Annotated in this window: 55 protein-coding genes, 1 tRNA gene and 6 pseudogenes (1 of these 62 running past the window's edge); 5 read left to right on the top strand and 57 right to left on the bottom strand. The window is 39.4% G+C overall.

The genetic code is table 11. The features are described from left to right. Positions 1–215 precede the first annotated feature (215 nt). The 6 genes from HT719_RS00935 to pbp2a form a co-directional block, all read right to left on the bottom strand. Positions 216–287 (bottom strand) — tRNA-Glu (locus HT719_RS00935). 92 nt (positions 288–379) lie between these two features. Next, a complete protein-coding gene (locus tag HT719_RS00940; protein ID WP_172927932.1) occupies positions 380–859 on the bottom strand; it encodes a sigma-70 family RNA polymerase sigma factor in 480 nt (159 codons plus the stop codon). A 120-nt stretch (positions 860–979) separates the two neighbouring features. Then, a complete protein-coding gene (gene nusG, locus HT719_RS00945; protein WP_000376734.1) occupies positions 980–1516 on the bottom strand; it encodes a transcription termination/antitermination protein NusG in 537 nt (178 codons plus the stop codon). A gap of 54 nt (positions 1517–1570) precedes the next feature. Further along, the gene (secE, locus tag HT719_RS00950; protein WP_001210991.1) at positions 1571–1747 is read right to left on the bottom strand and encodes a preprotein translocase subunit SecE; all 177 of its coding nucleotides are present in this window, start codon (positions 1745–1747) and stop codon (positions 1571–1573) included. Between the two features lie 9 nt (positions 1748–1756). Then, positions 1757–1909: a 50S ribosomal protein L33 gene (rpmG, locus tag HT719_RS00955; RefSeq protein ID WP_001809375.1), complete on the bottom strand. Its 153-nt coding sequence runs from the start codon at positions 1907–1909 to the stop codon at positions 1757–1759. Positions 1910–1961: 52 nt separating this feature from the next. Next, positions 1962–4157 (bottom strand): penicillin-binding protein PBP2A, encoded by a 2196-nt coding sequence (gene pbp2a, locus HT719_RS00960; protein WP_172927934.1) that lies wholly within the window; start codon positions 4155–4157, stop codon positions 1962–1964. A gap of 86 nt (positions 4158–4243) precedes the next feature. Here pbp2a and HT719_RS00965 point away from each other — a divergent pair, with 86 nt between their 5' ends. After that, on the top strand, positions 4244–5119 hold the full coding sequence (locus tag HT719_RS00965; RefSeq protein WP_306343019.1) for an RluA family pseudouridine synthase: 876 nt from the start codon (positions 4244–4246) through the stop codon (positions 5117–5119). 68 nt (positions 5120–5187) lie between these two features. On the opposite strand, the gene gap is transcribed toward HT719_RS00965, so the two are convergent. The 25 genes and pseudogenes from gap to HT719_RS01090 form a co-directional block, all read right to left on the bottom strand. Then, positions 5188–6195 carry a type I glyceraldehyde-3-phosphate dehydrogenase gene (gene gap, locus HT719_RS00970; RefSeq protein WP_000260684.1) on the bottom strand — a complete coding sequence of 336 codons (1008 nt, stop codon included), beginning with the start codon at positions 6193–6195 and terminating at the stop codon, positions 5188–5190. 176 nt (positions 6196–6371) lie between these two features. Continuing rightward, positions 6372–7673: an ABC transporter permease gene (locus HT719_RS00975; protein ID WP_172927936.1), complete on the bottom strand. Its 1302-nt coding sequence runs from the start codon at positions 7671–7673 to the stop codon at positions 6372–6374. Beyond that, entirely contained in the window at positions 7642–8325 is a 684-nt protein-coding gene (locus tag HT719_RS00980; protein WP_138704846.1) for an ABC transporter ATP-binding protein, read from the bottom strand. Before HT719_RS00980 ends, HT719_RS00975 begins: the two co-directional genes overlap by 32 nt. Positions 8326–8629: 304 nt before the next feature. After that, the gene (locus HT719_RS00985; RefSeq protein ID WP_172927938.1) at positions 8630–9541 is read right to left on the bottom strand and encodes an XRE family transcriptional regulator; all 912 of its coding nucleotides are present in this window, start codon (positions 9539–9541) and stop codon (positions 8630–8632) included. Between the two features lie 112 nt (positions 9542–9653). Beyond that, positions 9654–12305 (bottom strand): bifunctional acetaldehyde-CoA/alcohol dehydrogenase, encoded by a 2652-nt coding sequence (gene adhE, locus HT719_RS00990; protein ID WP_172927940.1) that lies wholly within the window; start codon positions 12303–12305, stop codon positions 9654–9656. Between the two features lie 299 nt (positions 12306–12604). Further along, positions 12605–13015 carry an MORN repeat-containing protein gene (locus HT719_RS00995; protein ID WP_000429499.1) on the bottom strand — a complete coding sequence of 137 codons (411 nt, stop codon included), beginning with the start codon at positions 13013–13015 and terminating at the stop codon, positions 12605–12607. A gap of 1 nt (position 13016) precedes the next feature. After that, positions 13017–13445, bottom strand: coding sequence for a low molecular weight protein-tyrosine-phosphatase (locus HT719_RS01000; protein ID WP_172927942.1), 429 nt, complete (start codon positions 13443–13445; stop codon positions 13017–13019). A gap of 46 nt (positions 13446–13491) precedes the next feature. Then, positions 13492–13791, bottom strand: a complete 300-nt coding sequence (yajC, locus tag HT719_RS01005) for a preprotein translocase subunit YajC (RefSeq protein WP_172927943.1) — start codon at positions 13789–13791, stop codon at positions 13492–13494. 116 nt (positions 13792–13907) lie between these two features. Then, a complete protein-coding gene (gene tkt, locus HT719_RS01010) occupies positions 13908–15884 on the bottom strand; it encodes a transketolase (protein ID WP_172927945.1) in 1977 nt (658 codons plus the stop codon). Positions 15885–15997: 113 nt separating this feature from the next. Next, the gene (gene ulaG / locus HT719_RS01015) at positions 15998–17089 is read right to left on the bottom strand and encodes an L-ascorbate 6-phosphate lactonase (protein WP_001134220.1); all 1092 of its coding nucleotides are present in this window, start codon (positions 17087–17089) and stop codon (positions 15998–16000) included. Between the two features lie 111 nt (positions 17090–17200). Further along, the gene (locus tag HT719_RS01020; protein WP_172927947.1) at positions 17201–18874 is read right to left on the bottom strand and encodes a transcription antiterminator; all 1674 of its coding nucleotides are present in this window, start codon (positions 18872–18874) and stop codon (positions 17201–17203) included. Positions 18875–19051: 177 nt separating this feature from the next. Next, positions 19052–19756 (bottom strand): L-ribulose-5-phosphate 4-epimerase, encoded by a 705-nt coding sequence (locus HT719_RS01025; protein ID WP_001077558.1) that lies wholly within the window; start codon positions 19754–19756, stop codon positions 19052–19054. 1 nt (position 19757) lies between these two features. Then, positions 19758–20621, bottom strand: a complete 864-nt coding sequence (locus tag HT719_RS01030; protein WP_172927949.1) for an L-ribulose-5-phosphate 3-epimerase — start codon at positions 20619–20621, stop codon at positions 19758–19760. Between the two features lie 3 nt (positions 20622–20624). Next, positions 20625–21290 (bottom strand): 3-keto-L-gulonate-6-phosphate decarboxylase UlaD, encoded by a 666-nt coding sequence (locus tag HT719_RS01035; protein ID WP_000166727.1) that lies wholly within the window; start codon positions 21288–21290, stop codon positions 20625–20627. Positions 21291–21306: 16 nt separating this feature from the next. Next, entirely contained in the window at positions 21307–21792 is a 486-nt protein-coding gene (locus tag HT719_RS01040; RefSeq protein WP_001049928.1) for a PTS sugar transporter subunit IIA, read from the bottom strand. Positions 21793–21868: 76 nt separating this feature from the next. Further along, the gene (locus HT719_RS01045) at positions 21869–22150 is read right to left on the bottom strand and encodes a PTS sugar transporter subunit IIB (protein WP_000241469.1); all 282 of its coding nucleotides are present in this window, start codon (positions 22148–22150) and stop codon (positions 21869–21871) included. A gap of 22 nt (positions 22151–22172) precedes the next feature. Then, positions 22173–23581, bottom strand: a pseudogene (locus HT719_RS01050) (PTS ascorbate transporter subunit IIC). A gap of 155 nt (positions 23582–23736) precedes the next feature. Next, positions 23737–24285, bottom strand: a pseudogene (locus HT719_RS01055) (HI_0552 family protein); the annotation flags it as partial. Positions 24286–24335: 50 nt separating this feature from the next. Continuing rightward, the gene (jag, locus tag HT719_RS01060; RefSeq protein WP_172927951.1) at positions 24336–25322 is read right to left on the bottom strand and encodes an RNA-binding cell elongation regulator Jag/EloR; all 987 of its coding nucleotides are present in this window, start codon (positions 25320–25322) and stop codon (positions 24336–24338) included. Positions 25323–25339: 17 nt separating this feature from the next. After that, a complete protein-coding gene (locus tag HT719_RS01065) occupies positions 25340–26164 on the bottom strand; it encodes a membrane protein insertase YidC (protein ID WP_000727904.1) in 825 nt (274 codons plus the stop codon). After that, positions 26139–26510: a ribonuclease P protein component gene (rnpA, locus tag HT719_RS01070; RefSeq protein WP_138705339.1), complete on the bottom strand. Its 372-nt coding sequence runs from the start codon at positions 26508–26510 to the stop codon at positions 26139–26141. The genes HT719_RS01065 and rnpA overlap by 26 nt, the downstream gene beginning before the upstream one ends. A gap of 326 nt (positions 26511–26836) precedes the next feature. Beyond that, positions 26837–27382 carry a hypothetical protein gene (locus HT719_RS01075; protein WP_050223352.1) on the bottom strand — a complete coding sequence of 182 codons (546 nt, stop codon included), beginning with the start codon at positions 27380–27382 and terminating at the stop codon, positions 26837–26839. 5 nt (positions 27383–27387) lie between these two features. After that, on the bottom strand, positions 27388–27843 hold the full coding sequence (locus tag HT719_RS01080) for a hypothetical protein (protein ID WP_042900233.1): 456 nt from the start codon (positions 27841–27843) through the stop codon (positions 27388–27390). Between the two features lie 515 nt (positions 27844–28358). Further along, positions 28359–29549: an acetate kinase gene (locus HT719_RS01085; protein ID WP_138700670.1), complete on the bottom strand. Its 1191-nt coding sequence runs from the start codon at positions 29547–29549 to the stop codon at positions 28359–28361. 49 nt (positions 29550–29598) lie between these two features. Next, complete coding sequence (locus tag HT719_RS01090) at positions 29599–30552, bottom strand: class I SAM-dependent methyltransferase (protein WP_138699995.1); 954 nt, start codon at positions 30550–30552, stop codon at positions 29599–29601. 344 nt (positions 30553–30896) lie between these two features. Here HT719_RS01090 and HT719_RS01095 point away from each other — a divergent pair. From HT719_RS01095 to HT719_RS01105, 3 genes and pseudogenes are all read left to right on the top strand, one after another. Continuing rightward, positions 30897–31591 (top strand): annotated as a pseudogene (locus HT719_RS01095) (IS5 family transposase); the annotation flags it as partial. 102 nt (positions 31592–31693) lie between these two features. Further along, positions 31694–31801, top strand: a pseudogene (locus HT719_RS01100) (IS5/IS1182 family transposase); the annotation flags it as partial. A gap of 149 nt (positions 31802–31950) precedes the next feature. Then, positions 31951–32427, top strand: a complete 477-nt coding sequence (locus HT719_RS01105; RefSeq protein ID WP_000777684.1) for a GNAT family N-acetyltransferase — start codon at positions 31951–31953, stop codon at positions 32425–32427. A gap of 578 nt (positions 32428–33005) precedes the next feature. Here HT719_RS01105 and HT719_RS01110 read toward each other — a convergent pair. The 26 genes and pseudogenes from HT719_RS01110 to argR form a co-directional block, all read right to left on the bottom strand. Beyond that, positions 33006–33131, bottom strand: a pseudogene (locus HT719_RS01110) (SAM-dependent methyltransferase); the annotation flags it as partial. A 32-nt stretch (positions 33132–33163) separates the two neighbouring features. Continuing rightward, a complete protein-coding gene (gene comGG, locus HT719_RS01115; protein ID WP_000265633.1) occupies positions 33164–33577 on the bottom strand; it encodes a competence type IV pilus minor pilin ComGG in 414 nt (137 codons plus the stop codon). Then, positions 33555–34016 carry a competence type IV pilus minor pilin ComGF gene (gene comGF, locus HT719_RS01120; RefSeq protein ID WP_172922103.1) on the bottom strand — a complete coding sequence of 154 codons (462 nt, stop codon included), beginning with the start codon at positions 34014–34016 and terminating at the stop codon, positions 33555–33557. The genes comGG and comGF overlap by 23 nt, the downstream gene beginning before the upstream one ends. After that, entirely contained in the window at positions 33979–34281 is a 303-nt protein-coding gene (gene comGE, locus HT719_RS01125) for a competence type IV pilus minor pilin ComGE (RefSeq protein WP_000413380.1), read from the bottom strand. The genes comGF and comGE overlap by 38 nt, the downstream gene beginning before the upstream one ends. Beyond that, positions 34244–34678 carry a competence type IV pilus minor pilin ComGD gene (gene comGD, locus HT719_RS01130; protein WP_050207886.1) on the bottom strand — a complete coding sequence of 145 codons (435 nt, stop codon included), beginning with the start codon at positions 34676–34678 and terminating at the stop codon, positions 34244–34246. Before comGD ends, comGE begins: the two co-directional genes overlap by 38 nt. Continuing rightward, positions 34641–34964: a comG operon protein ComGC gene (comGC, locus tag HT719_RS01135; RefSeq protein WP_050207887.1), complete on the bottom strand. Its 324-nt coding sequence runs from the start codon at positions 34962–34964 to the stop codon at positions 34641–34643. Before comGC ends, comGD begins: the two co-directional genes overlap by 38 nt. Position 34965: 1 nt before the next feature. Continuing rightward, entirely contained in the window at positions 34966–35982 is a 1017-nt protein-coding gene (gene comGB / locus HT719_RS01140; RefSeq protein WP_172922110.1) for a competence type IV pilus assembly protein ComGB, read from the bottom strand. Continuing rightward, complete coding sequence (gene comGA / locus HT719_RS01145) at positions 35930–36871, bottom strand: competence type IV pilus ATPase ComGA (RefSeq protein WP_172927953.1); 942 nt, start codon at positions 36869–36871, stop codon at positions 35930–35932. Before comGA ends, comGB begins: the two co-directional genes overlap by 53 nt. Before the next feature lie 76 nt (positions 36872–36947). Further along, complete coding sequence (locus tag HT719_RS01150; protein ID WP_050391249.1) at positions 36948–37313, bottom strand: DUF1033 family protein; 366 nt, start codon at positions 37311–37313, stop codon at positions 36948–36950. A 150-nt stretch (positions 37314–37463) separates the two neighbouring features. Then, a complete protein-coding gene (locus HT719_RS01155; RefSeq protein WP_172922105.1) occupies positions 37464–38522 on the bottom strand; it encodes a zinc-dependent alcohol dehydrogenase family protein in 1059 nt (352 codons plus the stop codon). Positions 38523–38840: 318 nt separating this feature from the next. Continuing rightward, a complete protein-coding gene (locus HT719_RS01160) occupies positions 38841–39080 on the bottom strand; it encodes a hypothetical protein (protein WP_172927955.1) in 240 nt (79 codons plus the stop codon). A 134-nt stretch (positions 39081–39214) separates the two neighbouring features. Further along, positions 39215–39646, bottom strand: coding sequence for a cytidine deaminase (locus HT719_RS01165; RefSeq protein WP_172927957.1), 432 nt, complete (start codon positions 39644–39646; stop codon positions 39215–39217). Positions 39647–39659: 13 nt separating this feature from the next. Continuing rightward, entirely contained in the window at positions 39660–41120 is a 1461-nt protein-coding gene (gltX, locus tag HT719_RS01170; protein ID WP_172927958.1) for a glutamate--tRNA ligase, read from the bottom strand. 127 nt (positions 41121–41247) lie between these two features. Further along, positions 41248–41724: pseudogene (gene pgi, locus HT719_RS01175) on the bottom strand (glucose-6-phosphate isomerase); the annotation flags it as partial. Between the two features lie 446 nt (positions 41725–42170). Beyond that, positions 42171–42542, bottom strand: a complete 372-nt coding sequence (locus HT719_RS01180) for a PTS glucitol/sorbitol transporter subunit IIA (RefSeq protein WP_023935311.1) — start codon at positions 42540–42542, stop codon at positions 42171–42173. Between the two features lie 98 nt (positions 42543–42640). After that, a complete protein-coding gene (locus HT719_RS01185) occupies positions 42641–43621 on the bottom strand; it encodes a PTS glucitol/sorbitol transporter subunit IIB (RefSeq protein WP_020992831.1) in 981 nt (326 codons plus the stop codon). Positions 43622–43637: 16 nt separating this feature from the next. Then, complete coding sequence (locus HT719_RS01190; RefSeq protein WP_172927959.1) at positions 43638–44180, bottom strand: PTS glucitol/sorbitol transporter subunit IIC; 543 nt, start codon at positions 44178–44180, stop codon at positions 43638–43640. A 15-nt stretch (positions 44181–44195) separates the two neighbouring features. Next, positions 44196–44675: a transcriptional regulator GutM gene (locus tag HT719_RS01195; RefSeq protein WP_172927960.1), complete on the bottom strand. Its 480-nt coding sequence runs from the start codon at positions 44673–44675 to the stop codon at positions 44196–44198. Next, positions 44675–46501 (bottom strand): PTS sugar transporter subunit IIA, encoded by a 1827-nt coding sequence (locus tag HT719_RS01200; RefSeq protein WP_080673552.1) that lies wholly within the window; start codon positions 46499–46501, stop codon positions 44675–44677. Before HT719_RS01200 ends, HT719_RS01195 begins: the two co-directional genes overlap by 1 nt. A gap of 62 nt (positions 46502–46563) precedes the next feature. Next, positions 46564–47364, bottom strand: coding sequence for an SDR family oxidoreductase (locus HT719_RS01205; protein WP_023934055.1), 801 nt, complete (start codon positions 47362–47364; stop codon positions 46564–46566). A gap of 182 nt (positions 47365–47546) precedes the next feature. Continuing rightward, positions 47547–48896, bottom strand: coding sequence for a glucose-6-phosphate isomerase (locus HT719_RS01210; RefSeq protein WP_172927961.1), 1350 nt, complete (start codon positions 48894–48896; stop codon positions 47547–47549). A 170-nt stretch (positions 48897–49066) separates the two neighbouring features. After that, entirely contained in the window at positions 49067–49756 is a 690-nt protein-coding gene (locus HT719_RS01215) for a gamma-glutamyl-gamma-aminobutyrate hydrolase family protein (RefSeq protein ID WP_049524749.1), read from the bottom strand. A gap of 137 nt (positions 49757–49893) precedes the next feature. Further along, entirely contained in the window at positions 49894–51660 is a 1767-nt protein-coding gene (gene patB, locus HT719_RS01220; protein ID WP_172927962.1) for a multidrug efflux ABC transporter subunit PatB, read from the bottom strand. Position 51661: 1 nt separating this feature from the next. Then, positions 51662–53368 (bottom strand): multidrug efflux ABC transporter subunit PatA, encoded by a 1707-nt coding sequence (gene patA, locus HT719_RS01225; protein ID WP_125451560.1) that lies wholly within the window; start codon positions 53366–53368, stop codon positions 51662–51664. 146 nt (positions 53369–53514) lie between these two features. Next, the gene (gene mutS / locus HT719_RS01230) at positions 53515–56049 is read right to left on the bottom strand and encodes a DNA mismatch repair protein MutS (protein ID WP_172927964.1); all 2535 of its coding nucleotides are present in this window, start codon (positions 56047–56049) and stop codon (positions 53515–53517) included. 50 nt (positions 56050–56099) lie between these two features. Then, the gene (argR, locus tag HT719_RS01235) at positions 56100–56546 is read right to left on the bottom strand and encodes an arginine repressor (protein ID WP_023939905.1); all 447 of its coding nucleotides are present in this window, start codon (positions 56544–56546) and stop codon (positions 56100–56102) included. A gap of 135 nt (positions 56547–56681) precedes the next feature. On the opposite strand from argR, the gene argS reads away from it, so the two are divergent. Then, positions 56682–57671, top strand: the 5' portion of a protein-coding gene (argS, locus tag HT719_RS01240) for an arginine--tRNA ligase (protein WP_172927966.1). Its footprint extends 702 nt past the window's final position; the window shows 990 of its 1692 coding nt (coding positions 1–990); its start codon is at positions 56682–56684; its stop codon lies off the right edge, out of view.

The following is a 57671-nucleotide window of genomic DNA, read 5'->3' on the forward strand; positions in this document are numbered from 1 at the left end:
GACAGATTTATTGTTTTTTTCATTGTTCAGTACTACAACCTTGGTTGTAGTGCCCTGCACATTGGTTCGTCTTGTTCAGTTTTCAAAGGTCTTTGTCACTCGCTTCTCTCAAGCGACAACTATATTAGTATATCACAATCACTTTCGCTTGTCAACACTTTTTTTGAAACTTTTTTAATCTTTTTTTCATCAAGTGTTACAACCGCAACATACTATAGTCCGTACGGGATTCGAACCCGTGTTACCGCCGTGAAAAGGCGGTGTCTTAACCCCTTGACCAACGGACCAGAGTTGTTATTTTCAACTCTTACTATTATACAATCTTTTTCAGACTTGTCAACACCTTTTTAAAATTTTTTTTACTTTTTTGCATGACTTCCTAATGGGTACGGATGTCAAACTCTTTAAACACAATACGTAAATCTCTTAACACTCTTTGACGCCCTCGGAATCGTTCATCTCTTAAGACGCGTTCTAACTCTTCTTGTTTCTCTTTGCTTTGTTTGTTTCTATAATCTCTTAGTGTTTCATGAAAGAGATAATAGTCATCTAGCCAGAGACCTCCCTCACTTATACGATGACTGATTTCACCCACTTCTTCATATGGTTCTTTATCATATCTCCGTTTTTGACTTTCTTGCTTACGGATATAATCTAAAATCCGATTCCGAAATTTAGTTTTGAAGTATTTCCTTAAACGAGGAATATCTTCTGCCAGCTCTTCTTCTCTACTAATCAATTCATGTAAGCAGAGCATGCCCTCTTGGTCCCAATCCGATAGTTCCCATAAATGAAGGTAATATTCATTTCTACACTTATACACAATTCCCTGGACTTCTTCATACAATTCTTTAATCATTCTTTTCCCCTTTCTGTGTACAGTCTAACAGATTCAGAAACACTTTTGGCACATTTCATCCATTCTGTTCTCTTTATCTCCTAAACTGCACAAAAAAGAGAGGTCTTGCCTCTCTAAGGGTTATAATTCTGCAATTTGGTTTAGGTTTACTTCTGCAACTGTGTCATTACCAAACATAGAGATAATCATCTTCACTTTGTTATTATCAATTTCTGTAATCTTACCAGTGTAATCTGCAAAAGCACCATCAATAATTCGTACAGTTTGACCAACCTCAACATCGAAATCAAATTCTTGAACAGTTTGTCCCATAGATATCAAAATGTCACGAATTTCTTGTTCCAATAATGGAGTTGGTTTTGATCTGTTCCCGTGTGATCCGACAAATCCTGTAACATTTGGTGTGTTTCGAACAACAAACCAAGCTTCATCTGTCATGACCATTTCTACAAGAACATAACCTGGAAAGCGATTTTCTTCTACTTCTTTTCTCTTTCCATTTTTTTCAACTTGCACTGTTTGTGTTGGAATTTCAACGCGTAGAATATTATCCAACATATTGTAGGTTTGTGCACGTTGCAATAGATTTTCTTTTACCTTATTTTCATAACCAGAATAAGTTTGTAAAACAAACCACCCTTTATCAAAACTATCCATGATATTTCCTTTCATAAATAGAAGATTTCTAGTGTAATTAACTCCACTAACCTTCTAAAAAATGTTAATAAATCGAATCAAACCTGAAACAATCAACTGGTCAAAAATGTAAATAATTACTACAAAGAAAGCTGTGTATTCCATTATAGAACGAAAATCTCTCCAGCTTTCCTTGCGAGTTGGCCATGTTGTGTCTTTAAGAAGTCTAAAAATATCTCCAATAAAACGCATCGCTCTCTCCTATCTCGTTTCTCTGTGTGTAGTGTACTTACCACAATGCTTACAAAATTTATTTACTTCTAGTCGTGTAGGCTTGGGGTTTCCACTGATCTTAATTGAATAGTTTCTCGAACCACAAACCGCACAAGCTAGGCTTGCTTTTTTTAGTGCCATAACGCCTCCATCTTATCTATTATAACAAGAAAGCTAGGCTTTGACAAGCATCTTAGCGAAATAGATTGACTACCGAATCCCATATTGTTTGAGCTTTTTCCTTAATCTTAGCATCCGAGATAGCCCGACTAGCCTCATCTACTAGACTTTGCGCACGTCCTCGAATATCAGACAAATTATCATCTGTCTGGCTATTATCATTAGTTTGTACTTGTCTTTTTGTATTGGCTGGTGCAATTCCATTTTTCTTATATGCATTTTCAACTGTGAAGGTACTTCCTGGCGTATAAGGTAAAATGGTATTTGCAATATTTCTAAAAACATGGGCTGCACCGTTTGAAGTAGATCCTGCTAGATAGTGATTTTCATCAGTGGTCGAAAAACCAAGCCAGTGACTAATCACTACATCCGGAGTATAACCAATTACCCACTGGTCACTTGTGTATTCAGGATTAAAAACTGCTTCGGTTGTACCAGTTTTTCCTGCCATGACATAGTCTGCAGGTGATGAACTAATACCAGTTCCGTTTGTGAATGTCCCCAACATCATACTAGTCATCTTGTCAGCTACAGCTTTATCAATCACTCGTTTTTGTGAATGTTTATGGCTCGCAATAACCTGTCCGCTAGCATTTTCAATTCTACTAATAAAATGAGCTTCAGGCATTAAACCTTCATTTGCAAAGGCAGCGTATGCTTGAGCCATTTGCAGAGGGTTGGTTTCAACACCGCTTCCTAAAGCGACACCAAGAACACGGTCTACCTTTTCCATGTTGAGTCCAAATTTTTCGCCTGCCTCAAAAGCCTTATCAATACCCAAATCATTAACAGTAGCAACAGCAGGTAGATTAAGCGATTCTGCCAAGGCTTGATACATAGGAACTTCTCGACTCGTTTTGATTCCTGCATAGTTATCAACCTTATAGCTGTTATACTGCATGGTATGGTTATCCAAGAGCTTGTTCAAAGCCCAACCTGCTTCAACTGCAGGCGTATAAACAACTAAAGGCTTAATTGTAGAACCAGGGCTACGTTTTGATTGAGTTGCATAGTTGAAATTCCGGAATCCAGTTTTATCATTGTCAGCAACTTGACCGACAACTCCACGAACTCCTCCTGTTTTCGGTTCAAGAGCTACACTTCCTGATTGTGCAAATGTTCCATCCTCTGCCCTCGGAAATAGCGCTGTATTTTCATAGACAACCTGCATATTTGCTTGGTAGTTTTGATCCAGCTCTGTATAAATGCGGTAACCATTATTGACAATCTCTTCCTCTGTTAGATTATACTTGGAAACGGCTTCATTAACCACCGCATCAAAATAAGAAGGATAGCGGTAATCTGAGATTTTTCCTTCATACTTATCGTGCAATTGCGAAGTCATATCAACTTCTGCAGCTTCGGTTTCTTGGTTTTTATCAATATATCCTGCTGCAACCATATTTTGCAAGACAGTATCACGACGATTAGTTGAATCTTCTACGGAATTCAAAGGATTATACAATTCCGGCCCCTTCAGCATCCCTGCCAGAGTCGCAGCTTGATCCAAACTCACTTCTGACGCAGAAACTCCAAAGTATTTCTTACTCGCATCTTCTACACCCCACACACCATTTCCAAAATAAGCGTTGTTAAGGTACATGGTTAGAATTTGATCCTTACTATATTTTTTTGTTAATTCTAAGGCCAGGAAAAATTCTTTTGCTTTTCTCTCAACAGTTTGATCCTGAGACAGATAGGCATTTTTAGCCAGCTGTTGGGTAATAGTAGAACCACCACCCGAACGACCAGCAGTAACAATCGCCAAGAAGAAACGACCATAGTTAATCCCGTCGTTTTTATAGAAAGAACGGTCTTCTGTCGCAATAACAGCATTCTGCAAGTTTTTACTGATGTCAGTCAGTTCAACATAAGTTCCTTTTTGACCAGACAAGGCACCAGCCTCTTTTTCTTCACGGTCAAAAATGATAGTCCGAGTTTTCAAGGCGTTTTGCAAATCGTTAACATTGGTTGACTTAGCTACAGCAAACAAATAGGTTCCAACTAGCAAGCCTGCACTCAAACCTAGTATAAGGACAATCTTTGTTAGATGATAACGACGCCAGAATTTTCGAATTGGACCCACTTGGGCCAATTTTTTTCTATCACTGCGAGAACGACGTAAGCTAGTAGAATCAGAATCTTCTAGTTCACTTGTTTCTTTTTTAAAAAGAGAAAGAAATTTCTCGAATAATTTATCTAATTTCATGCGTTTATTTTATCATCTTCATCATAGGAAGACAAGAATTTAGCTATTTCCTATCCAAATAGGGCTTTTTTTGTTACAATATCTGTATGCAATTCACATTTACATTACCAGACTCTCTACCTCAAATGACGGTAAAGCAATTACTGGAGGAGCAACTCCTCATCCCTAGAAAAATCCGTCATTTTTTAAGAATCAAGAAACACATTTTGATTAATCAGCGAGAAGTTCATTGGAACGAGATGGTAAGTCCTGGAGATGTTTGCCAGTTGACTTTTGACGAGGAAGATTATCCCGAAAAAGAAATCCCTTGGGGCAACCCAGACTTAGTGCAGGAAGTTTATCAAGATCAACACTTGATTATTGTAAACAAACCAGAGGGGATGAAAACGCATGGTAATCAGCCAAACGAAATCGCCCTTCTCAACCATGTCAGTGCCTATGTTGGCCAAACCTGCTATGTCGTTCATCGTCTGGACATGGAAACCAGTGGCTTGGTTCTCTTTGCCAAAAATCCTTTTATCCTGCCCATTCTCAACCGCTTATTGGAGAAAAAAGAGATTTCTAGGGAATATTGGGCGCTTGTTGACGGAAATATCAACAGCAAAGAACTTGTTTTCAAAGACAAAATTGGGCGTGATCGCCATGACCGCAGAAAACGAATAGTTGATACAAAAAATGGGCAATATGCTGAAACGCATGTAAGCAGATTAAAGCAATTCCCAAACAAAACGACCCTTGTCCGTTGTAAACTAAAGACAGGGCGAACCCATCAGATTCGTGTGCACCTTTCGCATCATAACTTCCCTATTTTGGGCGACCCTCTCTATAACAGCAATCCAAAGACGAGTCGGCTTATGCTCCACGCCTTCCGACTGTCCTTTACCCATCCGCTTACTCTAGAGAAATTAAGCTTCACTGTCCTATCAGATACTTTTGAAACAGAATTAAAAAAGAATGGATGATTGTGTCATCCATTTTTAAATATTTGAAAAGCAAGACCAAGAGGCCTTGCTTTTTATCGACTCAAGAATTATTTAGCAATTTTTGCGAAGTATTCAAGAGTACGAACAAGTTGTGCAGTGTATGACATTTCGTTGTCGTACCATGATACAACTTTAACCAATTGTTTACCGTCAACGTCAAGGACTTTAGTTTGAGTTGCGTCAAACAATGAACCGTAAGACATACCTATGATATCTGAAGATACGATTGGATCTTCTGTGTAGCCGTATGATTCGTTTGAAGCTGCTTTCATAGCTGCATTCACTTCATCAACAGTAACGTTCTTTTCAAGAACAGCTACCAATTCAGTAACTGATCCAGTTGGAGTTGGAACGCGTTGTGCAGATCCGTCAAGTTTACCGTTCAATTCTGGAATTACAAGACCGATAGCTTTAGCAGCACCAGTTGAGTTAGGAACGATGTTTGCAGCACCAGCGCGAGCACGGCGAAGGTCACCACCACGGTGTGGTCCGTCAAGGATCATTTGGTCACCAGTGTAAGCGTGGATAGTAGTCATCAATCCTTCAACAACACCAAAGTTGTCTTGAAGAGCTTTAGCCATTGGAGCCAAGCAGTTTGTAGTACATGAAGCACCTGAGATAACTGTTTCAGTACCGTCAAGAACGTCGTGGTTAGTGTTGAATACAACTGTTTTAACGTCGTTTCCACCAGGAGCAGTGATAACAACTTTTTTAGCTCCACCTTTAAGGTGTTTTTCAGCTGCTTCTTTCTTAGCAAAGAAACCAGTAGCTTCAAGAACGATTTCTACACCGTCAGTAGCCCAGTCGATTTGTTCTGGATCACGTTCAGCAGAAACTTTAACGAATTTACCGTTAACTTCGAATCCACCTTCTTTAACTTCAACAGTACCGTCGAAACGACCTTGAGTTGTGTCGTATTTCAACAAGTGTGCAAGCATAACTGGATCTGTAAGGTCGTTGATACGAGTAACTTCAACACCTTCTACGTTTTGGATACGACGGAAAGCAAGACGACCGATACGTCCGAAACCGTTAATACCAACTTTAACTACCATTAGTGATTTCCTCCTTATGAAAATCATGAAATTTTTATTGTGAAAAGAGTAACTTGAATCACTACAAATCACCTTTCAACAAACCTATTATATAACTATTTAAGTTTAATTGCAAGTACGGGCATTGTTTTTCTATGTTAGTTTCTTTTTTAAACTGTAAATCAAGGAATCTCTTACTATTCATATCGTAGCGATTCTACAGGATCCATTTTACTAATTTTACGTGCTGGGAAGTAGGCTGAGACATAACCAAGTAATAGAGCGAAAGCTAGAGTTCCTAAAACAGATAACAAATTTAATTCAAAAACCTTAGTGATGGATGGGTAAAAGTGATTTACAACCGCATTCGCCAAACTTCCCACCCCTTGTGCAACCAAAAAGGCCAGTAACAAGGCGATGCCTACAATCCAGATAGCCTCGTAAATAAAAATTCCTTTGACATCGCGATTTTGATAACCAACTGCCTTCATGACACCTATTTCCTTAGAACGTTGCATGATATTGATGTAAATAATGATACCAATCATGACCGCTGCTACCACAATAGCTTGTGAGGAAAGCACAATCAACAATCCCTGAATGACACGAATAAAAGTAATCACAATATCAAGAACCTTCTGTTGAGAAAGAACAGTATACTTCTTGTTTTTCTGCAATTCTTCTGTTATCGCTTTTGTTTGTGATGGATCTTTGAGTTCCAAGATAAAATATGATACAGCTTTTGTAAATCCAGCTTCTTTCAAAATCGTTTCCATTTGATGAGACGGCATGAAACTGTTGCTGTCCTCCAGGTCATCTTCATCATTGATTACACGTACAATCTTCGTTTGAAATTGAGCAATCTTACTAGCTTCGGCAGCATTTTCTACAATGCTGGCTGAGACTGATTTGCCAATAACATCATTAGCTGTCAGATTGTTTCCTGTCTGTTCATTCCAATTTTTTAGTAAACTGCTTGGAATCGTCAAACCCTGTTCATTTGCATCCGTATAGAGGGAACCAGCTAACACTTTGTCCGCCTCATTACTACTAACAGAGATACTTGTATCCTCATAGAGACTCACTACTTGAGCATAAGAAGGCATCGTTTGACTCAGATCCATTTCTTGACCATCTATAGTCATATTTGACATGGTCATCCCAAAAGGACTCTCCAAATATTTAATAGCTTCTTTTCCAACTGTATCCGTGATGTAGTTCTTATCATCTTGGTTCAAAAAGCCTCGTCCAACATTTTTTGTGTTTAAAGCAATCTGAACTTGTGAAGGGATTTGACCTCCATTCGTATTTTCATCAATCATCGAAATCAATGCATTTCCCAAGCCAAAAGAAATTAAGACTCCTACAAAACCGATTGAGGTTGCTAGCGCAATCAATAGGTTACGCCACTTTCTTTCCAGAAAGTTATTTAAAGAAAGTTTGAATTTATTTTTCAATGATAATCCTTTATTTTTTGACTTCTTCAACGACTTCACCATCCTTCATTTTGATAATCACGTCTGCATATTCAGCAACCTCTGGATTATGGGTTACAATTAGTACTGTTTTCCCTGTTTGGGCTAAATTTTTAAATACCTCCAATACCATTTCTTGGGATTGAGAATCCAGCGAACCCGTTGGCTCATCTGCTACAATCATATCAGGCTGATTTACCAAGGCACGCGCGATTGCTACACGTTGCTTTTGCCCACCAGAAAGTTGTTTAACATTTTTAGCTACAAAAGGCTCCATGCCCAAGTTACTTAATTGCTCCTTTGCAACCATTGTCATCTCCCTGTCAGATAAATCTTTGACATAGAGAGGTAGCTTGACATTGTCCAAAACAGACTGATGAGGAATGAGGTTAAAGTTTTGAAACACAAATCCAATCTTATCTTTACGAAATTGAGTTAGTTCAATCTCTGATAAGTCACGGAGGGATTCCCCTTTAAACTCTAAATCTCCTTCATATTGTCTATCTAAACCGCTGATGATATTGAGTAGACTGGTTTTGCCACAGCCTGATGGACCGTAAATCGCTGTAATTTTACCTTTTGCAATCTGCAGGTTAACATTTCTTAGAGCCTGCTCTTGATGTTTACCGTCCAAAGTGTAAAACTTTGAAATGTTTTTAATGGATAAAATGGACATTCTTTCCCCCTTGTTTAAAACTGTTATCGTCATACATCACACTTATAGAAAATCCTTCAAGTTGATTGACCCTATAGGCCTACTACTTAGAATTTTCTCTCTATTGCCTCGTTTGCTTCTGGATGTATATCAAGTAATACTCTTCGAAAATCTCTTCAAACCACGTCAACGTCGCCTTGCCGTACTCAAGTACAGCCTGCGGCTAGTTTCCTAGTTTGCTCTTTGATTTTCATTGAGTATAAAATTCATTGTAACAAAAAAGCGACATTTCTCCAATGACAGAAATGTCACTCCTATAAAGCATTTAACAATACCTTTCTAAGTCTTCGCTCCATTCATTATCTAAACTAACGATTAACTTCTCATTGCCAAACATCCTCGCCATCATTTTTGCTTCTTCATACTTTTGTTTGGCTGTATCATAATCCGTCTGAATATAATATTTCCACTCCACCATCAAGACAATCGGTTGTTTTTGAAAATCTCGTGTTTTTTGCCCTATTTTATTTAAGGTCTCGACTGCCCTCTTAAAATAATGAAGCAACCCCATAATCTCTATACAAGTTAAAGAAGCTAACAAGGAGTCTCTAAGTAAGTCCAAACAATCGAACTCTATCTTATCAACCTGAGAACTTAATTTGTCATGAAAATAAAGAATTGTTTCATGCTCAGATTCTTTTATCTCACCCATATTTAAACCATCCATTAACTGACAAAGAAAATACAGTCTCAATTTCAACAATTCCTCAGCCCTATATACATCTCTGGATAGTAAATCTTGAAGACTGTCCTCAATCACACCACTTCCGTATAAAGAATTACTAGTCGCTCTCACTGCATCTATTGCCTGAAGACAGTCCACTATCATCTTCTCATCACGGGGCAGGTCATCATAAAAACACTCAAAAATCTCATCAAAATATTCTTCCTTTTGTTCCTGCAACTCCTTGTCTCCATAGTCAGGATGATGTAAAAGAAAGTACTTTAATTCTTGGTAACGCTTCGGTAATTCCTTATAATCTGGCATCAAGACGTAGGACGGAATTTCTAATCGTTCTGCAATATATTCTAGTGTTTTTATAGTCGGTCGAAATTCTCCTTTTTCAATCCGCACCAACTGACGCACTGATAATTCAGACTCATCCCCGCAAAAAACTGGACGACTAAGTCCTTTTTCTTCTCTTAAGCCTCTTACTTTTTCACCAAAACTGTTCATTCCTTCGGTTTTCTCCTATATTTTAAAAATATAATTTTTTATATTCTATCATAGTTTGGTGAAAACGACAAAAAAGAGACAGGATAACTCCTGCCTCTAAACTGATAAACAATTATTTACGGCGTCCTGGTCTTTCTTTGTAGCCATAATATGCATCTGCCATAATTTCTTCCATGTCAGCTACCATTGGCAAGCGTGGGTTAGCAGGAGAACATTGGTCTTCATAAGCAAGCAAAGCAATTTCATGCAAGCTGTCTTTCCAAGCTTTTTCATCAATTCCTTGATCCTGGAAGTTCATCTTGATACCCACTGCAACACCAAGTTCGTAAACAGCTTTAGCGTATGCCTCAACTGCTTCTTCTGGAGTTGAGTGAGGCAAGCCAAGCATTTTCGCGATGTCTTGGAATTTCTCATCAGCTTTCCAGTAGTTGTATTTAGGCCATGTAGTAGTCTTAGCTGGACGAGTTCCGTTGTAACGGATAACGTACGGAAGCAAGATAGCATTTGTACGTCCGTGAACAGTGTGATGAACACCACCAATCTTATGGGCCATTGAGTGGCTCATTCCAAGGAAGGCATTAGCGAAGGCCATACCAGCCATTGTAGACGCATTGTGCATTTTCTCACGAGCTTCTGGGTCAGCTGTCTTAACAGATTTTTCCAACCATTCAAAGACAAGTTTGATTGTTTGAAGCGCAATACCGTCTGTATAGTCGTTAGCAAAGTTTGAAGTGTAGGCTTCAGTCGCGTGTGTCAAGACATCCATACCTGTATCAGCAGCGATAAAGTCTGGAACTGATTCAACCAAAGCAGGGTCAACAATGGCAATAGTCGGTGTCAATGAGTAGTCAGCCAATGGGTATTTGCGGTTGTTTTTCTTATCAGAGATAACGGCAAATGGTGTTACTTCTGAACCAGTACCTGAAGTTGTTGGGATACCGATGTACTTCGCTTTCTTACCAAGTGATGGGAAGCGGAAGGCGCGTTTACGGATATCCATGAATTTTTGAACCAAGTCACGGAAGTCGATTTCTGGTTGTTCGTAGAAGAGCCACATTACTTTGGCTGCATCCATTGGTGAACCACCACCAAGAGCAATGATTGTGTCTGGTTCAAATGCTTTCATCACCTCAGCACCACGTTCTACAGTTGTGATGTCTGGATCTGGTTCAACATCTGAGAAGACTTGGATAGTTACACGGTTGCTACGTGCGTTCAATTGATCGATAACACGTTGAACGAAACCGAGTTTTTCGATAGATTTGTCTGTAACAATCAGAACGCGTTCAATATCTTCACATGTTTGAAGGTATTGGATAGAATTGCGTTCGAAGTAAATTTTTGAAGGAACTTTAAACCACTGCATATTATTTCTCCGTCTTCCGACTTTTTTGATATTCAAGAGGTTAATGGCACTAACGTTATCCCCAACTGAGTTGCGTCCGTAAGAACCACATCCAAGTGTCAATGATGGCAAGAAGGCATTGTAAACGTCCCCGATACCACCGAAAGTAGAAGGTGAGTTACAGATAACACGAATAGCTTTAACAGCTTTACCAAATTCTTTAGTCAATTCTTCATCAGCTGTGTGGATAGCTGCTGAGTGTCCAAGACCGTTAAATTCAACCATTTGACGAGCCTTAGTAATACCATCTTCACGGCTTTCAGATTTCAAAACTGCGATAACTGGTGACAATTTTTCACGAGTCAATGGTTCATTTTCACCAACTTCTTTACATTCAGCAGCAAGAATGTTTGTTCCTTCTGGAACTGTAAATCCTGCTTGTTCTGCAATCCAAGTTGCTGGTTTACCAACGATGTCAGCGTTCAATTTCGCACCAGCACAGTTTTTGCTGTTTGCTTTGACGCCGAAGCAGAACTCTTCAAGAAGTGCTTTTTCTTTTTTGTTTACAAAGTAAGTATGATAAGATTTGAACTCTGCTACAAATTCATCGTAAATTTCTTTATCAATGATAACCGCTTGTTCAGATGCACAGACCATACCATTATCAAATGATTTAGACATAACGATATCGTGTGCAGCTTGACGAATGTTAGCTGACTTTTCAACATAAGCTGGAACGTTTCCGGCACCTACCCCAAGAGCTGGTTTACCACATGAGTAAGCCGCTTTAACCATGGCATTACCACCTGTTGCAAGGATTGTCGCAACGCCTTCGTGGTTCATAAGGGCACTAGTTGCTTCCATAGATGGTTCAGTGATCCACTGTACACAGTTTTCAGGAGCACCAGCTGCGATAGCTGCATCGCGGACGATACGAGCTGCGTGAGCTGATGATTCTTGAGCTGATGGGTGGAAGGCAAAGACGATTGGATTACGTGTCTTCAATGAAATCAATGATTTGAAGATTGCTGTTGATGTTGGGTTTGTTGTAGGAGTGATACCACAAACAACACCAACTGGTTCAGCGATAAGAGTCAAACCTGTTACATCGTCTTCTTCGATAACGCCAACTGTCTTAGTGTGGCGCATGTTGTTTACTACGTGTTCACAAGCAAACAAGTTCTTAGTCGCTTTATCTTCGAATACACCACGTCCTGTTTCTTCAAAGGCATGTAAAGCCAATTCTCCGTGGGCATCCAAAGCTGCTACTGATGCTTTGGCAACGATGTAGTCAACCTGCTCTTGATCCAACTTACGCATTTCTTCAAGAGCAACTAGAGCTTTTTGCACCAATCCATCGACATGATTTTCAGCAGCAAGTTTCTTTTCCTCTGGTGTCACAGTTTTTTTATCAGCCATAATTTCCTCCATAGCTTTCAAGGATTTAATCCTTTGTTAATTTTTTCACAAGTTTATTATAACGTATTATTTCAACTTTGTAAACAGTTTCATAAACATTTCACAAAGAATTTTTAGCACCTTGTGAAATGTTTGTCATTATCTTTGCTTATTAGCCTTTTTCTTTAAAGTTTGTGAAATTTATTTCAAATATTTTTTATTTCACAAACTCATTTGGAAGAAAATCTTGGAAAGAAAGGGATTTGCAGGTAAGCGCTTACTTGTCTGGTTTTAACAATACCTCCTTTGATAAGGAGGCTTTATTTTTGTTGAAAAACGCCTTGTTTAAAAGTCCCTTCATAAACAACTTCTTGTTCTGTTGTTAGTTTTCCTTTTCCTTCAGCCTGACCATTTACAAAATCACCTTCGTAGGTCCAACCTTCTTTAGATTGAAAAGTACCTTTTCCGTTGAAAGCTCCATTGTTGAAGCCACCTGTATATTGGTCTCCATTTTGGAAGGTAATGGTACCTTGACCATTCATTTTACCACGGACAAGACTGCCATCATAAACAATCGTTCCATTATCGAGTTTTAAGACACCTTTTCCTGGAATATTTAGAAAAAAGACGAGTACAGCACAGAAAACAATGGTAACTACTGCCAAAAGCTCTAAACGTGGACGAGTCAGATAGACACGATACTTTTCGTAAAAATTCGTAAGATTTTCCACCTTAACTCTCCTTTTCTAAACGTTCTAACCAAGCTTGACAGCCCTCTTGAACACGTCGATAGGTTTCCTCAAAATTGCCTGTATACCAAGGATCTGGAACACTTTCAGATGCAAATGAGTAAATCTTATCTTGACAGTCTACTGGACACATCTGACGTAAGTCAGAAACATTTGAAGCATCCATTCCGATAATATAATCAAAGACTTCAAAATCTTCCTTACTAATCTGAAGCGATGTCTTGCCTTTTTCATAAGGAATCTCATACTGTTGAAAAATCCCTTGAGTTCCCTTATGAATCGGATTGCCATGTTCCCAAGAGGAAGTCGCTCGACTTTGGATTTCATAGTTATCTGTCATTGATTTCATAACAAATTCAGCCATAGGGCTGCGACAAATATTCCCCAGACAGACAAAGACTAATTTTTTCATCCCATTTCCTTTCTTTTATAGAAAAACGGGAGTTCGTGATCCCGTCTTATTTTTCAATTGCACCTTCGAGTGAAGTTGTTTCTTTAAGTGGTAATACGGTCTTGATAGCAGCTAGTTCAAAAGTCAAGTAAACTCCATCTACATCAAGAACAATTGTTTTCTTTTCTGTATCTACTTCATCGACTGTTCCATAAAGGCCACCGATTGTAATCACTTCATAGCCTTTCTGTAGTTTATTCAAGCTTTCCATACGTTTTTGTGCTTGTTTCTTTTGAGAACGTTGCGTAAAGAACATCAAGCCCACCATAAGGGCTAGCATGATTAAAAATGTATAATTTGGATTCATTGTCTTCTCCTTTGTCTTTTACATAGGACTACTATATCAAATTTCGGCTACTTTTACAAGATTGTACCTTGCTTTTCTAGTAAGAAAAACCAGAGCTTGCGCCCTGATTTTTAGGATTATTTCAAATTTTGAACGACTTTTACAAGATTTTCGACAGTAAAGCCATATTCTGCCAATACTTTTGGTGCTGGGGCAGAGGCTCCGAAGGTATCAATACCGAGAACGGCACCATCGAGACCAACATATTTGTACCAGTTTTGAGTTGCACCCATCTCGACTGCAACACGACGGCGAACTGCATTTGGAAGAATTTCTTCCTTGTAAGCTGCATCTTGTTTATCAAAGACATCTGTAGATGGCATGCTGACTACGCGGATGTTTTCGCCTTGACTAGCCAATTCTTTAGCAGCTGAGACAGCAAGATTAACCTCTGAACCTGTCGCAATCAAGATGGTATCAAAGTCGGCTGCATTTTCATATACAACATAAGCACCTTTAGCAACCTTGTCGAAGTCTGTTCCCTCTTCGACAGTCAAGTTTTGACGTGTCAAGACAAGGGCAGTTGGTGTTTTCTCACTTGTCACTGCAAGGTACCAAGCTGCTTGCGTTTCACGCGCATCTGCTGGACGGAAAACATTTAGATTTGGCATAGCACGAAGACCTGCTAAATGCTCAACTGGTTCGTGAGTCGGACCATCTTCCCCAACTGCGATTGAATCATGGGTAAAGACATAAGTCACAGGAAGTCCTTGTAAGGCTGACAAGCGGACAGCTGCCTTCACATAGTCAGAGAAGACGAAGAAAGTTCCACCGTATACACGAAGTCCACCATGAAGAGCCATCCCGTTCAAGATTGTTCCCATTGCAAATTCACGAACACCAAACTGAATGTTACGATTCAAGCGATTGGTATCGTCTTGAAGTCCATCCGTCTTGATATAAGTCATGTTTGAGTGAGCAAGGTCAGCTGATCCACCTAGGAAGGTTGGTAATTTAGCTGCCACAACATTCAAGGCATCTTGACTTGAATTACGAGTTGCTTGAGAAAAACCATTTTCTAAAGCTGGGAAGTCTGCTGGAGTCACTTCGACTGGATCACGTCCGTCGATGATGGCTTCTACTTCTGCAGCCAGTTCTGGATGAGCTTCTTTATAATCTGCAACTAATTTAGTCCAAGCTTGATAAGCTGATGCGCCACGGTCTGCAACATGTTCTTTGAAATCAGCATATACTTGTTCTGGAATTTCAAATGGTTCGTAGTCCCAACCGAGGGCTTGGCGAGTTGATGCAGTTTCATCTGCTCCAAGAGGGGCGCCGTGTACAGCATTAGTTCCTTGTTTGTTTGGAGAACCATATCCAATAACCGTCTTCACTTCAATTAAAGATGGCTTTCCTGAAGCTTTTGCTGTTTCGATAGCAGCATGGATGGCTTCCAAGTCTGTTCCATTTTCAACCAAGGCAGTATGCCAACCGTAGGCATTGTAACGGTCACGAACACTTTCTGTAAAGGAATCCTTTGTCTCACCATCCAAGTTGATATCATTTGAATCATAAAGAACAACCAACTTATCCAGTTTTTGCAAGCCTGCGTATGAAGCTGCCTCGCTTGAGACACCTTCCATCAAGTCTCCGTCTCCACAGATAACGTATGTATAGTGGTCAAAGATATTGTAGCCTTCGCGGTTATATTTGGATGCCAAGAAACGTTCTGCTTGGGCAAAACCAGTGGCAGTTGAAATCCCTTGACCTAGAGGACCTGTCGTAGCATCAATCCCTGCTGTATGGCCAAATTCTGGGTGACCTGGTGTTTTTGAACCCCACTGACGGAAGCTCTTAATCTCATCCATGCTGACATCTTCAAAACCAGAAAGGTGAAGAAGGGCATAAAGAAGCATTGAACCATGACCAGCTGAAAGAATAAAGCGGTCGCGGTTAATCCAGTTTGGTTGAGCTGGATTGATACGAAGTTGTTTTGTAAAGAGGCTGTAAGCCATCGGAGCCGCTCCCATAACCACACCTGGGTGACCTGAGTTGGCTTTGTTGATAGCGTCAATACCTAGGAAACGGATTGCATTAACAGATAGATTTGACATAGAATTTCCTTTCTATTTGAGGTGATTATTGAATCACACATTCTATTCTACTATTATATGAAAATTATCCGTATCATGCAACATACGGATAACCTCCAAAGAATATTTTTATATTATAGCAAAGCTTTAAATTGAATGTTAGAGTCTTGTTCAAAACAATCGTCAAAACCACGTGGATGATGGTATTCTACTAAGTGTTGATCTTGAGGATAAGTGTACTTACCGCCAACTTCCCAGATAAATGGATGGAAATCGTATTGCAAGCGATCTTTTCGCATTTTCCAAAGTTCTAGAATCTCATTAGTAGAAGCCATGAAGTTAGACCAGATATCATAGTGAACTGGGATAATGACTTTGGTACGTAGATTTTCTGCCATACGAAGAAGGTCGATAGATGTCATTTTGTCTTGGATACCTACCGGATTTTCACCATAGTTATTCAAAGCAACATCAATTTTAAAGTCTTTACCATGTTTTGCAAAATAGTTTGAGAAGTGAGAATCTGCACCATGATAGATGGTTCCACCTGGTGTTTCAAAGATATAGTTAACAGCCTTTTGAGCCATTTCTTCATCTGTAACAGCCAAGCCAGCAAGTTCACCGCCTGTCTCATCAGCACCGTTCACTGGGAGAGTTACCAAGCAAGTACGGTCAAATGATTCTACTGCATGAATCTTCATATCTTTTAATTCGATAGTGTCACCTGGCTTCACAACGATGATACGTTCTTTTGGAACACCCCATCCTTCCCAGATTCGTCCACAGTGGTAAGGACCGATAAACTTAACATGCTCTAACTTAGGATTGTTGAGAATTGCTGCAGCTGTGTATGGGTCGATATGATCACTGTGGAAGTGTGAAACTAAGTAATAGTCTAGTTCGTTGATAGCAAATGGATCGATAACCATTGGCTGAACACGCAAGTTTGGTTGCAACTTACGAACACCTGCCATATTTGCCATTTGGTGCCCACGAACCATATCTTTCACTTTTTTGGTTGATTTTCCACGGTTTGACCAAAGGTCCATGACAACGTTAGCACCAGCTGGTGTCTTAATCCAAGTACCACAGTTGCCTAGCCACCACATGGCAAAGTTGCCTTCAGGTACGACTTCTTCTTCGATTTCTTCGTTCAACCAGGTTCCCCACTCTGGGAAAGTGGCTAAAATCCATGACTCTCTTGTAATTTCTTTGACGTTTGGCATATGTTGCCTCCTTTGGATATAATTGTTATCTTTGAGATTAGTATACCACCCTTCAAAACACTAAAAAAGACCAAGAAAAACACAGGTTTGTGTTCATCATTGGACTGTCCTTCAAATATCTTCCAAAAAAGCTTGAACTACTATTTCTTGATTTATAAGTGTTTGAACCTCTTCTTGGAACTTACTAGCCAACTTGCTATCTACAATATAAGACGAAATAAGACTAGAAAGATTTTCACTGAAACTTTTGCCCTCATTACCAAATATATTGTGTTTAAGATAGTCTAGCATTCTCAAAATATCTTCTGCTTCAAGGATAGGATTAACCCTTAAAATCGGAAATCTGCTATCCAAATCATCATTAGTAGTAATCACTACATCAACTTGTGCAATATCTTCCACACTCTTAAATTGTTCTGTTGTAAATACAGTGTCAATTTGCTCATTTGGAAAATAAAGTTTGCATTGTTTCAGCAAAAGTCTCGAAACCGCAACACCTTCATCACAAACGAGATAAACTTTTTTCATATTTTTTTGAGACGATGGTGTATACTTTAAAAATCCTCCAATATGAATCGTCAAATAGGCAATATCATCGTCTGTTAGCCGAATAAACCATGCTCCTTCTAAAATTTCCGCAGATTTTCTAGTGACTAAAAATAATTCTCCATACTTGGATCGAATTTGTTTTGTTAGAGGATTTTTAGAAAAAATACCGTAAGTCTTTCTAAATAACAAGGCTTTACAGTGGATCATCAAATTTCGTAACAAATCATCCTTGTTCTCAATCTCCATTCGGATTTGTGATTCAAAATACCAGATAAATTCTTCTAAAGCAAGTTTTAATTGCCGAAAATCATCACTTTCTGCATGAATATCCAAATCTTTACGATAGGAGAGGAGGAGAACAGCTACAAGAGAAACTTCAAGTCCTGACAAAGAAATTTCAAACTGTTGAAACAACCGTTCTCCTAATTTCTTAGACACCTGATACTCTATTCTTTTTCTTATCAAAGAAAACTCTTTCTCTATATCCTGATGTCTTTCTTGATACTGTTCAACATTATGACAGCTTAACAGCAAATAAGGTAGAACCTGCAACATAAAAGTTATTTCATGATGGTTTATTTTCTTCCCTAAATCTTGTTCAACTAAAGGAACCTGTTCCTTAAAAAATTGGTTCATTTCAACAGAAAGCAAACACTCATCATCTAACCTCTCTTTCATCTTATCTTCTAAAATAGATACAAAAGTGGCATTTTCTTCCATAAAAATATGATATAGAAGCGATTGAAGATACTGAATTTTATTAAGAGGGTGGGCATGAAGGTGGTATCCCTGTGACTTGCTCACTTGCAAGGTCACCTGATATTGTTCCAAAGTTAGTTGATAACGAATACTATTCAAATCATTGAGAACAGTATTCCTAGATACCTCTGTTAACTCTATCAATTTTTCAATCGTAATACGTTCTTTAGAAATACCTATCCATAGTAACATTATCATCATACGTTCATGCGCACTCATGATATAATCGTACGAATCTACTTCCGATAATAGTTTACAACAAGCATCTCTCTGCTCTTCCGTTAAGTGAATACCAATTCGTGGAATACTAATGATGTGAAGCGCCTCGTCACCCAGAGCAGCATTGATTTTGTCAATGTGATAATAAATTTTCCTTCTTGACTCTTTCAAATCTTTCGAAATCGCCATAATCGTTTTGGACGTTTCTTGATCCATCAAATATTGAAGTAAATCACAACTTGCCTTATCCAGTACCATATTAAAAAATCCCCCAAATCTATTGATATCACAGCAATTCTTTTTATTTTACCATATATATATCAAGCGCTATTTCTAAAAAATCTTTCAAAATTACTTCAACTCCAACTTTACTCTCAATAAAAATCAAATGTAAAAAGAGGAGCTAAATTTATCTTTTCTCCTCCTTCATCGTTCTTACTTTTGACCATAATAAGCATTTGGTCCATGTTTACGTTGGTAGTGTTTTTCTAGTATGTACTGGGGAGCAGGTTCAACTCTTGGATTGATTTGTTCTGTAAAGCGATTCATCTTTGATACTTCCTCTAGTACGACAGAGTGATAAACAGCATTCTCTGGATTTTTGCCCCAGGTGAATGGACCGTGATTGCGTACAACAATTCCTGGTACTTCAACCGGGTTAAGTCCGCGATGTTCAAACTCTTCTACGATAACCAGGCCAGTATCTTTTTCATAGGTCACTTCTACTTCGTCCTTGGTCAAACTACGGGCGCAAGGGATTGAACCGTAGAAATAATCTGCATGGGTTGTTCCGTAGAAAGGAATATCACGACCTGCCTGAGCCCAACCAACAGCTTCTGTCGAATGGGTGTGAACCACACTACCAATTTCTGACCAAGCCTTATATAATTGCACATGAGTTGGGAGGTCGGAAGATGGTCTTAAATCCCCTTCTAGGATCTTACCATCTAGATCAGTCACTACCATGTTTTCAGGTGTCAATTCGTCATAATCCACGCCTGATGGTTTGATAACAATGACACCGAGTTCGCGATTGACTTCCGATACATTCCCCCAGGTAAATTTGACAAGTCCATGTTTTGGCAATGATTGATTGGCATCACAGACTCGTTTACGCATAGCATTGATTACTTGATTCATCTTACATCAAACCTGCTTTCTTAATGAGTGGATAGAGAAAAGCTTGCGCCTCTTGAACGGCTGCGCGTGTTTCTTCTACTGTTTCACAATTTTCAGACCACATTTCGATTAGGAAAGGTCCATTATAATTGGTTTCCTTTAAAATATCGAAAGCTTCTTCCCATTTGACACAACCTTGCCCAAAAGGTACATCTCGGAACTGCCCCTTTGAACTTTCTGTCACTGCATAAGTATCCTTGAGATGGAGAGCTGCGATGGCATGATGACCAAGATAAAACTCACTATAGATATCATTATGCCATGCAGACACATTACCAATATCTGGATATACAAAGAGGAAGGGAGAGTCAATCTCTTTTTCTATAGCCAAATATTTTTCGATGCTATTGATGAAAGGATCATCCATAATTTCAATAGCAAGTACCACCTGAGCTTCTTCAGCCCAGTCACAGGCTTTTCTCAAATTTTTGATAAAACGTTGGCGTGTCTGGGATGACTTTTCCTCATAGTAAACATCGTAACCAGCTAATTGAATCGTACGAACTCCCAAGTCTTGAGCTAATTCGATACATTTTTTCATGAGTTCTGGAGATTTTTCCTCTAGAACTGGATCTTTTGATCCCAATGGGTAGCGACGATGGCCTGAAAAACAGATAGAAGGAATACGAACACCAGTTTCATAGATTGCTTTGACAACTTCCAAGCGTTCTTCCTTACTCCAGTCAAGTCTTGCTAAACGCTCGTCACGTTCGTCAATAGACATCTCGACAAAATCAAAGCCTAACTCCTTGGCAAAATTTAAACGTTCTAGCCAAGTAAAGTGTGTTGGGGTTGCCTTTTCATAAATTCCAATTGGACGTACCATGATTTACCCCCAAATTCGTTTGATTTCATCCTTGAAGGCACGCGCTGCTCCTGCTGGATCCGCAGCCTCTGTAATTCCACGACCTGCGATAAAGGTAAAGACATCAACACCTTCAAAGAGTTTGAGAGTATCTACATCTAGACCACCTGTTACAGATACACGGAAGCCCATGTCAATGAGTTTTTTAACCTTATTAAGGTCTTTTTCACCCCAAGTTTCACCAGCAAGAAGAGCATCACGAGATTGGTGATAAATAGCTTGTGAGATACCTGCATCTAGCCAAAGCTGAGCTTGTTCAAAAGTCCAATCGCCATAAAGCTCGATCTGGATTTCGCCTCGTTCTCCTCGTTCAGTCTTGATAGCCTTTAGAGCTGCTTCCATAGTAGGGATGGTTGCACAACAGATACAAGTCATCCAGTCTGCTCCACGAACCGCATTATTTTTAGCAACTGTTCCACCAGCATCAGCACATTTTGTGTCTGCCACAATAATCTTATCTGGGAAAAGGCTACGCAAGACTTCAGCCAGTTCACTTCCAACTTGAAGCAAGCAAACAGTTCCAGCTTCGATAATATCTACTTCCTGACCAACAGAAACAGCTGCTTTAATCGCTCCTTGCAAGTCTGAATGGTCTAATGCAACTTGTAAATTAGGTATTCTTTTTGTCATTTCTTTATTCCTCTTTCTAACTTTCCAAATCCAATCCTTCGAGATAAGGGCTATCCTTAGATTCTTCAATCATAGCCAAGACATCTTCTTTAGTCTGGCAAGCCTGTAAACGTGCAATAGAATCTTCTAATTCAAACAGGGCAATAATTTGTGGAATGGCTACACTTGTGTGAATTTTTGAGCTTGTTGCTGCTAGTGCCAACAAAACAGATACCTCTTTCCCATCTGAAAATACAACAGGATTTTGTAAGGTAATCAATGAAAAGGCATCACTTTGCACACCAGCTTCAGGTCTAGCGTGGGGCATAGCCATACCTGGCATCAAGATATAGTAAGGCCCATACTCTTCAGTCGATTCAATGATAGCATCGTAATACTCTGGCAAAATTGCCCCACTTTCAATCAAGGGATCTACTGCTACCTTGACTGCTTCTTTCCAATCGTTAGCCTCTAAACCTAGTCGGATCGAGTCGTTGTCAATTAAAGCTTGTTTTAAATTCATATCTGCCTCCTTTATTTAAAGAGGGAGAAGGACAGAAACGATAACTCTCAGTTTCTGTCCAGCCCCCTCCAACCTTTTACTGTAGTGCTTGACTGAGTTTTTCGGTGATTTCTTTATCATCCATCAAGTTATCAAGCCCAATTAACTTCCCATTAGTTCGCCCTTCCAATTCTTGAATCAAATGAAGAGAAGCGATTACGATGTCATATCCTACTGCTAAACCTTTAGCTTCACCGACACTGCATGAATTGACTGTAAAATCTGTTTGATTAAGCTTACGGAGAGCATTTTCAACCTTCATCTTGATAACCATTGAGGAACCCATTCCATTTCCGCACGCTGCTAATACTTTAACCATTTTATTTCTCCTTTTCTAGATACTAAGCTTCTTCTTGAACTTCACCGTTGTAATATTTCTCTTTATCTTTTGCTTTGGCAAATTGAAGTTGAGGAATAACAAGCAAGAAGAGACACACAAGTACATAACCAACAATAGCAAGGTATTTGAAGATATATCCAAATCCAAGCCATGGGAATTCAAAGTCGATATTTCCATGGTAGCCACCATAAGATGCCAAATCGAGAAGGGCCACACAAAGAGCTCCTAGAGCAACTTGAAGGACACCTGATATAAAGGAAAGGATAACAGCCGCTTTCCATCCACCGCGTTTATCAGCGTAGACCGCAATGGCTGCATTGTCAAAGAACACTGGTACAAATCCTGTAATAATAAGAATCGGATTTTTAAAGACGATGAGCAAAACAATTGTAATCAATTGACCAATCAAACCAAAGGTAAATCCTGACAAGACAGCATTTGGAGAACCAAATCCATAAGAAGCTGCAACGTCAACCGCTGGGAATGAACCTGGCAACAATTTGTTTGAAATACCTTGGAAGGCGTTTGTCAACTCAGATACGAACATTCGGACACCTTGCATCAAAACGAACAAGTAAACTGAGAAGGTAAAGGCTGTTTGGATAATGTACATAAAGAAATCTTGTTTAGCAGGATTGAATAGAGTTCCTGAAGTGATGACTTCTTTATTAGACATAATGTCTGGACCCAAGATTAAAAGAATGGCTCCGAAGAATACGAGCATCAAGGTAGCAGATGCAACAACTGTATCGTGGAAGATTGAGAGGAACTTAGGTAATTTAAGATTGTCTAAACTTTCTTCTTTCTTACCAAAGCGTCCTGCTACTTTATCTACAAACCAGATTGCAAATTGCTGTTGGTGACCAATCGCAAATCCGCCACCACCAGTCAAGCGTTGAGTTGCCTCAACAGTCATATTTGAACTAACTGCCCAGTAAAGTCCACAGATGATACCAATCGCTGCTGTACCGTAAGCATTGCGCAATTGTGGTACTAAGAATAGAACCATAAGAGATACTGTTGCAGCTTGTTGTACCATGATGTGACCAGTAATAAAGAGGGTTCTTACCTTCGTAATCTTTCGAAGAGCTACGAGCAAGATATTTATTCCGAAACCAATCAATAGAGCTGTGGTTGCAGTTCCAACAAAATCTGGAAACTCTGCTGCAATTTTGTTGTTTGCTGCAGCAAGTCCAAAGTAAGGGTCGATAACCGCTGCACCAATTTGGAATTTGTAGTTAAGGGCTGCTAAGATTGGACGGAAGGTTGTAACCAAACCACCAGCACCCACGTTAAGCAACATATACCCTAAAGTGCGTATCCTATCAACACCAATAAACCTACGAAAAATGCGGGATTCTGCAAAATATTGCTAGAAAACCAATTTAGAACACTTGAAACGACTTCCATAATTGTTCTCCTTTTGAATTGTTTTTGTAAGTTTATTATATAATGCGAAAGCGCAAACAAAAAGACCAAGAATTACACAGCGGACTGTTCACTCTTGGACTGTATGATTTATGATGTTTTACAAATTATCTTATTTTCTCGTAGCTAGATAATAGGGAAGAATTTTCTGTCATAGGAACATCTACCTTCACTAAAACTTTTCGAACTTCTTGACTTCTCACCTTCTCGCGTAAAGTACGACGCTTTTCTTCATTCGCCTCCCACCGTTGACTTTGACCATTAGAGTAGGTTAGATAATAAATCCCTTTAACGGTTGGAATGTCTAAAACTTTGGTCTGCTTGCCCAGTGTTTGCTCATCCTTCTTACGTTCGATGAAACTGACTTCCAAAGAAATTCCAAAGTCAGTAGATGTCCCATACAAACGTAAGGCCATCATAGGTTCTGTCACTTGTCCGTCTCTCTGTAGATAAACCCAAAAATGTGGTCTCAAACACTGGGCCTGATTCATCCACTGACTAGTCTGTTGGAGTTGCCATTCTGGATGGCTTGCTTGAAAGGCTTTGGCCAGTTCTGTAAAAGCCTTTCGTGCCTCTTGGCCTTTATAGCGCAATTCCAGCATCTTCTCTCGCTCTGCTCCCGCTTTATCAGGATTACGGTACTGCAAACCAGCAAAGTCTAAATAATCTCTTATCTTATTCAACATCCGTTTCATCTCCTCTAGCTAGCAAAAAATCAGGATAAACCTGATTTTACTTATTCTGTATCTACAACGACATAGCGATTGGGCTCGTCACCCTCAGAGTAACTAGTCACGCCATCCATACGTGAAATAATACGGTGGATAATCTTGCGTTCGCTATTTGACATGGGATCTGTTTGATGACTGCGGCCTTCTTCTAAAACACGAGTCGCCAATTTTTGCGCATAGGTCTGCAAGACTTCTGCACGGTGTTCAACATAATCATTGACATTGATTGTAATATAGAAGGTTCTTGAATAGCTATTATAAAGATAATTTTGAGCCAACAGTTGCAAGGACTTCAAGACTTTACCATGGTAACCGATAATACGACCTGGTTCGTTGGTGTTAATTTGTAGATTGATGCTACGACGGTTATAGTCATTTGAAATCGTCGCCTCAACGTCCATGTCATCCACAATCGCTTGAACATAGGCAGTCACATCCGTAGCTACTTGTTCAATATCAAAGCTTGGTCCAACTTTCAAGCCCATCTCTGTCAGGTCTTGATTTTCAGTCTGGTCTTGCTCAGTTTCAAGGTCATCAGCGCCTGCATCTTCCCTCATCGCTTCCTCGATTTGAAGTTCATTTAAAATCTCAATGTGACCAGTTTCTTCTAAGATAGTGCTGGCATGTCTTTCATGTTTTAAGATTTCAGCCTTGACTTCATCAGAAATACCTTGGCCTTCTTCCTCAATCTTTTTAATTGCCTCTACAACATGACCCAAATCAACGGTCGCTTCACTAACTGTTTTAACAGGCTCATTCAAATCATTGATTTGCTTTGGAACTCCCTTTACAGCTTGTTGATTTGCTTTGACAACAGTCGTTTCACTAATCGCTTCAATATGCACTTGGGCTGGTTTTTTACCAAATAAACCAAGAAAGCCTTTTTTCTCCCTAGAAATGACTTTAATATGTGCCTTCTTCCTTGGAATATCTAATTCTTTCAATCCTTTTTGGATTGCTTCTTCAACAGTTGAACCTGTAAATACTACCATTACCAGATTCCTCCTTATTATTTCGTTTTCTGAGCCTTTTTCTTGGCTTTTCTTTTTCTATTTTCCAAATCTTTCTGTGCCTGTACTACAGCCTCGCGCTCTGCGATAATCTTGAATGGATTGTTCAAGAAATAGGTTTGCAAGACTTGGTAAGCATTGGACACTGTCCAGTATAGGGCGACTCCACCTGGCGCATAAACTGCAAAGATAAAAATCAAGACTGGAATCCCATACATCATCGCTGTCGTAGCGCCATTACGCTCAGACAAGGCTTTATTAGACAGCCAAGTACTTAAAAAGGTGAATACTGCTGCTAAAATCGGAAGAACAAGGGTTGTATCCACACTACCAAGGTTAATCCATAAGAAATGACCTGTCTTTAAAAAGTCAACTCTTGATAGGGCTTGGAACAGGGCCAAAATAACCGGCATCTGAATCAAAATCGGCCAAAGAGAGTCTGACTGTCTGACACCCATTTCTTTAAATACTTTACGCATTTCCTGCTCTAGTTTGGTTCTGCTTTCCATATCTCGACCTGGATATTGTTCTCGAAGCGCCTTAATGCGTGGCTGAGCTTCCTGCATTTTCCTAGAAGCCACCATTTGCACCTGAAAGACTGGCAAGAGGACTGTACGAATCAAGACCGTAAAGAGAATAATCCCCACTCCGATACTAATATCAAACGATAAAAAGCGAATGATTTCCGCAAAGAAGTAAACCAATTTACTCCAAAAATCAGCCGATTCGGCTGTAATATCGCTAGTTACCCCATTAGTCGCACAGGCTGTCATAATCAATAGAGACAGTCCTAGCAAACTAGTCAACTTTAGTTTCTTTTTCACTCCCATTTCCTTCCTGGTAAATCTTTGATAATTTTAATACGTGGAGTAGATTTTTCTCCATCTCTGCGTATCCCAAGGTTTCAACCCCTTTTCGAGCAATGACAACAAAGTCGACATCTTCTACCAGACTCCCTTTTGCATTCTGGATAATATGTCGGATTCGTCTCTTGATTTGATTTCTAGTGACCGCATTCCCCAGCTTTTTGCTAACTGATAGACCTACTCGAAAATGGTTTTTCTGGTTTTCTAGTTGGTAGACGACAAATTTGCGATTGGCAAAACTTGTCCCCTCCGTGAAAATCGCCTTAAAATCTTTCTCTCTTTTTACACGAAAGTTTTTCTTCAAAACTCAACTCCATCTATTAAATTACTACTATTATACCATATTTTTCAAAAAAGCCAATCATAGCAAGGTTTTGAACAATTCTACCAATATTCTCTTGTTTATTTTTTAATCCTTTTCGTCGTGCTTTCATTCTCTTTCTTATTGTCACAATGTCTACCGTTCCCGTAACAGTCTATACTTAAAACTTAAAAAATTTGAAGTCATTTTCCCTGTAAACACTAAAAACGACAAAATGGTTAGAAAATTTATTTTCCAACTACTTTATCACATTCATTAAAGACAGAATTATCATTTTAACCTTCTTAATTACAAGTATTTAAGCATAACTAACCCCAAATAGCACATTTTCCAGCAGAGATTCCTAATTGTGCAACGATTCCTGCAACGTTACTCTTCATGCCAAATTTAGCAAGTTCCATTGCTATATATGAGGCAGCTTTGCCCCACATTTTACCTTGAATATAACTGATAATGTCCCCTCTCATTAAATCAACAAGTTCCATACCTGGAATCATACCAATCAACTCATCACGCATACATGAAACAAAATCTCTATCTTGTAAAGAAGCTTGCAAGTTTTGAACCAAATTAGGCTCTGTATAAATACGTTCAATGCCCATTACAATATACGGTGCTAAAGTGCCATAGCGTTCTGTCAATAATTCTTTATTAACATAAAGAACGCCATTCTCATAACTCGTCGCTTCTGTAAACAAGAATTTCAAATCCTTCTCTACTTCGGCAACATCAATATACTCTACAGTTGTATTTGGAACCTTTGTTTCGTTAGCATATGCAATCCCTATAAAACTCGGTACCATAATAAGCAAAGTCGTAGCAATAACAATACATTTTGTAATTATCTTTTTCATGTCATTCACTCTTTCTGAAAGAAATCGTGTTGTGCTAAATAATCATAATGTTGTTTGTTAAATTGATACTGTCCTAAATGTTGACTGATATTACCTACATCTACTGAAAAGATGTACTGTTCACTTTGATAGTGCCATTTAATTCTAACTGTGTTCAAGACTGTGTTATAACTAAAATCTTCAACTTGACTCCAGGACATTTCAATGACTTGATTAGGCCGATTTTCAGTTACATCACTAATGTCCATCAAGTAAATCCCCTTAGATGTGAATGACATAATCTTTGGCTTCACACTCGACTGAACATAGTAGGCTCCTCCTATAATGAAAAAATCAATAAAGGATTTCAGCCATGTCTTTTTCTTAAAAGCCATCAGAAAATTCCTTTGTCCCTCGATATGACAAGTTGAAAGAAATGATTCAATCTGTTTTTCTGTTGCAAATTCCATAATAGTACCCATGATGTTACCTCCATAACTATAAACCAAGAACGATACAACAGCTCTTATAACTTATTACTGTACTATTATAGCATAAATTGTAAGCGGATACAATCAAAAATTGACATAATATAAAATATTAATTGATGCTACCTGTCATTCTAAGCGAAAATTGGAAATAAGTTATCTTTTATCACTTTTATAGCAAATTTAAATTACAACAGCACAATACGACTTCTAATACATTTTTAGAAATGCATTGAAATCAGCTAATTAATTTATTCACATTTTATAGTATGTTGAAATAGAATATGAACAAATTGATTGAGAAATTCATCCTCATTTTTAACAATATTTCAGAAACCGATGTATCCTATTCTTGACTCAATGTACTATATCTCAATCCACTATAACGCTTCTTAAAATCATCCACCGCTATCTATGACTTCTACCTTTCAAAGCTAGTTAAGTTTAAAAAAAGAAGCTGGAAAAATAACTTTCCCAACTCCTTGTATTGAATATTTTTTTAGTTTCACTTATTTTTTCAAGCGTTCAACATCACGGGCAATGACTAATTCTTCATCTGTTGGAATAACCAAGACACGGATCTTCGCTGCATCTGTTGAGATGTCTCCTGTCACACCAAAGATATTCTTTTCATCATCAACATCACAACCAAACCACGAAATTCCTGAGATTACATCATGACGGAAATTTTCTGCATTTTCACCAACACCTGCTGTGAAAACAATGGCATCTGCTCCATTTAGTACTGCAAGGTACTGACCGATATGTTTTTGAATACGGTCAACATACATTTCATAAGCCAAGCTAGCGTCGTGATTCCCTTCTGCTACAGCAGCTTCTATGTCACGCATATCGCTAGAATTAGCAGAAACTCCCAAAAGACCCGATTCACGATTAAGAACACTACTGATATCTTCTGGTGTATTAAAATCCTCTGTATATTGCATTAAATAAGGAATGATAGCTGGATCAATGTCCCCTGTACGCGTTCCCATCATAATACCACCCAGAGGAGTGAAGCCCATAGAAGTATCAACAGATTTGCCGGCTTGCACAGCTGTAATTGAGCCTCCGTTACCAATATGACAGGTAATCAACTTCAAGTCTTCTAATGGACGTCCCAAGAGTTTTGCAGCTTCTCCTGCTACAAACTGGTGACTTGTACCATGAGCACCGTATTTACGAACCTTGTTTTCTGTGTAATATTTTGTTGGTAGAGGGTAGCGATAAGCTTTCTCTGGCATAGTTGCGTGGAAGGAAGTATCAAAAACAACTACACTGGTAATGTCTGGCAACAATTCCTTGAAGGCACGAACACCTGCTGCATTGGCTGGATTGTGGAGAGGAGCCAACAAACTCAACTCCTCAACTTTTTCTAAAACATCCCCCTCAACAACTGTTGATTCTTTGAAATATTCTCCACCCGCAACAACACGGTGTCCAACACCTGTAATCTCATCATAAGCCTTGATAATATCGAAACGAATCAAGTCATCCAATAAGATTTTAACAGCTTGTGTGTGATTTTCGATATCTAAAATTTGTTGTTCAGAACGGCCATCAAATTTTACAGTTGAAATTGAATCTTTCAAACCGATACGTTCAATCAAGCCTTTCGCCAATACTTTTTCTTCTGGCATTAAGTATAATTGCCATTTTAAACTTGAACTTCCTGCATTTATTGCGATTGTTTTTGTCATTATCAATTACCTCTTTTAAGCGTTTTCAACTATTATAACAAAATCTATTTTATATTTCAGTACCTTTGCTCCAATTTTGAAAATTTTCTTTGAATTTCATTAAAATGCTTGCATCTTGCAAGCTAGCAAGTGGATACACAAAAGGCTCTACTGCTATTTCATTTTTCTTCTGTAAGATAAAAATAGTCTTAGATTGGTTGACATTGGCAAAGAGATTTTCAGGCAGACTAATCATAGCAACCAGACTCGCCTCTTCTTTCAGCCACCCTTTTAACAAATCACTTTGAGGGCTGGTCAACAAATCACTCGGAGCTAGAAAAATAGCGTATCCGTCTAACTTGAGATACTTAAGCCCTTGTTCCATGAGCAAGTGATGGGCGTAAGTATATTCTTGGCTAGAAGCAACTTGATGACGCGACGCAACGGCATCATCAGGATAATAGCCGACCGGCAAGTCGCTGATGACCACATCGCTTTCTTTGAGCATTTGTGGACGAACGGCATCTCCTTGGACAAAGCCAGCCTGCAATCCGATCACGTCTGCCATGCTAGCTGCCAAATCAATCAGCAAATCATCCACTTCCATTCCCAAGTAATCCACCTTTTTATCAAGCGAGGTCAAGAAAGTAGCGCCCAGAATTCCCATGCCAGAACCCATTTCGAGGATAGTGATTTCTTCCTCTGTAAACAACTCTTCCACAATAAATACCAAAAGCAAGGCAATAGCATCTGGCGTAAACTGGTGATTAGCCTGCAGGGGCTCTGTCTGCCCAGCCTTCATCAAGAGAAACTGGTAGGTCTTGAGCCATTCTTCTTTGAGAAGCGCTAAGCGTTTAAGAGCCTGATTGTTCTCCTTGACCTGATTTAGCTCAGTCTCGCCATCCAGATAGATGCTATTTTGCTCCACTAAGGCGTCATAAAAGTTGGTCGCCAAATCATTTTGGATGACTTGGACATTCTCTAGTAAATAGGTATAAGCTTGTTCAATTTTTTCAAAATCCATATTCCTATCTTACCAAATTTCCCTTCTTTTTTCCATCCTTATAGAAAGTCCTATATGAAAGAGTATAAATGACAAGTTGGGCATCTAAATCTGACAGCAAAAGTTTCGTTGAATTTATTTCTATTGACCCTTGGTAGGGATGTTTATTACGACAAATGGTCATAGAAATATAGCCGCCCAACTTCCCTAGAGAAAAAACGAAGCATGAATTGACTTACTATTTTTACAGAGTTTTCCAAATGTTATACTAAGTTTCCATTTATATCTTTTCCCATTTTCCCAACAAAACTTTAAAGAGTTTTTATTTATTAGACTTCCTGTGAAACAAAAATATGATACAATAAAATTATGAAGCAAGTAAACAACTAACTGATACACGATTTAAGCTCCTTGTTGCTGTTCAGCGCACGACTTTTGAAGAGATGTTAGCTGTATTGAAAACAGCTTATCAAGGTAAACACGCAAAAGGGGGACGAAAACCTAAACTAAGCCTAGAAGACCTTCTTATGGCGACTTCAATATGTGCGAGAATATCGAACTTATGAACAAATTGCGGCTGATTTTGGTATCCACGAAAGCAACTTAACCCATCGGAGTCAATGGGTTGAAGTAACTCTTGTTCAAAGTGGTTTTACGATTTCAAGACCTCCTCTCAGTTCTGAGGACACGGTAATGATTGATGCGACGGAAGTAAAAATCAATCACCCTAAAAAAACAATTAGCGAATGATTCTGGTAAAAAGAAATGCCACGCTATGAAGGCTCAAGCGATTGTCACAAGTCAAGGGAGAATTGTTTCTTTGGAGATCACTGTGAACTATTGTCATGATATTAAGTTGTTCAAAATGAGTCGCAGAAATATCGGACAAGCTGGTAAAATCTTGGCTGACAGTGCTTATCAAGGGCTCATGAAGATATATCCTCAAGCACAAACTCCACGTAAATCCAGCAAACTCAAGCCGCTAACAGCTGAAGATAAAGCCTGTAACCATGCGCTATCTAAGGAGAGAATCAAGGTTGAGAGTATTTTTGACAAAGTATAGTAGATTGAAACTAGAATAGTACACCTCTACTTCTAAAACATTGTTAGAAATCGATTTGACTGTCTTGATCGATTTGTCCTGTTCTTATTTCATTTCACTATGAAAACGTTTAAAATATTTTCAACAACCTATCGAAATCATCGTAAACGCTTCGGATTACGAATGAATTCGATTGCTGGCATTATCAATCATGAACTAGGATTCTAGTTTTGCAGGAAGTCTAATAATGAAAATAAAGGACTAAAGTAATAACTCTAAATATATCTGATTTTTATAGGACATTTCATAAAAAAATCTACATACCTAGAGTCCTATTTAGTTATGTATCTTACATAAAGAGAAAGGAATTAATTATCATGAAATTATCTTTGTATAGTGAAGTTGACCATTACCATTCTTTAAGTTCTTATTCTTTAAATGATATTACACATACTGATACCCCAAAAAATATTATTGAAAAGTCTAAAAAAGATAAGTATAGATACCCAATAGTAATACTTAATAAAGAACATAAAGTAATTGGATTTTTTTGCCTACACCTAAACACTGGTCCTAAAGAGTATGGCTATTATCAAAATGATTATGCGCTTATTAGAGGATTTTCTATTGATGATAATTTCAGAAATCAAGGATATGGTTCTAATGCTCTGAATAAAATATTTGAATTCATAGACTCAACTTTAAAATTAGAAATTAACCATATTGTATTGGCTGTAAATGAAAAAAATATATTGGCTCAAAAAGCATATAGAAATTCAGGTTTTTTTGTTGTGAAGAAAGATTTAGAAGGAAAAAAGGGGAAATTAATTATTATGGAGAAAAGCAGAAACTAGTATCATTGCTAGTTTCTGCTTTTCTCTAAGTCTGCTATAAATTTAGTATTCTATCTTATTTACATATTTTGAGAGAAATAATCTATATACTAAACTTTTATGTTTATAATTCATTCCTTTCGTTTCACTCAAGGCACAATACAGAATGAAAAAGTGTTGTGCTCTTTATTTTGTTTTATAATAATAGTGAGAAAGCCTATCACTACTACAAATCATGGGGAGGTGAATAAGTAAGTGGTACAGCCACTACCTCGCATATTTATAGGTGTCATTCTTTCCATCAAGCACAAGAACTGTGACTAGGAGCACGTCAACTTATAATTGAATAAGCGACTCGTTTGTGAAAGGAAAGAATAGTCAAGGGATAGGCAGACTCAAATTTGGTGAAGGGAGACTCCTCATGTTAAAAGCCAAATTTCAATTTAAAAAATTTTAAAATTTGTTTCGCATTTACTACTCCTTGCATTTATATTGGATTGATTAACAGAACCTTTCGCGATGTTCCTTAGCAACTTCTTTGTACTAGGAAAATTTAAAAATTCGGATAGGTATCTACCCCGATTATTCACAAAAAAAGCATCCAAAATTTCTTTGTCTGATAGAAGATCAATCTGTTTCTCGACTGCTTGACAAACCAAGTTTGCAAGGAAGATATTTTTAGGGGAATCAAAAGTTTCTGCTTTGTGGTTAAAATCATGTCTCATATTTTTAGTTTAGCACAAAGTAGCTTGATTGGCTAGGAATTCTCTTTCTTTTCAACCTTCTCTTCTGATTTTTTCTTCTCTGCTTGATTACTTGAATCAGTCACTACCTCTTCCTTTTTCTCTGTTTTCTCTTCTTTGATTTTGACTGAAGGAAACAGAAACTCATATTGACTCTTCGGCGTACGAACCCTTGTCACCAAGCTTGTTTTCTTATTTTGATAGCTCACCTGACCCAGATTAAAGGTCTGTTCCCCACTTTCTTGCTCAACCTTATCTTTGGCTCGATTGGCCATGGCAAAAGCGACCAGCTTTTCTTTATTTAAAGCGTAGTCTTGATAGTGGGCGACTTGTCGGTTCAAGTAAAATTGTAACAAAAGACTAAAGATGGCTGCCATGGTGACTGCATAGAGGAGAACACCTGCCTTAACTTTTTTCTTTTTCCACACGATAGATGAACTCCCTTTCTAAGCCTTTTTGGAATTGAAAACGAAAGCGAACCACTTGATTCTCCTCTGTAATATGCGCAGATTTGAGACCATAAACCATAGGCTGATAGCCTCGACCACTAGAATCTGTTTTACGAAAATCATCTGATCTGGACTTGCCAATGGCTATGTCCTTGCCATCTTGCTTCATATAGAGACGATTGCCCTCCACTTTTTCGAACTGCGAACGGTCTAATTCTGCTTCCAACTGGTCCACAAACAAGAGCCACTCTTTTTGCTCGCTCTGTTGCTGGTAGCGAACTTCTGAAATGAGAAGCTGACTCATGGCTTGAAAGAGGAGTAAGCTTCCACTGATGACAATGAGGGCAATCAGGGATTCTAATAAGGTAAAAGCCTTGACCTTATGGCTCTTTGATAGCCAACAACTGTTCTGAACCATGGTAGACCTCCAATCCCTTTTCACTAGAAAACACCTGAATCTCAACTCCGTTTATGTTTACCTGATTTTGACCTGTCTGCAAGGCCATCTTAGCTACCCTCAAGACTTCTTCCTTTTGCAAGATTTTTGCTTCTTCTTGCCTATTCTTTTGAATTTGTCCCAAAAGGAGGGTCGCAATGCTGGCAAAGATAGCTAGAGCGACTACTGCTTCCAGTAAAATCACTGCCCTAATTTTTTGTTTCCTTAATGCGTTTAATTTTTCCATTTCCTAAATATAATTGATAGCGAATCGCTCCTTTACTGGTCTGAAATTCAACCTTAGCCAGAGACGAATTGCCCCCAGCTCGGTCAAATGTAATACTTTGGTCTGATGGTGCCTGAATCCCTTTGGGGACTATCAACTTTTGACTGCCATTGCTAATCGTCTGCCCATCTAAGTTCAGACTAGTCTTTTGCTGACTGGCTACACTGCGTTTTTGAGTTTCCCGATAAAGTTCTTCAAACTCCATAAAGAAAATCTGCTCCTCTACCGCCGCAAAAGTAGACTGGACAGAGCCTGACAAACCCAAGGCAAGGATACTCACAAGTCCCAAAACCAAGAGACTTTCAAGCATGGTAAAGGCCTTAATCCGCGACCGTTTGAGTCTTATTTTGTTTTTCATGATATTCTTTATAAGCTTTAGCTTGCTCTTCTGTGATTCGCCCATCTGCTTGTAACTTACTTAGACTAGCATCTTCATTTTTATCCAAGCTATAAAGCTCTGCCTGGCTTTCCACCACCTTAACAACAGCAGCTTTTCCTTTGTCATTGACTGCTTCTTTTTGCTTGGTCAGATTAGGTACAAAGAGTAATAGAAGCACGCTGATGATGAGCAAGACCACCAACATCTCTACCAGAGTGAAAGCTTTAACCTTAGCTTTTTTCAAGAATGTCATCATTTTTTTCATGTTAAAAATTTACCTCCATATTTTGATACATGGGCATGAGCATTGCCGCATAAAGTAAAACGATAATCAGAGCCACAAAGATAAAGACCAGTGGCTGCACCAAATTCATGGTGCGGTTGACTCGGGTAAAAAAGGCTTCCCAAGTTTTTTCAGCATAGATTTCCAACTCACTCCCCAGCTTAGACTTGACTTCACCATACTCGATAATGAGACTCAATTCCTTCCTAAAGAAAGGATAGGTTGCTATGGTTTGAGAAAATTCGCGGCCACTTTGTAGGGATTGAGCTAGGTCTTGGCCGATTTCTTTAAAGAGTTGGGAACCTTGTTCCTGCATCATTTGAAAAATCTGCGTCAGCTCCATTCCCTGCGAAATCATATTCCCCCACTCACGCGCATAATAGGCTGTCAAATAAGTCTGCACAAAGATTCCAAAAAAGGGAAGGCGTGCTAAGATAGAAAAGACACGCATCTTAGAACTTCTTTTATAAAAAGTGAGTGCTAAAAGGACACCTACTGAAACAAATCCTACCATGCCTAGAAAAATTTGTGGCAGATTGCCAATAATTTGGGTAGCAATATTGCTACTATCCAGTTGTGGTAGTAGATAGTTCCGTAGCCCCAGCATGATTAAGAGAAGAAAACCCAGCAAAATCAAAGGATAGGTCGCTACTTCAATTAATTTTTTCTTGACCTTGGCCAGATTGTCTAGATACTCTTCTATCTTTCCCAAACTCAGGTGAAGATTCCCATGAACTTCCGCTAGGGATAACTGGGTGACAATGGCACTTGAAAAACCCAAACTTTCCATCATTTCTGAGAATGATTTCCCCTGAGACAAGCCCACACTCATCTGGGTCACACACTGCCTGTCCAACAAAGCACTCCTATCTAAAAAGGAGATGGTCTCCACCAGATGAAAACCGCTAGAAAAGAGATTGTTAAATAGGGTGATGATATTTTTTTGCTTAGCTGTAGCTAATTTTTTCCGTCTCAGCCTGAAGACTTGTGATATGTCCATCTTTAAGAAGCTGGTCAATTTGCTCATTCCACTTGGCTGCTTGGTGTTCTTGATAATCTCTGCTTGCAAAGTCAACGATTCCTCCTCCCCCGATTAATCTCTGGTAGCAGACTCCTTGCAGAACAACTGCCAATTCTTCTTCACTCACACCCAACTCCAGCAGACGCTCATAAACACCTCGGATACTCTTGGCGTGAATGGTTGAAAAAACTGTTGCACCTGTCAAACTAGCTCTGACCACTGCACGCGCCGTCTCGCTGTCCCGAATTTCTCCGATAATCAAGAGATCTGGTCGATGACGCAAGGAAAGTTTGATTAGATTTTCATAGGTTAGGCCGATTGCTTCGTTCAACTGCAACTGAAGCATGTCGTCCTGCTTGATTTCGACAGGATCTTCGATGGACATAACTTGCTGTCCTTTAAAGAGTGACTTGGACAATTCATGCATCAGGGTCGTCTTACCACTCCCAACCGGGCCAGCAAAAAGATAGAGTCCCCGTTGCCTGTACTGCTTGCCTAATTCTTCAATATCCTGAAACCAAAAATGCAACTCCTGCTTCTCATCATGCAACAAGCGAATGACTAAACTCTCATGCCCTCGATAATCGCCTACAGTAGATAAACGTAGGGACGTCATCTTATCATCATAGGCATAGTCGCAGGAACCAAGCTGACTACGTCGTTTTTCTCCCACATTCATACCCGCCACAAACTTAAAGTGACTGATGACGGCCGCAAACTTTTCAAAATCATAACAACCGATTTTACAGCGCTCGTCTCCCACCCTCATATGAAGCTCATAGGCATCTAACTTAGGAACAAAATAAATATCTTGCGCTCCTTTTTTCCGAGCTGAACGAATGATTTCTTGTGCAATTTCTTGAACCATACCTACCTCCTCACCTATACTATTCGCAAAGATTTGGAAAAATAAAAAAAGCAACTCCAAAAAAGTTACTTTTTCTCTATTTTAATTTCATACGGCAAGAACGGTGCCTTTCCTTACCTGTTTGTTTTTCATAGCCTGGGCGTAGTTTTTCATCTGGGATAACCTGCTCATCCTGTAAAAGAGCCAAAGAATGGTATTGTTGTAAATAGTCATCACATTCATCACACCAGCGTTGGTCTTCTGGGTCCCAAAAAATGGTCATCAAATCACTTCTACTTTTATAAAGAGGGGATTCTTGTTCCAATCTAAACCAGCAAGTTTTGTAGTATTTGAGAGCATCATAATACTGGTCAAATTTCTTACTAGCTACAATATCTTCTTCCCAACCTTCTAAGAACCACCAGGGTTCAAAATCTCCGTACATTTCTATAACACGATACATATTCATTCATTCCTTTGTACCGTATATTATAACCAATTCCGCTAAACAAGGAAAGAAATATGCTCATTTCTTAATTTCTTGATAAAAAATCCAGCCATCTGATGGATGACTGAATTTCTATTTGCTTGTGTTCCAAAATCTTTTTACTACCTATGCTTCAGAAATATCGTTTTCGATGATGACCTTAATTGCATGGTGGTCTGCTGCCTGACTGAAGACTTCATAGGCTTTTTCAATTTCACTGAGTTTGAAATAGTGAGTTACCAATTTTTCTGGTTCAATCTTATGACTTTCAAGAGCTTTCAACAATTGTGGAGTTGTATTTGTAGATACCAAACCAGTTGTTACATTGATGTTGCGAATCCAAAGTTTGTCCAAATCGAATTCGACTGGTTTACCATGTACACCACAGTTGGCAACTGTTCCGTCTACACCGATAATCTTTTGACAGAAATCAAATGTTGCAGGAATACCAACAGCTTCGATAGCGACATCTACACCACGGCCATCTGTCAAATCATAAATTTCTTTAATGGCTTTTTCAGGGTCTGAAGAATTAATCTTATGAGTCGCACCAAATGATACAGCAGTTTCCAAGCGGTTATCGTCTAAGTCCACCATAATCAATTTAGCTGGTGAATAGAATTGAGCTGTCAAAAGTGCAGCCAATCCAACTGGTCCTGAACCAATAATAGCTACGCTACAACCAGGTTCTACTTTTCCTTTCAAGACACCAATTTCATACCCAGTAGGCAGAATGTCTGATAGCATAACCAAGGCTTCATCTGACAAGTCTTCTGGAGTGTGGTAAAGAGTGTTATCTGCATGAGGGACACGTAGATACTCAGCCTGCATACCATCAATCAAGTGACCAAAAATCCAGCCCCCTTCGTCTTCACAGTGGGCATAAATTCCTTTTTTACAGTAGTAGCATTTACCACAGGCACAGACACAAGAAATCAAGACCTTATCGCCTTTTTTGAAGTTCGAAACTCCTTTTCCAACTTCTTCCACAATCCCAATCCCTTCGTGACCAAGAATGGTACCACTTTGGCAAGCAGGGACATCCCCTTTGATAATATGGAGGTCTGTTCCACAAATAGTGGTTTTTACGATACGCACAATAGCGTCTGTTGGCTTGCGAATAACTGGTTTGTCTACATCAACAAAAGAAGCAAGTCCTGGTTTAACATAAGTATAGGCTTTCATAAAGCACTCCTCCGTTTTTTAAATGTACTATTTATAATATAATTGTAAACCTTTTCATTTGCTTGTTCAAGATTTTTTGTGATATTTTTAACTTTTTTATTTACCGGTAAAGCAATGTAGATAAAAAAGCAGAAGCTAGTCTCTAACTTCTGCTTTCCCTCTTATGACTCATCTCCAATTTTTCTGATACCTGCAACAAAAATCGAAGATAATAATAATTGGGTAACACTCAACTGATCAAATCCAAAAATGTAATGTGCTAGCAAATGAAATAAGAAAACAAACAAAAACGAAGATAATAAAATCTTACACATAGATTTAAGCCCAGAAATTAATCCGTCCATTATTTGGATATACATCCCTAGCATCAACCCATTGAGCTACCGCATAACCTACATTGTAGAAAATGTTAATATAATCAAATATACGTTCAAGAAGTTCAGCTAACCGATTGCTATAAATGCCTAAACAAATAGCAGCTTTTTTAGCTACCCTACTTAAAGTAGCTTTAGCAACTGCCAATCCTTTTTTCTTTACCAAATTACCAATGCCTGCCACACCACCGGAAATAGCAGTAGCAATTAGATTTTCTACTTTTTTAAACTTTTTTCATTTTTTCAATTTTTCAATTCTTTTCAAGTACAGTTTTTCAAATTATAGTAAAAAGAGCCAGAATTGTACTGACTCTTCTATTATTCATTAAACTTAGAAGCACGTTCTTCTCCCCACCAATAGGGCATTAGTTCTGCGACTTTAACTGTTTTTCTTGTATCATAGTCCATCATGACTTCTGCATCTTTATTTTCAGCGTTCAACTCCAAGAGAAATTCTCTGCAAGCTCCACAGGGCATTCCTGAACTTCCACCATAAGGTGGTTTGTCTCGAAAGGCTAATACTTTTTTAACCTTAGTTTGTCCTGAAAATTGGTACATATTGAAGAGTGCTGCCCGCTCTGCGCAGAGATGGAACACACCACAGGTTCCCTCCATACAGAATCCTGTAAATATTTGTCCATCTTCTGCTTCTACTGCAGCTACAACATGATTAGCATAAACAAAGTCTGATACTTCATGTGGATTGTATAGCTTCTGTGCTTCTTCATACATCTTTTCCCAGATGTCCATTGTTGCATCCTCCTTATTTAGAGATTTCCTTTAACATATTTTCGATATGCTGGATTGATTTTTCACGGCCTAACAAGAAGATCGTATCTGGCAACTCTGGACCATGCATTTCACCTGAAACAGCGATACGAATAGGCATGAAAAGATTTTTCCCTTTAATACCTGTTTCTTTTTGGACTGCTTTAATTTGTGGGAAGATATTTTCTGTCACAAATTCATCATCTGTCATTGCTTCAAGTTTTGCTTTGAAGGCTTCAAGAACTGTTGGGACTGTTTCACCTGCCATGACTTCGCGCTCTGCTTCTGTCAATTCTGGGAAATCTGAGAAGAAAAGATCTGTCAATGGAATAATTTCATCTACTGATTTCATTTGTGGTTTATAGAGCTCAACTAGTTTTTCAGCTTTGTCAGTTAAACGTCCTGCTTCTTCTAGGAATGGTTTTGCCATTTCAAAGATGGTTTCTAAATCTGCATTCTTGATATAATCATTGCTCATCCAGTCTAGTTTTTTCTGGTCAAAGGCTGCTGGAGACTTGCTGAGGCGGTTTTCATCGAAAAGTTTAATGAGTTCCTCACGAGAGAAAATCTCATCTTCGCCACCTGGGTTCCAACCAAGAAGAGCAATAAAGTTAAAGACTGCTTCTGGTAAATAACCTTTTTTACGGTAGTCTTCGATAAACTGAAGAGTATTAGTATCACGTTTAGATAACTTCTTACCAGTTTCAGAATTGATAATCAAGGTCATGTGACCGAACTCTGGAGCTTCCCAACCAAGGGCTTCATAAACCATGAGCTGTTTTGGTGTGTTGGCAATGTGGTCGTCTCCACGGATAACATGGGAGATTTGCATATCATGGTCATCGATGACAACGGCAAAGTTGTAAGTTGGGTAACCGTCTTTCTTTTGGATAACCCAGTCACCACCAATATTGCCACCTTCAAATTCAATATCGCCTTTAACCATATCATGCCACTTGTAGATACCTGACTCATTGACAGCCAAACGAACCGTTGGGATGATTCCTGCTGCTTCACGTTCTGAGATGTAAGTCGCTTTTTCCTCTTCACTCATGCCAAGGTATTCATTTACGTAGCGAGGTGTTTCACCAGCTGCTTCTTGGCGTTCGCGTTCAGCCGCTAATTCTTCTTCTGTAACATAAGATTTGTAAGCTTTTCCTTCAGCTAATAGTTGGTCAATGTATTTTTGATACAAGTCCAAACGCTCAGACTGACGGTAGTTTTCATGTGTTTCTGGACTTTCATCCCAATCCATGCCCAACCAACGAAGGTTTTCAAGCTGTGAACGTTCACCATCTTCGACATGTCGTTTACGGTCAGTATCTTCAATACGGATAATAAAAGTTCCACCATGATGACGTGCGTAAAGGTAGTTGAACAATGCTGTACGGGCATTACCGATGTGTAGTAGTCCTGTTGGACTTGGTGCGTAACGTACGCGGATATCTTTTGACATAGTTTCTCCTATAAAGTCTCTAGGCGTCTGCCTTTTTGCTCTCTATATTATATCACAAGTCTTGGCTGAGTCCAATTTCTATGGATAAAGAGAGTAAAAAGAGTGGACAAACCACTCTTTTCTTCTATTATAGACGTGCGTTAAGTTCTTTGCTCAATTCTTCAAATCCTGGTTTTCCAAGAAGGGCGAACATGTTACGTTTGTAGGCTTCAACACCTGGTTGGTCAAATGGGTTGATAGCATTCAAGTAACCAGAAAGGGCGATAGCCAATTCGAAGAAGTAGATAGTGTAACCAAGAGTGAAAGCATCTTGCTCTGGAAGAGTCACGTACATGTTTGGTACGTCACCATCTGTGTGGGCAAGAAGAACACCGTCAGTCGCTTTTTTGTTTACAAAGTCAACGTCTTTTCCTTGAAGGTAACCAAGTCCATCAAGGTCTTCTTCCAAGCTAGGAATAATCACGTTCTTGCGAGGTTTGTCAACACGGACAACTGTTTCAAACATGATACGAGTTCCTTCTTGGATAAATTGACCAAGTGAGTGCAAGTCAGTTGAGAAGTTGGCTGAAGTTGGGTAGATACCTTTTTGGTCTTTCCCTTCTGTTCAGGCACCCCTTGTAGATGCATCTGCTGGAAATTCCCTTGCACTGGCTGGCTAGTTTGATTGACTTGCCAAGCCCTTTGCGCTTGACCTTGACCGTCTTATTCTGGCATGCTTTTCTCCTTATAAATTTTGTTGATTTGTCATATTGCGAAAACATTGAAAAACAATGACAAATTTCACAATATTATAATATAAATTATTTTTCCTATCAAAAAAGAGAGTGGGAAAGAACTTCAAACAAGTTAAAAAGTTCGTCTTCCACCTCCCCCCGCACAGTTGATCAGGCAATCTTTGGGACTTACAAAGCGAAGGAAGATGCCAATCAACCACTAAGTTATCTGTTTTTTTAAATTTAGACTCAAAAGCCTGGACTTTTTGCCCAGGCTCTGATTCAAGTTTTTAGACTCTTATTTTTCTAGTATTCTTAATTAGATATTTTATCTTACTTAGGCAGCTTCGAAAATCTGAATGGTAGAACCTTTCTCAAGTACTACTGCTTGGTCTGCTGCGACATGGAGTGTACCAGGAAGGCTCCCCTCTTTTGAACCATCAAAAGAAATCGTGATATGCCCCAGTCCAGTTAAATTTTTTTCTACTACATTTCCTACGGCAGTAATCGAATATTCCTGACTATCTACGACCAGCTTTCCACCTTCTAGTATTGCACCTAGAAGATTTTTGTTATCGATTTTAAAACAATACTCTGCTAAATCTTCCGGAGCTTCTTCTCCAAATAAAATGAGCATATTAGCGTCTTGAATCATATTCTGAGCTTCAAGCCCCACTTGAATTACTTTAGCTTCAAAAATTTTCTTCATCTAATTCCTATTCATCCTTTCTCAAATCTGTCATAAACTTATGCTTATAGATAAGTTTAACATAATAGTTGCTGTGTTTACGTGCATCTATCAAAGTTCTACTGATAAAGGCCAATACTAGCTATCCAAGCTACTAGCACCCGCGGAACACCATTTAGAAAGCGTGAATAAAGTACAGAAGGAACACCAACCTCAACTGTTTCAGCTTTGGCTTCAGATAGACCGAGTGCTACAGGGATGAAATCACAACCGTTTTGGGTGTTGATAGCAAATATAGCTGGTAGAGCCATTTGGGGTGGAATATTTCCTTTTCCGATTTCGACTCCAATTAAGGTTCCGATAATCTGACTGATAACAGCTCCGGGGCCTAACAAAGGAGATAGGAATGGCAAGGAACAGATAAAGCCAATCAAAATGAGCCCCCAGATGTTCCCCGCCAGGGGAACCATTAATTTTGCCAGCCAATTTCCAACACCTGAACCTTGAATAACCCCAATCAGCAAGGAAACAAAGGCCATGAAAGGAATGATTGTATTGAGCATTGTCTGAATGGCTTCACGAGCAGCCTGGTTGAAAGTCGCAACGACCTTCCCAGCGCCCATCCCAATTCGTGCTACAATACTTGTTTCAGCTTTTTGCTCTGTAATTTTTTTACTAGTATCGTAAGTTGGCTTTTCAGTTACCACAGTTGTCGCTTTTTCGTCTTCATTAGCAGCAGAAATTTGATTAAGGCCAACTGCTGACACATAGATTTCCTCGGTGATATATTGAGCTAGAGGGCCACTTTTCCCTGTAGCGACAATATTGATTGTAGGGATCCCCTTTTTAGGATAAATACCGCAGCGAAGAGTACCGCCGCAATCTACGATTGCTAAAGCAATTTCCTCATCTGGGATAGAAGTTTTAAACCCGTTAACAGCTTCCATACCGGTCAAATCAGCAATTTTATCTACAATATCTGGCTTTTCTCCGCCACCAGTGATATAGATGAATTTATGCTTAGCCTCACTAGGTGTAATGACCAAAGGGCCCCCGAAACCACCATTTCCTTTAACAACTTTTATACTCTTATATGACATAATTTCACTCTTTCTATCAATCAAATGTTTTACTCAAGGTAACACCTTGCTGTTTTGCTACATAAGCAGTTGTAAAATCGGTTACCCAACCGCCTACAAAGTTCATGACAATCCCAACAAGCATGTAACGAATGGCTAAGTCCGTTTGACTTAAACCTAAATTTTGAATTCCTGTTGCAATTCCCACCCATACAAACAACTCCCCAGGATTGATATGCGGGAATATACCATTTGAAGTATGGCAGAACTGCATCTGAGCTGCTACAAAACTAGGTTTATAATATTCTGGTAAGAAACGTCCCATACTAATCGCCATCGGATTCCCCAGCATAAAGGCTGAAATGAAAGGTAAAATCATATACCGGCTAACAGGATTTTTGGCAGAAATCTTAGCTAGGGAATTGACCTTCTCTTCTCCCAAGAAAGCGATAAGGGTATTCATTGCAATCAATAGCATCAAGACAAGAGGTACAATATTTGTCATCCAGCTAATAAAGGTTTCTCCACCTAATTGGAAGAGTTTCATAAAACTCTCTGCAAATTCTGTAATATAATTCATAAGGAACTCCTTTTCTTATTTTTTTTTAAATAACTGTTTAATAGATAATTGTAAGTAAGCCGCATAAAAGCCGAATCCCAGAAAAGAATCAGAAGAACTTGTCTCTTTCTCAATACCTGCCTCATGCCAAAGATAGACTTTTCTAGCATCTTCTATAGCTGATTGCATCAACTTATTTTCTTTTCTCACAAGAGGATTATACTTGTCAAAATAATGGATGTCTTCTCCAACATAATCGTCCATATTTTGAAAACGCGCTAAGATTGTGACTCCTTGCATTTTGCTAGCTTTAAGAACCCGACCGTTTTCATCAACCGCGAACATGACAATCGTACCGAATTTGATTCTTCCGGATTTCCTGCCAATCGCTACGCGCCCCAGTTTCCGGAGCATCGTATAGGTCTTATTGAAGTCTTTCAGTTGCTGCCAGCCGAGGAACATTTGAAATATATAAGCTGCCATGACAAATACAGCGAAAATTATTATCGAATTCATTAAAATACTCCTTTGCTCTTAGAAAATGATAGAAACTCTGTCTCTGTTTCTACAGCCCTCAATGCTTCTTTTAGAGAAGGCTCTCCTGCAATTCGAAAAATGTCGTCATACAATTCCAGCAATTCACTTTCCATTTTTCTTTCAATTTCTGAGGGTATGGCGACTAGAAAGATAAATTCAATCCATTCATCTCCTTTTTGATAAGGCTCTTCTAGTTTTCCGAACATTAAAATAGTCTTTGCATAACCCTGGTTAATTGTATGGGGGAACGCAATTCCTCCACCAAAAATGGTTGATTGCTTTTTCTCCCTATCAATTATCCGATTTCTAAAACCTTCATCAATCATCTGAAGTTTCTCTAACTCCGCAGACATATTTAGCAAGTATTGCTGATAGGTTTTTTGAGGGCTTAATCGAATAAAACGTAAGCTGACTGTTTCTAGATTTTTTTGATGAAAAGCATTGGCTTTCTGCCATTCTTCCTGCAGCCATTGATCATCAAAAAGATGATTAACTTGAATGACTGGAGATTTAGAATCTTTATATTTTAGAGGAACTGTCGTAAAAATCGCGAAATAGTCCTGATTCAATTCCACATTAAAATCCTCTTCAGAATACTGAGTAATGTCTACATCATTTCCAATGACTCGTCTGAGTTGCTGGATAATCATCGCAGCAGTTCCTCTTCCTGTTGTGCAAACCACAGCTATCTGCTTGCGAGAACCCTTAACAGCAGAATTTTGTTTTCTTAAAATCATTTCAAAATACAAAGCCAGATATCCGATTTCAGATAATTCCAATTCAGAACCAAAAATTGTAGATAGTTCTTCTCCAGCAATTTTCGCCATTTCAAAAGCAAAAGGATATTGAGTTTGAACCTCGCCATGAAATATATCATTAGCTTGCACATGGAAAATCAGTCGATTGATTAAGGACCCTAAATGAGACTTGATTTCTTCAAATAATTCTTCATCATCAAAGTGAACCAACATAGTTTCTTTGACTTTCTTGACAATCCCTTGAAAAATGTATGCAAGCTGTTCAGATTGATAAGACGGCTTGCTTAAAGTGTCAATAAAACGGACATTAAACGGAAAACACAAAAAGTCTATCTCAAACTGACTGAGGGAAATCTTATAAGTCACCTCAATATGATAGATTAATTTCTCAGCCAAATGTGTCTCTGTTAAATCATTCCTATAGTAGGGAATAGGACAATTCAACACCCTAGATGTATGAATACGATCCACCATAATTGAAAGGGTCTTTCGAAGGAGCTCCTGTGTTTCTTTAGGGATTTTATAATCCTGGACTAGCGTCTCCAGAAAAGAAGATGTTGCCTCAGTGAGTGTCCTTCCTTCAAAGTAAGGAGCCACTTGGTGAATATAGAGCAAGCGCAAATTCAGCTCGCTCCCCAAGACCTCCAGCCCACGATTGGGCTTTCCTGAAATAGTGATAGAGTAACTCTCTGCCAAAGATTTTACTTGTTTTAAATCCTTATTAAGGGTACTTCTACTAACACCTACTTCCTCAGCCAAATCGTCAATAAGAAGAGGGGAGGTTGACTCAATTAAACGTTTTAGCAAATAGGCGATTCTTTTACTGGAAGAATTGAAGTCACTCTCCTGTTTTAAACTACCAGATAAAATCTTTTCCAACTCTGTATAGTCATACACTTCTAACATTAATTGATCATCTTGTGAGATAATCTGGATATTAGGAGCCAAAACATCATTTAATTGTTGGATACTCTTTTGCAAGGTTTGCATACTAATATCCAGCTCCGAGCGCATATCTACCAAGAAATAAGTTGGCTGTGAGACCATTTTTTCTAAAATGTTATACCATCGATTTACTAAGGTCAACTCTCTTCCTCACCTTCATTTTTTTAACCGCGAGTTTTACCTCCGGCAATATTTGTAGTGACACCTGTTATATAGCTAGAACGGTCTGAAATATAGAACGCTACAAGATCAGCTACTTCCCGTAGTTTCCCACTCCGTCCCAATGGAGTCGTTGAAGTTGAAGCATAACCAGCTCGAATATCTTCTACCGTCTTTCCACGGGTATAAGCAAGAGCTTCCTCGTAAGAAAGAGTTCGAAGACCCGTAGCTTCCATAATTCCTGGAGCAATTCCAACCACACGTACACCATGTTTACCAAGCTCTTTCGCCCATGAACGAGTGTAACTATAGACTGCTGCTTTCGTGGCAGCATAGGCACTTTGTCCTTCAGAACCTTCCAAGCCTGCTTCTGAAGCCATGTTTACAATTACACCTTTTCTATTTTGAACCAGAATCCGGCCTACTGCCTGGCTAACCAAATACAGACCTTTTTGGTTAATCATTGTTACTTTTTCAAACGTTTCATCGTCTAACTCGTAAGGACCTTTAGGATTTTCTGCATCAATTAATAATCTAGGGACATTAATCCCCGCATTGTTGACCACCGCATCAATATTGCCAAATCTTTCAACTATTTTAGCGACTCCTACTTCTACTTCAGAGCGAGAAGTTACATCAACTTTTACAAATAATAGATTCGGGTGACGCAAATCGTTGTCGCTAAGGTCAAAATTCGCTACATTGACACCTAATTCCAGCAATTCTTCAACGATTGCCTTACCGATCCCAGATGACGCACCCGTCACAAGAACTGTTTTGCCTTTTATATTTAACCAATCATTCATTTTGATACCTCTCAAGTTTTATTTACAAGGCAATTATACAGCGCTTTCATAAAAGAATTAAGACACTCTTTTTTACACTGTTCAAAAAAATGATAAACTAATTAAAAGGCTTGTACTAAAAATCCACAAGAAATGAACTTGTGGATCTTTTTTATTCTGAATTAGCTCAACATATATGAGAATCAAAGACGTGCATTCAGTTCTGCACCGAGCTCTTCAAATCCTGGTTTTCCAAGAAGGGCGAACATGTTACGTTTGTAAGCTTCAACACCTGGTTGGTCAAATGGATTGATGGCATTCAAGTAACCAGAAAGGGCAATTGCCAATTCGAAGAAGTAAATAGTGTAACCAAGAGTGAAAGCGTCTTGCTCTGGAAGAGTCACGTACATGTTTGGTACATCACCATCTGTGTGGGCAAGAAGAACACCATCAGTCGCTTTTTTGTTTACAAAGTCAACGTCTTTTCCTTGAAGGTAACCAAGTCCATCAAGGTCTTCTTCCAATGTAGGAATAATCACGTTTTTACGAGGTTTGTCAACACGGACAACTGTTTCAAACATGATACGAGTTCCTTCTTGGATAAATTGACCAAGTGAGTGCAAGTCAGTTGAGAAGTTGGCTGAAGTTGGGTAGATACCTTTTTGGTCTTTTCCTTCTGATTCACCAGCCAATTGTTTCCACCATTCTGAGAAGTACTGAAGTGATGGCTCATAGTTTACCAAGATTTCAGTTGCATAGCCTTTACGGTAAAGGATGTTACGAACTGCTGCGTATTGGTAAGCTTCGTTTTCAGAGATTTTGTCTGAAGTGTAGTCTTTGCGAGCTGCGTTAGCACCTTCCATAAGGGCTTTGATATCAGCTCCTGATGCTGCGATTGGAAGCAAACCAACTGCTGTCAATACTGAGAAGCGTCCACCGATATCATCTGGAACCACAAATGTTTCCCAACCGTTAGCGTCGGCTTCAACCTTAACAGCACCTTTTTGGCGGTCAGTTGTTGCATAGATACGTTTGTTAGCTTCTTCTTGTCCGTATTTCTTAACCAAGAGTTCTTTGAAGACACGGAAAGCGATAGCTGGCTCAGTTGTTGTACCTGATTTAGAAATTACGTTTACTGAGAAGTCTTTGTCTGCAACATACTCTACCAAGTCAGCAAGGTAAGTAGATGAGATTGAGTTTCCTGCGTAAAGGATTTGTGGAGCTTTACGTTCTTCTTTTGTTTGCAAGTTAGCAAAGTGATGGTTCAAGAAATCGATTGCTGCTTTGGCACCAAGGTAAGATCCACCAATACCGATTACAACCAAAACATCGCTGTCTGATTTGATTTGCTCAGCAGCTTTCAAGATGCGGTCAAATTCTTCGCGGTCATAGTTTTCAGGAAGGTCCAACCATCCCAAGAAGTCGCTACCAGCACCAGTTCCTTTACGAATCAATTCATCTGCTGCTGTTACTTGTGATTGCATGTATTCCACTTCATGTGGTGCAACAAATTTGTCTAAAACTTTTGAATAATCAAATTTAATATGTGACATGTTATTCCTCCAATATTTCTTCTTTTCTATCATAACGCTTACCTTCGTTTTTTTCAAGTTTTTTTGTCGAATTTCTCCAATTTTTATCAGAATTCAAACGTTTGCGTAAAAATCCCATATTCCAAAAATTTTGAAAAAATAAAAGAAAGAACGACTAGATGTTCTAGTCGTTACAGTTCATTCAATAAATACTCAAATAATTCTAAATTACCATTCTCTTCATTAACCAGAAACTCTGGGTGCCACTGCAAACCGATAATGCGGTGCTCGTCGATAGACTCAATCGCTTCGATGGTCTGGTCTCTTGGATCAATAGCAGTTACACGGAAATTAGGTGCCAAATCTTTGATACTCTGACGATGTACGGAGTTGACCTGACTTTCTTTTCCAAATAGCTTAGCCACCACGCTTCCTTCCACTGTCTCAATAGAGTGAGATGTTCCGAAAGGCAGTCCTTGCCAGTGACCTTCGATTTCTTGATTTAGGGTTCCACCAAAGGCAACATTGACAAGTTGAACACCGCGACAGATTGCCATAATTGGTTTATTCTGACGAAGCGCTTCTTTCAAGAGGGCCAGTTCAAACTCATCACGTACTAGATTGTAATCATCGCTCTCGATGGTCTTTTTCTCTCCATAAAACTGAGGATGGACATTTTGGCCACCTGTCAAGATGAGTTTGTCAATCATTTCCACATAATCTCGTACAACTGACTCATCACCAACAGGAATGACTAAAGGGAGACCACCGACTTGACGGATGCTCTCTGCGAATCTACAAGATACAGATGAATGAATGTTTTTGCCTTCTGCGTCTACAGGACATAGATTTGCAGCAACTCCTACAACCGTTCTAGCCATAATGTCTCTCCTTTCGAATGTTAACGATAGTCCTATCATAGCACTCAAAATGACTTTCGTCTAATATGTTTTTTTTAAGGATGTGATAAATATTTTTTATGGACAAGAAAAAGCTGCCCCATAGGACAACTTCTTTCTTATTCAAAGACAAATTGATTGTGATAGAGTTCTGAGTAGAATCCACCTAGTTTCAAGAGTTCATGATGGCTACCGCGTTCAATGACTTCTCCATCTTTAAGGACAATAATCTGGTCTGCATTGAGAATGGTTTTCAAGCGGTGGGCAATGACAAAACTAGTTCTACCTGCTACAACTGCCTCCATGGCATGCTGAATCTTACTTTCTGTCACCGTATCTACGTTTGAAGTTGCTTCATCGAGAATGAGAACTTCTGGATCTGTCATCAGGGTTCGAGCGATAGAAATCAATTGTTTCTGCCCTGTCGAGAAGATGCTCTGGTCATCATCTATAAGAGTATCGTACTTATCAGGCAAGCTTTCGATGTAGTCGTGGATATGGGTTGCCTTGGCTGCTGCCTCAACCATTTCTTGACTAGCATCTGGCACACCGAAACGGATATTGTCTCGAATGGTTCCGCTAAAAAGAACGGAATCTTGCAAGACAATCCCGACCTTACTTCTGAGACTATCTAAATCATAGTCACGAATATCTTTCCCATCAAAATAAATTCCACCAGCATCAACATCATAAAAGCGATTGATGAGGTTCATAATAGTGGTTTTTCCTGAACCCGTCGGCCCAACAACCGCGGTCATCTGTCCTTTCGGAGCGGAAATGCTGACATCTTTCAAAATAGGTTTATCAGGCAAATATGAGAAATCAATGTGACTGATTTCAACACCTTCTTGCAACTTAGTGAAGATTGGAGCCTTTTCAGGTCGGATTTCTTCCTCTGCGTCAAACATTTCCTGAATCCGTTCAGCCCCCGTAAAGGCTAACTGAAGGCTTCCCCAACTAGCTGCAACTTGGATAATAGGCTGGTAGTACTGCTGTGAAAATTGGGCAAACATAACAATCAAACCTAAGGCTGTACTTGTTTCAATAGTCTTATCATTCAAAAGTACAGATGAACCAGCAAAGATGACGACAGCTGTATTAACCAGACTCATCCCATTCATGACAGGGAACAGAATTCCTGAGAACATTCTTCCTTTAAAGGTTGCCTTGCGTACGCGCTCATTTTGTTCAAGAAATCCTGCCATCATATCCTCTTGAATTCCTTGCACAATCACGGCTTTTTGGCCTGAGATACTCTCATCCATATAGGCGTTGAGCTTCCCTACCTCTTTCTGCTGGAGGTTGGTGTATTTGCGTGCCATTTTTACGATGAAAATCAGCATGAGGAAGGCAACTGGTGTGCTGGCAATGGTGATGAGGGCCAGCGTCACATTTCTCGAAAACATGACAAGAATCAAACCAATGTATAAAGCAATATTGCTCATGACCTGAATCAAGCTCTCGTTAAAGGCTTGGAGGATATTATCCAAATCACTGGTAAAACGAGACAGGATATCTCCATCTTGTCGGCGGTCAAAGAATGAAACCGTCAATCGCGCAAGCTTCCCAAAAAGGCCTTTGCGCATCTCGTTGGTCGATTCTGCAATCACGCGCGTCATAAGACACATGTATATCACACTAGAGATAAATAGAACCAAAACCAGCAGACCAAGATTGACCATGATTCCTGATAGACTCTGCCAAACAAGTTCTGGATTACCATCTTGATAAGCTTGAACTAAATTAGCTAGCTGCGTCACTGCTTGTCCAGAATATACCGGAAAGAGAGCTTGGGCAAGAGTCGCCAGAACAATCATCAGGATGACAACTACAAATGATAGCTTATAGACTTTAAAATAATTCCAAAAAAATTGAACTGTCTTCATTTTACTCCTCCTTTCCTTTCTGTGTTTCATAGATTTCACGGTAAACAGCATTGTTGGCAACCAAGTCTGTATGCGTCCCTTGACCAATCAATCGTCCTTGATCCAGTACCAAGATTTTGTCTGCATGGACAACCGAGCTAATCTTTTGCGCGATGATAATAGTTGTCGTCCCCTTCAAGTCCTTATTCAAGGCTTCCTGAACCAGGCGCTCTGACTTAGCATCCAAGGCTGAGGTCGAATCGTCAAAAATCAGAATACGTGGATCGCTGACAATCCCACGAGCAATCGACATCCTTTGTTTTTGCCCACCAGAGAAATTGGTTCCCCGTTCCTCAACTGGACTTTCAAAGGTTTTCTCCATACGATGAATGAATTCACTAGCCTGGGCAATATTAGCTGCGCGTTCCATTTCAAATAGAGTAGCATCTCCCTTACCCTGTCTCAAGTTATCTGCAATGGTTCCACTGAAGAGAATGGCACGTTGAAGAACGATAGAAACAGTTTTACGCAGGGTTCCTTCACTCACTTCTCGAATATCCTTACCTCCGATTTTAATAGAGCCTTCTTGCGGATCAAAGAGACGTGGAATCAATTGAGCCAAGGTTGATTTTCCTGCACCAGTCGCTCCAACTACACCAACCATTTGACCAGGTTCAATAGTAAAGGTCACATCTTTCAGCATCGGTTCCTTGTCCATTGGATAGGTAAAGGTTACATTTTCAAAGCTAAGACTTCCAACCAACTCTTCATCTGGCACATCCTTGAAGGTCATGGCTGGCTCTGCGTCAAGAATTTCTCGAATACGACGCATAGAAATCATAGCACGACTGACAGAATTTCCCAAAAATCCAACCATAACAATGGTAAAGATAATCTGGCTTAGGTAATTGACGAAGGATGCAATGGAGCCAACAACTGACGGATCCGACTGAACCATCCCCGCAACTAGCCAAATAGAGAGGAATACTGCCCCATAACCGACCAACATCATGAAAGGTTCCACTACTGAAAAGGCATAACCAATGTAAAGGTTTTGACCAAGAAGCTCGTCTGAAACCTCCGTAAACTTAGCAAACTGCTCTTTTTCTTGGACAAAGGACTTGACCACACGAACGCCACGCAAATTTTCCTTGGCAATGGCATTGATGCGCTCAAGAAGGGTTTGAAACTTGGCAAAACGAGGCCCCATCATTCCCATCATGACAGCAGTCAAAGCAAAAATCAAGACTACCATGAGAACAATCACCCACCATAGAGAGGGCAAAGTTTGAACCGCAAGGATAAACGAACCGATGAACAAGAGGGGAAGTCTGAAAAGAATTTGGAAGGTCATCATGACGACGTTCTGAATCTGGTTGATATCATTTGTCATTCGAACGACTAGATTTCCCGCATTAAATTGTTCAATATTGGCATAAGAAAAGGTTTGGATTTTACGGAAGGCATCCTCCCGAAGATCGGATGAAACTCCTTGGGCAATATAGGCTGCAAGGATAACATTAAGCCCACCAGCAACCAAACCGACCAAGGCCACACCAATCAACCAAGCCCCGATACTATAAATAGCTTCATATTCCCCAGCAAGGAGGGCGTCTAACACTTCCTGCAGATAACGCGGTTGCAGAAGTGAACTAGCAACCATCAAGCCTGTCATCAGAAGCGAAGCCAAGGCCTGCCACTTGTAGGTTTTTATTTTCTGAATTAGCATACTTTCTCCTTAAAAAATAGACAAAAGGGAGCGACAATTTGTCAGCTCCTTCTCATTCTGTTTGTGTGATGTTATTCTAGCAAAAAAGTGGGGACTTGTCAAAGAAGTATCCTTGATACAGCTAGAATGATCAGCAATTCTTGGATTTATAGTTTCTGTTTTAACTCTACTAAGACATTCATAGCCTGCATAGGTGTCATATTGTAAACATCCAGTTTAGACAATTCTGCTAGAATAGGATGTTCTTCAGTCGTATCAAAGAGTGAAATCTGTTCAGTGACAGCACTTGTTTGTCTCATGGGAGTAGGATTTTTTGTGCCTTGATTCTCTAACTGAGTCAAAATCTTATCCGCCCTTGCTAAAAGGTCTGCTGGCAAGCCAGCAATCTTGGCAACATGGATACCGTAGGATTTGTCAGCTGGTCCTGGTTCAATCTTGTGAAGGAAGGTGACCTGCCCATCCTGCTCCAAAGTTGCCACGTGGACATTGACCAAATGTTGTAAACTAGACTCCAGACTAGTCAACTCATGGTAGTGGGTCGCAAAGAGGGTCTTGGCTCCAATATGCTCATGGATATATTCGATGATGGACTGAGCAAGAGCCATACCGTCATAAGTTGCAGTTCCCCGTCCTAACTCATCAAAGAGAATCAAGGAATTCTTTGTTGCATGCGAAATAGCATTGTTGGCCTCCATCATCTCCACCATAAAGGTTGATTGGCCTGAAACCAAGTCATCTGCTGCTCCGATACGGGTAAAAATGGCATCAAAAATCGGTAAATGGGCGCTTTCCGCTGGCACATAAGAACCCAGCTGGGCCATAACCGCCGTCATGGCTAACTGACGCATGTAGGTTGACTTCCCGCTCATGTTTGGCCCTGTAATCAGTTGAATACTAATATCTTCTGCCATCTGAATCGTATTGGGAATATAGGTCTGAGCCCCCATGACCTTTTCAACGACAGCATGGCGCCCTTTCTGGATATCAATTCGCGAATCATCTCTGAATTCAGGTCGAATCAAATGCTGGGTTTCAGCCACAACCGCCAGACTCTGTAAGACATCAACTGTCGCAATTCCTTGAGCTAGAGCCTGCAAACGCTGGATGTACTTGCTGACCTCTTCACGAATACGCATAAAAATTTCGTACTCTAGGTTAGCTGACTTCTCACGCGCCTCCAGCATATCTCCCTCGATACGGGCTAATTCTTCGGTTCCAAAACGTTCTGAGTTTTTCAGCGTTGCCTTGCGGAAAAAGTGAGCAGGCACATTTCCTAGTTGCGAATTGGTCACATGGAAATAATAGCCATCTTTTTTATTGTAGTCAATCTTGAGCGTACTAATACCAGAGTTTTCTCGCTCCTTAGCCTCAATTTCAGCAATCCAACCAGTCCCTTCTCTGAGAACTCGACGGTACTTGTCTAAAGTCTCATCAAATCCAGTTCGGATAATTCCCCCATCTGTAATCACATGAGGAGCTTCAGGAGCAATCGCTGCGCTAATCAAACTTTCTAACTCAGGGATTCCATCCAGTTGTTCGATGAGATAAGCTAGAGCAGGTTGCTCCATTCCTTCTAAAATCGCACGAATCCTTGGCACACTAGACAAGGTGGTCGCCAACTGCAAGAGATCCTTGGGATTGGTTTTTCCAAAAGAAACACGACTAGCCAAGCGTTCGATATCATAGACACCCTTGAGGCTGTCTGTCAAATCACTGCGCTCAAAGAAATGGTCGAGAAAGACCTGCACCACCTCTTGACGTTGGACGATTCGTTCCTTATCAATCAAGGGACGATGAATCCAAGAACGTAACAGACGCATACCCATAGCTGTTTTAGTTTCATCCAAAAGCCAGAAAAGACTGCCTTGCTTCTTACCTGAACGAGCATTCTCAACCAAATCCAAACTAGCCTTGGTCGCATAATCCATCTGCAAGAAATCCTTGATTTCATAACGGATAACAGGTTTGAGGTGGTTCAATTCCCTCATCTGGGTTCGATGGACATACTGGAGCAACTTACTAGATGCCGCTTGCTCCACAGCTGCCAATCGCGAATCCAGTAAATGAAGGTCTTCAAAGCTTTCTTTTTCATAAGAGAGTACCAGATTCATCTGGCGACTGAGGATTTGTTCCTCTTCCTCAGACAAATCATAGCCCAGCACCACTTCTCGAGCCTTGAGATTGCGGATTTCCCCACAAACCAGCGTGAAATCCAAAAGACCTGTCACATAAAAGTCACCCGTCACCAGGTCCATATAAGCTAGGCCAAATTGATTGCCAGCACGGTCTATGGCAACCAAAAAATTATTCTGACTGTCCAGCTTACTGCTATCGACCACTGTCCCTGGCGTAATAACCTGAACAACTTCTCGTTTCACAACCCCAACCGCTTGTTTAGGATCTTCCATCTGCTCTGCGATAGCCACCTTATAGCCCTGCTCAATCAAGACATCGATATACTGTTGGGCAGAATGATAGGGGACACCCGCCATAGGAATCGGATTGTCGGCATTCTTGTTGCGACTCGTTAAGGAAATTTCCAGAATCTGCGCAGCATTGACCGCATCCTCATAAAATAATTCATAAAAATCACCCATCCGAAAGAGCAAAAACGCATCTGGATATTGCTTTTTAATCTCCACATACTGTTGCATGCCAGGTGATAGCTTTTCTGTCGCCATTGTCCGTCTCTCCTTGTCAAAAATAAGTCTTGAGAGCAACTCTCAAGACCTTACTTATCTTTCATCAAATCTAGCAAACGATCTTCCATGAGTTTGGCAACGTGCTGGTCTCGACAAATGACCAATAAGGTATTGGCACCAGCAACTGTTCCTAAAATCCATTCATCCTTGTTTGCATCTACAATATTTGCCAAAACAGAAGCTTCTCCCAGTTTGGTATGAAGCACCAAGGTAAACTCTGCTCTTGCAACACCTTCTAAATGATGAGACAAAAATTCCACCAAATCAATCTTTTCTGTCTCATTTGCTAGTACATAATACACCATATCATTTTTCTTGACCTTGGTCAAGCCGATTTCGCGCAAATCACGAGACAGGGTTGTCTGCGTCACACAAACATTGTGTGCCTCCAACCGATCTTGAATTTCTTTTTGTGTACTTAATTTCTCCTCAGTAATCATTTTTTTTATTAACTGATGACGATCTCTTTTTCTCATAAAATCCTCTTATGTGAATATTTATAACTATTTTTATAACTATATTATACCAAAAAAATAGGAGATTTCAAAAATTTTTTCTTCTTTCTTTAAAATTGTGATAAAATAGTAGAAAAGTCCAAAAAGGAGCTCTTAATGAATACAAAAGAATTGATTGCTAGCGAATTGGCTAGCGTCATTGATAGCCTGGACCAAGAGGCTATTTTAAATTTACTGGAAACCCCTAAAAACTCAGAAATGGGAGACATTGCTTTCCCTGCTTTTTCTCTTGCAAAAGCCGAACGTAAAGCACCTCAAATGATTGCGGCTGAACTGGCTGAAAAAATTAACAGCCAAGCCTTTGAAAAGGCTGTTGCAACAGGACCTTACGTCAACTTTTTCCTTGATAAATCTGCCATTTCTGCTCAAGTATTGCAAGCTGTTATCACTGAAAAAGAACACTATGCTGATCAAACTATTGGCAAACAAGAAAATGTTGTTATCGATATGTCTAGTCCCAATATCGCTAAGCCATTCTCTATTGGCCACCTACGCTCAACTGTTATCGGAGATAGCTTGTCACATATTTTCCAAAAAATCGGTTATCAAACAGTCAAGGTCAACCACTTGGGAGACTGGGGTAAACAGTTTGGGATGTTGATTGTTGCCTACAAAAAATGGGGCGACGAAGAAGCTGTAAAAGCTCATCCAATTGATGAACTTCTTAAACTCTATGTCCGCATCAATGCTGAGGCTGAAAATGACCCTAGCTTGGATGAAGAAGCACGCGAATGGTTCCGTAAACTGGAAAATGGAGATGAGGAAGCCCTCGCTCTCTGGCAATGGTTCCGTGATGAAAGTTTGGTGGAATTTAACCGCCTTTACAATGAATTGCAGGTTGATTTTGACAGCTATAACGGAGAAGCCTTCTACAACGATAAGATGGATGCAGTTGTAGACATTCTTTCTGAAAAAGGCCTTCTTGTTGAATCAGAAGGTGCCCAAGTTGTGAATCTTGAGAAATATGGAATTGAACATCCAGCCCTTATCAAAAAATCTGATGGTGCAACTCTCTATATCACACGTGACTTGGCTGCAGCCCTTTACCGTAAAAACGAATACCAATTTGCTAAATCTATCTACGTA

Source organism: Streptococcus sp. k-378 (genome assembly GCF_013277505.1).
Taxonomy (GTDB): Bacteria; Bacillota; Bacilli; order Lactobacillales; family Streptococcaceae; genus Streptococcus; species Streptococcus pseudopneumoniae.

What these genes read in the sequence shown, in the direction of transcription:
- HT719_RS00940 (WP_172927932.1), bottom strand. Translation starts at nt 859, where the DNA reads ATGATTAAAGAATTGTATGAAGAAGTCCAGGGAATTGTGTATAAGTGT.
- nusG (WP_000376734.1), bottom strand. Translation starts at nt 1,516, where the DNA reads ATGGATAGTTTTGATAAAGGGTGGTTTGTTTTACAAACTTATTCTGGT.
- secE (WP_001210991.1), bottom strand. Translation starts at nt 1,747, where the DNA reads ATGCGTTTTATTGGAGATATTTTTAGACTTCTTAAAGACACAACATGG.
- rpmG (WP_001809375.1), bottom strand. Translation starts at nt 1,909, where the DNA reads ATGGCACTAAAAAAAGCAAGCCTAGCTTGTGCGGTTTGTGGTTCGAGA.
- pbp2a (WP_172927934.1), bottom strand. Translation starts at nt 4,157, where the DNA reads ATGAAATTAGATAAATTATTCGAGAAATTTCTTTCTCTTTTTAAAAAA.
- HT719_RS00965 (WP_306343019.1), top strand. Translation starts at nt 4,244, where the DNA reads ATGCAATTCACATTTACATTACCAGACTCTCTACCTCAAATGACGGTA.
- gap (WP_000260684.1), bottom strand. Translation starts at nt 6,195, where the DNA reads ATGGTAGTTAAAGTTGGTATTAACGGTTTCGGACGTATCGGTCGTCTT.
- HT719_RS00975 (WP_172927936.1), bottom strand. Translation starts at nt 7,673, where the DNA reads ATGGTGAAGTCGTTGAAGAAGTCAAAAAATAAAGGATTATCATTGAAA.
- HT719_RS00980 (WP_138704846.1), bottom strand. Translation starts at nt 8,325, where the DNA reads ATGTCCATTTTATCCATTAAAAACATTTCAAAGTTTTACACTTTGGAC.
- HT719_RS00985 (WP_172927938.1), bottom strand. Translation starts at nt 9,541, where the DNA reads ATGAACAGTTTTGGTGAAAAAGTAAGAGGCTTAAGAGAAGAAAAAGGA.
- adhE (WP_172927940.1), bottom strand. Translation starts at nt 12,305, where the DNA reads ATGGCTGATAAAAAAACTGTGACACCAGAGGAAAAGAAACTTGCTGCT.
- HT719_RS01000 (WP_172927942.1), bottom strand. Translation starts at nt 13,445, where the DNA reads ATGAAAAAATTAGTCTTTGTCTGTCTGGGGAATATTTGTCGCAGCCCT.
- yajC (WP_172927943.1), bottom strand. Translation starts at nt 13,791, where the DNA reads ATGAATCCAAATTATACATTTTTAATCATGCTAGCCCTTATGGTGGGC.
- tkt (WP_172927945.1), bottom strand. Translation starts at nt 15,884, where the DNA reads ATGTCAAATCTATCTGTTAATGCAATCCGTTTCCTAGGTATTGACGCT.
- ulaG (WP_001134220.1), bottom strand. Translation starts at nt 17,089, where the DNA reads ATGCCAAACGTCAAAGAAATTACAAGAGAGTCATGGATTTTAGCCACT.
- HT719_RS01020 (WP_172927947.1), bottom strand. Translation starts at nt 18,874, where the DNA reads ATGGTACTGGATAAGGCAAGTTGTGATTTACTTCAATATTTGATGGAT.
- HT719_RS01025 (WP_001077558.1), bottom strand. Translation starts at nt 19,756, where the DNA reads ATGAATCAAGTAATCAATGCTATGCGTAAACGAGTCTGTGATGCCAAT.
- HT719_RS01030 (WP_172927949.1), bottom strand. Translation starts at nt 20,621, where the DNA reads ATGGTACGTCCAATTGGAATTTATGAAAAGGCAACCCCAACACACTTT.
- HT719_RS01035 (WP_000166727.1), bottom strand. Translation starts at nt 21,290, where the DNA reads ATGACAAAAAGAATACCTAATTTACAAGTTGCATTAGACCATTCAGAC.
- HT719_RS01040 (WP_001049928.1), bottom strand. Translation starts at nt 21,792, where the DNA reads ATGAATTTAAAACAAGCTTTAATTGACAACGACTCGATCCGACTAGGT.
- HT719_RS01045 (WP_000241469.1), bottom strand. Translation starts at nt 22,150, where the DNA reads ATGGTTAAAGTATTAGCAGCGTGCGGAAATGGAATGGGTTCCTCAATG.
- jag (WP_172927951.1), bottom strand. Translation starts at nt 25,322, where the DNA reads ATGGTAGTATTTACAGGTTCAACTGTTGAAGAAGCAATCCAAAAAGGA.
- HT719_RS01075 (WP_050223352.1), bottom strand. Translation starts at nt 27,382, where the DNA reads ATGAAAAAGATAATTACAAAATGTATTGTTATTGCTACGACTTTGCTT.
- HT719_RS01080 (WP_042900233.1), bottom strand. Translation starts at nt 27,843, where the DNA reads ATGGGTACTATTATGGAATTTGCAACAGAAAAACAGATTGAATCATTT.
- HT719_RS01085 (WP_138700670.1), bottom strand. Translation starts at nt 29,549, where the DNA reads ATGACAAAAACAATCGCAATAAATGCAGGAAGTTCAAGTTTAAAATGG.
- HT719_RS01090 (WP_138699995.1), bottom strand. Translation starts at nt 30,552, where the DNA reads ATGGATTTTGAAAAAATTGAACAAGCTTATACCTATTTACTAGAGAAT.
- HT719_RS01105 (WP_000777684.1), top strand. Translation starts at nt 31,951, where the DNA reads ATGAAATTATCTTTGTATAGTGAAGTTGACCATTACCATTCTTTAAGT.
- comGF (WP_172922103.1), bottom strand. Translation starts at nt 34,016, where the DNA reads ATGGTTCAGAACAGTTGTTGGCTATCAAAGAGCCATAAGGTCAAGGCT.
- comGE (WP_000413380.1), bottom strand. Translation starts at nt 34,281, where the DNA reads ATGGAAAAATTAAACGCATTAAGGAAACAAAAAATTAGGGCAGTGATT.
- comGD (WP_050207886.1), bottom strand. Translation starts at nt 34,678, where the DNA reads ATGAAAAACAAAATAAGACTCAAACGGTCGCGGATTAAGGCCTTTACC.
- comGC (WP_050207887.1), bottom strand. Translation starts at nt 34,964, where the DNA reads ATGAAAAAAATGATGACATTCTTGAAAAAAGCTAAGGTTAAAGCTTTC.
- comGB (WP_172922110.1), bottom strand. Translation starts at nt 35,982, where the DNA reads ATGGACATATCACAAGTCTTCAGGCTGAGACGGAAAAAATTAGCTACA.
- comGA (WP_172927953.1), bottom strand. Translation starts at nt 36,871, where the DNA reads ATGGTTCAAGAAATTGCACAAGAAATCATTCGTTCAGCTCGGAAAAAA.
- HT719_RS01150 (WP_050391249.1), bottom strand. Translation starts at nt 37,313, where the DNA reads ATGTATCGTGTTATAGAAATGTACGGAGATTTTGAACCCTGGTGGTTC.
- HT719_RS01155 (WP_172922105.1), bottom strand. Translation starts at nt 38,522, where the DNA reads ATGAAAGCCTATACTTATGTTAAACCAGGACTTGCTTCTTTTGTTGAT.
- HT719_RS01165 (WP_172927957.1), bottom strand. Translation starts at nt 39,646, where the DNA reads ATGGACATCTGGGAAAAGATGTATGAAGAAGCACAGAAGCTATACAAT.
- gltX (WP_172927958.1), bottom strand. Translation starts at nt 41,120, where the DNA reads ATGTCAAAAGATATCCGCGTACGTTACGCACCAAGTCCAACAGGACTA.
- HT719_RS01180 (WP_023935311.1), bottom strand. Translation starts at nt 42,542, where the DNA reads ATGAAGAAAATTTTTGAAGCTAAAGTAATTCAAGTGGGGCTTGAAGCT.
- HT719_RS01185 (WP_020992831.1), bottom strand. Translation starts at nt 43,621, where the DNA reads ATGTCATATAAGAGTATAAAAGTTGTTAAAGGAAATGGTGGTTTCGGG.
- HT719_RS01190 (WP_172927959.1), bottom strand. Translation starts at nt 44,180, where the DNA reads ATGAATTATATTACAGAATTTGCAGAGAGTTTTATGAAACTCTTCCAA.
- HT719_RS01195 (WP_172927960.1), bottom strand. Translation starts at nt 44,675, where the DNA reads ATGAATTCGATAATAATTTTCGCTGTATTTGTCATGGCAGCTTATATA.
- HT719_RS01200 (WP_080673552.1), bottom strand. Translation starts at nt 46,501, where the DNA reads ATGGTCTCACAGCCAACTTATTTCTTGGTAGATATGCGCTCGGAGCTG.
- HT719_RS01205 (WP_023934055.1), bottom strand. Translation starts at nt 47,364, where the DNA reads ATGAATGATTGGTTAAATATAAAAGGCAAAACAGTTCTTGTGACGGGT.
- HT719_RS01210 (WP_172927961.1), bottom strand. Translation starts at nt 48,896, where the DNA reads ATGTCACATATTAAATTTGATTATTCAAAAGTTTTAGACAAATTTGTT.
- HT719_RS01215 (WP_049524749.1), bottom strand. Translation starts at nt 49,756, where the DNA reads ATGGCTAGAACGGTTGTAGGAGTTGCTGCAAATCTATGTCCTGTAGAC.
- patB (WP_172927962.1), bottom strand. Translation starts at nt 51,660, where the DNA reads ATGAAGACAGTTCAATTTTTTTGGAATTATTTTAAAGTCTATAAGCTA.
- patA (WP_125451560.1), bottom strand. Translation starts at nt 53,368, where the DNA reads ATGCTAATTCAGAAAATAAAAACCTACAAGTGGCAGGCCTTGGCTTCG.
- mutS (WP_172927964.1), bottom strand. Translation starts at nt 56,049, where the DNA reads ATGGCGACAGAAAAGCTATCACCTGGCATGCAACAGTATGTGGAGATT.
- argR (WP_023939905.1), bottom strand. Translation starts at nt 56,546, where the DNA reads ATGAGAAAAAGAGATCGTCATCAGTTAATAAAAAAAATGATTACTGAG.